Source organism: Streptomyces sp. MA5143a, from assembly GCF_900290235.1.
Taxonomy (GTDB): domain Bacteria; phylum Actinomycetota; class Actinomycetes; order Streptomycetales; family Streptomycetaceae; genus Streptomyces.
The window spans coordinates 1-42,383 of sequence record NZ_OLMK01000130.1; the positions used below are offsets into that span (position 1 = coordinate 1).

38 protein-coding genes and 3 pseudogenes are annotated in these 42,383 nt (G+C 71.2%); 13 read left to right on the top strand and 28 right to left on the bottom strand.

The features are described 5' to 3' along the window. Window positions 1-482: aldehyde dehydrogenase family protein (locus tag SMA5143A_RS40410; RefSeq protein ID WP_258194023.1), on the top strand; the 482-nt coding region annotated here is incomplete at its 5' end. Window positions 483-572: 90 nt separating this feature from the next. Here SMA5143A_RS40410 and SMA5143A_RS40415 read toward each other — a convergent pair. The 3 genes from SMA5143A_RS40415 to SMA5143A_RS40425 all read right to left on the bottom strand — a co-directional run bounded on the left by SMA5143A_RS40415 (window position 573) and on the right by SMA5143A_RS40425 (window position 3,215). After that, a complete protein-coding gene (locus SMA5143A_RS40415; RefSeq protein ID WP_258194024.1) occupies window positions 573-1,730 on the bottom strand; it encodes a hypothetical protein in 1,158 nt (385 codons plus the stop codon). 116 nt (window positions 1,731-1,846) lie between these two features. After that, window positions 1,847-2,200: a hypothetical protein gene (locus tag SMA5143A_RS40420; RefSeq protein WP_107467790.1), complete on the bottom strand. Its 354-nt coding sequence runs from the start codon at window positions 2,198-2,200 to the stop codon at window positions 1,847-1,849. A gap of 67 nt (window positions 2,201-2,267) precedes the next feature. Further along, on the bottom strand, window positions 2,268-3,215 hold the full coding sequence (locus SMA5143A_RS40425; RefSeq protein WP_107467791.1) for an alpha/beta hydrolase: 948 nt from the start codon (window positions 3,213-3,215) through the stop codon (window positions 2,268-2,270). 181 nt (window positions 3,216-3,396) lie between these two features. Here SMA5143A_RS40425 and SMA5143A_RS40430 point away from each other — a divergent pair, with 181 nt between their 5' ends. Continuing rightward, window positions 3,397-3,915 carry a MarR family winged helix-turn-helix transcriptional regulator gene (locus SMA5143A_RS40430; RefSeq protein WP_181362262.1) on the top strand — a complete coding sequence of 173 codons (519 nt, stop codon included), beginning with the start codon at window positions 3,397-3,399 and terminating at the stop codon, window positions 3,913-3,915. A 112-nt stretch (window positions 3,916-4,027) separates the two neighbouring features. Further along, window positions 4,028-4,726, top strand: coding sequence for a 2-phosphosulfolactate phosphatase (locus tag SMA5143A_RS40435; protein ID WP_107467792.1), 699 nt, complete (start codon window positions 4,028-4,030; stop codon window positions 4,724-4,726). Between the two features lie 20 nt (window positions 4,727-4,746). On the opposite strand, the gene SMA5143A_RS40440 is transcribed toward SMA5143A_RS40435, so the two are convergent. After that, a complete protein-coding gene (locus SMA5143A_RS40440; protein ID WP_107467793.1) occupies window positions 4,747-5,850 on the bottom strand; it encodes an FAD-dependent oxidoreductase in 1,104 nt (367 codons plus the stop codon). Window positions 5,851-5,986: 136 nt separating this feature from the next. On the opposite strand from SMA5143A_RS40440, the gene SMA5143A_RS40445 reads away from it, so the two are divergent. Further along, window positions 5,987-6,475 (top strand): phosphatase domain-containing protein, encoded by a 489-nt coding sequence (locus SMA5143A_RS40445; protein WP_107467794.1) that lies wholly within the window; start codon window positions 5,987-5,989, stop codon window positions 6,473-6,475. A gap of 21 nt (window positions 6,476-6,496) precedes the next feature. Here SMA5143A_RS40445 and SMA5143A_RS40450 read toward each other — a convergent pair whose 3' ends face one another. From SMA5143A_RS40450 to egtA, 5 genes are all read right to left on the bottom strand, one after another. Continuing rightward, window positions 6,497-6,712, bottom strand: a complete 216-nt coding sequence (locus tag SMA5143A_RS40450) for a dodecin (RefSeq protein ID WP_055541560.1) — start codon at window positions 6,710-6,712, stop codon at window positions 6,497-6,499. Between the two features lie 161 nt (window positions 6,713-6,873). After that, on the bottom strand, window positions 6,874-7,836 hold the full coding sequence (gene egtD, locus SMA5143A_RS40455; protein ID WP_107467795.1) for an L-histidine N(alpha)-methyltransferase: 963 nt from the start codon (window positions 7,834-7,836) through the stop codon (window positions 6,874-6,876). Further along, entirely contained in the window at window positions 7,833-8,642 is an 810-nt protein-coding gene (egtC, locus tag SMA5143A_RS40460) for an ergothioneine biosynthesis protein EgtC (RefSeq protein WP_107467796.1), read from the bottom strand. The genes egtD and egtC overlap by 4 nt, the downstream gene beginning before the upstream one ends. Then, entirely contained in the window at window positions 8,642-9,988 is a 1,347-nt protein-coding gene (gene egtB / locus SMA5143A_RS40465) for an ergothioneine biosynthesis protein EgtB (protein ID WP_107467797.1), read from the bottom strand. Before egtB ends, egtC begins: the two co-directional genes overlap by 1 nt. After that, on the bottom strand, window positions 9,985-11,259 hold the full coding sequence (gene egtA, locus SMA5143A_RS40470; RefSeq protein ID WP_107467798.1) for an ergothioneine biosynthesis glutamate--cysteine ligase EgtA: 1,275 nt from the start codon (window positions 11,257-11,259) through the stop codon (window positions 9,985-9,987). The genes egtB and egtA overlap by 4 nt, the downstream gene beginning before the upstream one ends. Before the next feature lie 299 nt (window positions 11,260-11,558). Here egtA and SMA5143A_RS40475 point away from each other — a divergent pair, with 299 nt between their 5' ends. After that, a complete protein-coding gene (locus SMA5143A_RS40475; RefSeq protein ID WP_181362263.1) occupies window positions 11,559-12,464 on the top strand; it encodes a TIGR02452 family protein in 906 nt (301 codons plus the stop codon). Here the strand turns inward: SMA5143A_RS40475 and SMA5143A_RS40480 are convergent. From SMA5143A_RS40480 to SMA5143A_RS40510, 6 genes are all read right to left on the bottom strand, one after another. Then, window positions 12,418-12,864, bottom strand: a complete 447-nt coding sequence (locus SMA5143A_RS40480; protein ID WP_107467800.1) for a type II toxin-antitoxin system PemK/MazF family toxin — start codon at window positions 12,862-12,864, stop codon at window positions 12,418-12,420. The genes SMA5143A_RS40475 and SMA5143A_RS40480 overlap by 47 nt on opposite strands. 102 nt (window positions 12,865-12,966) lie before the next feature. Further along, complete coding sequence (locus SMA5143A_RS40485) at window positions 12,967-14,370, bottom strand: flotillin family protein (RefSeq protein WP_107467801.1); 1,404 nt, start codon at window positions 14,368-14,370, stop codon at window positions 12,967-12,969. A gap of 150 nt (window positions 14,371-14,520) precedes the next feature. Further along, window positions 14,521-14,745: a hypothetical protein gene (locus SMA5143A_RS40490; RefSeq protein ID WP_055513823.1), complete on the bottom strand. Its 225-nt coding sequence runs from the start codon at window positions 14,743-14,745 to the stop codon at window positions 14,521-14,523. A gap of 54 nt (window positions 14,746-14,799) precedes the next feature. Beyond that, complete coding sequence (locus tag SMA5143A_RS40495; RefSeq protein WP_107467802.1) at window positions 14,800-16,224, bottom strand: amidase; 1,425 nt, start codon at window positions 16,222-16,224, stop codon at window positions 14,800-14,802. A 193-nt stretch (window positions 16,225-16,417) separates the two neighbouring features. Further along, window positions 16,418-17,473 (bottom strand): helix-turn-helix domain-containing protein, encoded by a 1,056-nt coding sequence (locus SMA5143A_RS40500; protein ID WP_107467823.1) that lies wholly within the window; start codon window positions 17,471-17,473, stop codon window positions 16,418-16,420. A gap of 240 nt (window positions 17,474-17,713) precedes the next feature. Continuing rightward, window positions 17,714-18,691 (bottom strand): alpha/beta hydrolase, encoded by a 978-nt coding sequence (locus SMA5143A_RS40510; protein WP_107467804.1) that lies wholly within the window; start codon window positions 18,689-18,691, stop codon window positions 17,714-17,716. 735 nt (window positions 18,692-19,426) lie between these two features. On the opposite strand from SMA5143A_RS40510, the gene SMA5143A_RS40515 reads away from it, so the two are divergent. Beyond that, window positions 19,427-20,461 (top strand): LacI family DNA-binding transcriptional regulator, encoded by a 1,035-nt coding sequence (locus SMA5143A_RS40515; protein ID WP_107467805.1) that lies wholly within the window; start codon window positions 19,427-19,429, stop codon window positions 20,459-20,461. Between the two features lie 39 nt (window positions 20,462-20,500). Here SMA5143A_RS40515 and trxA read toward each other — a convergent pair whose 3' ends face one another. Then, entirely contained in the window at window positions 20,501-20,887 is a 387-nt protein-coding gene (gene trxA, locus SMA5143A_RS40520; protein WP_055524200.1) for a thioredoxin, read from the bottom strand. 128 nt (window positions 20,888-21,015) lie between these two features. Here trxA and SMA5143A_RS40525 point away from each other — a divergent pair, with 128 nt between their 5' ends. After that, the gene (locus SMA5143A_RS40525; RefSeq protein ID WP_107467806.1) at window positions 21,016-22,473 is read left to right on the top strand and encodes a dihydrolipoyl dehydrogenase family protein; all 1,458 of its coding nucleotides are present in this window, start codon (window positions 21,016-21,018) and stop codon (window positions 22,471-22,473) included. A 183-nt stretch (window positions 22,474-22,656) separates the two neighbouring features. Here SMA5143A_RS40525 and SMA5143A_RS40530 read toward each other — a convergent pair whose 3' ends face one another. Beyond that, on the bottom strand, window positions 22,657-23,313 hold the full coding sequence (locus SMA5143A_RS40530; protein ID WP_107467807.1) for a peptide deformylase: 657 nt from the start codon (window positions 23,311-23,313) through the stop codon (window positions 22,657-22,659). Window positions 23,314-23,494: 181 nt separating this feature from the next. Here SMA5143A_RS40530 and SMA5143A_RS40535 point away from each other — a divergent pair, with 181 nt between their 5' ends. Further along, on the top strand, window positions 23,495-24,928 hold the full coding sequence (locus SMA5143A_RS40535; RefSeq protein WP_107467808.1) for a PepSY-associated TM helix domain-containing protein: 1,434 nt from the start codon (window positions 23,495-23,497) through the stop codon (window positions 24,926-24,928). Between the two features lie 31 nt (window positions 24,929-24,959). Here the strand turns inward: SMA5143A_RS40535 and SMA5143A_RS40540 are convergent, their stop codons facing one another. From SMA5143A_RS40540 to SMA5143A_RS40550, 3 genes are all read right to left on the bottom strand, one after another. Then, complete coding sequence (locus SMA5143A_RS40540) at window positions 24,960-25,307, bottom strand: tetratricopeptide repeat protein (RefSeq protein ID WP_107467809.1); 348 nt, start codon at window positions 25,305-25,307, stop codon at window positions 24,960-24,962. A 155-nt stretch (window positions 25,308-25,462) separates the two neighbouring features. Further along, on the bottom strand, window positions 25,463-25,963 hold the full coding sequence (locus tag SMA5143A_RS40545; RefSeq protein ID WP_107467810.1) for a winged helix DNA-binding protein: 501 nt from the start codon (window positions 25,961-25,963) through the stop codon (window positions 25,463-25,465). Continuing rightward, window positions 25,960-26,493, bottom strand: a complete 534-nt coding sequence (locus SMA5143A_RS40550; protein WP_107467811.1) for a MarR family winged helix-turn-helix transcriptional regulator — start codon at window positions 26,491-26,493, stop codon at window positions 25,960-25,962. The genes SMA5143A_RS40545 and SMA5143A_RS40550 overlap by 4 nt, the downstream gene beginning before the upstream one ends. Window positions 26,494-26,574: 81 nt before the next feature. On the opposite strand from SMA5143A_RS40550, the gene SMA5143A_RS40555 reads away from it, so the two are divergent. Then, window positions 26,575-27,540 carry a pirin family protein gene (locus tag SMA5143A_RS40555; protein ID WP_107467812.1) on the top strand — a complete coding sequence of 322 codons (966 nt, stop codon included), beginning with the start codon at window positions 26,575-26,577 and terminating at the stop codon, window positions 27,538-27,540. A 629-nt stretch (window positions 27,541-28,169) separates the two neighbouring features. On the opposite strand, the pseudogene SMA5143A_RS40560 reads toward SMA5143A_RS40555, so the two are convergent. From SMA5143A_RS40560 to SMA5143A_RS40600, 5 genes and pseudogenes are all read right to left on the bottom strand, one after another. Then, window positions 28,170-28,265, bottom strand: a pseudogene (locus SMA5143A_RS40560) (transcriptional regulator); the annotation flags it as partial. Window positions 28,266-29,627: 1,362 nt separating this feature from the next. Continuing rightward, a pseudogene (locus tag SMA5143A_RS40575) lies at window positions 29,628-30,930 on the bottom strand (MDR family MFS transporter). Window positions 30,931-31,235: 305 nt separating this feature from the next. Continuing rightward, window positions 31,236-32,381, bottom strand: coding sequence for an N-methyl-L-tryptophan oxidase (gene solA, locus SMA5143A_RS40580; RefSeq protein WP_107467813.1), 1,146 nt, complete (start codon window positions 32,379-32,381; stop codon window positions 31,236-31,238). A 483-nt stretch (window positions 32,382-32,864) separates the two neighbouring features. Next, a complete protein-coding gene (locus tag SMA5143A_RS40595) occupies window positions 32,865-33,350 on the bottom strand; it encodes a RidA family protein (protein ID WP_107467814.1) in 486 nt (161 codons plus the stop codon). Between the two features lie 55 nt (window positions 33,351-33,405). Then, window positions 33,406-34,086 carry a haloacid dehalogenase type II gene (locus SMA5143A_RS40600; protein ID WP_107467815.1) on the bottom strand — a complete coding sequence of 227 codons (681 nt, stop codon included), beginning with the start codon at window positions 34,084-34,086 and terminating at the stop codon, window positions 33,406-33,408. Window positions 34,087-34,684: 598 nt separating this feature from the next. Between SMA5143A_RS40600 and SMA5143A_RS40605 the strand changes: the two genes are divergently transcribed. Beyond that, window positions 34,685-35,371 (top strand): GntR family transcriptional regulator, encoded by a 687-nt coding sequence (locus SMA5143A_RS40605; RefSeq protein ID WP_107467816.1) that lies wholly within the window; start codon window positions 34,685-34,687, stop codon window positions 35,369-35,371. A 538-nt stretch (window positions 35,372-35,909) separates the two neighbouring features. Here SMA5143A_RS40605 and SMA5143A_RS40610 read toward each other — a convergent pair. Next, window positions 35,910-36,899 carry a threonine ammonia-lyase gene (locus SMA5143A_RS40610; RefSeq protein WP_107467817.1) on the bottom strand — a complete coding sequence of 330 codons (990 nt, stop codon included), beginning with the start codon at window positions 36,897-36,899 and terminating at the stop codon, window positions 35,910-35,912. 254 nt (window positions 36,900-37,153) lie between these two features. Next, window positions 37,154-37,783, bottom strand: a complete 630-nt coding sequence (locus SMA5143A_RS40615) for a GntR family transcriptional regulator (RefSeq protein WP_079055181.1) — start codon at window positions 37,781-37,783, stop codon at window positions 37,154-37,156. Between the two features lie 216 nt (window positions 37,784-37,999). On the opposite strand from SMA5143A_RS40615, the gene SMA5143A_RS40620 reads away from it, so the two are divergent. Next, on the top strand, window positions 38,000-39,028 hold the full coding sequence (locus SMA5143A_RS40620; protein ID WP_219923650.1) for an Ldh family oxidoreductase: 1,029 nt from the start codon (window positions 38,000-38,002) through the stop codon (window positions 39,026-39,028). Continuing rightward, window positions 39,025-40,299 (top strand): iron-containing alcohol dehydrogenase, encoded by a 1,275-nt coding sequence (locus SMA5143A_RS40625; RefSeq protein WP_107424116.1) that lies wholly within the window; start codon window positions 39,025-39,027, stop codon window positions 40,297-40,299. Before SMA5143A_RS40620 ends, SMA5143A_RS40625 begins: the two co-directional genes overlap by 4 nt. A gap of 384 nt (window positions 40,300-40,683) precedes the next feature. Here SMA5143A_RS40625 and SMA5143A_RS45040 read toward each other — a convergent pair. Continuing rightward, window positions 40,684-41,102 (bottom strand): annotated as a pseudogene (locus SMA5143A_RS45040) (IS701 family transposase); the annotation flags it as partial. Between the two features lie 514 nt (window positions 41,103-41,616). Here SMA5143A_RS45040 and SMA5143A_RS40635 point away from each other — a divergent pair. Then, window positions 41,617-42,102 (top strand): RidA family protein, encoded by a 486-nt coding sequence (locus SMA5143A_RS40635; RefSeq protein ID WP_107467820.1) that lies wholly within the window; start codon window positions 41,617-41,619, stop codon window positions 42,100-42,102. The last annotated feature ends 281 nt before the right edge of the window (window positions 42,103-42,383 follow it).

Sequence of the window (42,383 nt, forward strand, 5' to 3'; positions counted from 1 at the left end):
CCGATCTCGGCCCGCTGGCCGATCACCGGGCGGTGGACAAGGTCCGCCATCTCGTCGAGGACGCCGTCGCCCGTGGTGCCGTCGTCGTCGCGGAGGCGGACATCCCTGCCGGGCCTGGCCATTACGCGGCCCCGACCGTGCTGGACCACGTCCCCGCCGACGCCGCGATCATGAGGGAGGAGGTCTTCGGTCCCGTCGCCGCCATCCACCGCTTCTCCACCGAGGCCGAGGCCATAGCGGTGGCCAACGACACCGAGCACGGCCTCGCGTCGTATGTGATGACGTCCCACATCGACCGCGCCCGGCGGGTCGCCGCCCGGCTCCAGGCCGGAATGGTCGGCATCAACCGCGGCCTGGTCTCCGAGGTCGCGGCACCCTTCGGCGGGATCAAGCAGTCCGGATTGGGCCGCGAGGGCGGGCCCGAGGGCCTCCACGAGTACCAGCAGCTCAAGTACCTGTCCATGCCGGGATTCCACACCTGAGCAAGACCCGGGTAGGCAGAGTTCGGGGCGCGAGCAGTCACAGGCCCCCGGCGGGGAACCTCGTTCCTTCCCCGCCGGGCCGACCCCTAGCTAGGTCTCCGTCGTCTCCGGCCGGCCCGAGGTCTGGCTCTCGCCGTCGCCGGGTCGGGGCGCGGGATCGGGGCGCCAGGTTCTGGGGCCGCCCTTCAGGCGTTCCAGTGTGCGCGTCAACTGCTGGAAGGGGGACGTCGACTGCGTCGCGGAGGGCTGCTGCTCGGCGGGGGCGACCGCGGCCGACTCGCGGTACACGGCGAGCGCCTCGTGCGCACGTTCGGCCGCTTCCCGGTACAGGTCCCGGGACTGTGTCATGGCCTCCAGCGCCTCGGCGTACATCGCCACCAGCTTCCGCTCGCGGACGAGTTCCTCCTCCAGCGTGAGCAGATGCCACTCCTCCCGCAGCGCGGTGAGGGCGGCGTCCGCACCGTCCGGCAGGGGCCGCGGCAGGGCGGCGAACCGTGTCACCGCCGCGATGAGGTCGGTCGGCTCCGAACCGTCCAGGAACACCGCGCGTACGGAGAACTCCCCGGCGTCGAGGTCGGCGGGCGCGGGCCTGCCGGGCAGTACGACGGCGCCGCCGCGCGGGACCTCCAGGTCGAACTCCCGCAGCGCCCAGTTCACCACCCGCAGCTGGTGCGGGGCGGCACGGTGCTCCACCACACGGTGCCGCAGGCTCGGCGCCAGCCACCGGGCCAGCGGCAGCCGACCGCGCTCGTCGGTACTCATGGCCTCGTGGACGACGACGTGGACGCACCATCCGGCGTGCCCCGCGTCCCTGAGGAGACGGCGGGCGTCCTTGTCGTCCTCGGGAAGGGCGTTGATCCTGCTCAGCGACAGGCCCGTGGCCGCGTCGTGGTCCCAGTCGCCGTACTCCGGCCAGAACCGGGTGACCGGGGAGGGCCACGCCGGGTCCCACGGTTCCTCCGCCTCCGCGACGATCGTCCACTCCCGCCCGGCGCCGATGTCAGGCGCGAGGCTCAGCCGGGCGCGCACCGTCACCTCCCCGGCGACTCGCCAGCGGGCCTGGAAGACCCGCTCGGGGGAGTCGCCCCCGGGGTCGGGCAGTTCCAGGAAGTCGTCGATGGTCCGGTTGTCCTTGAGCCGGCGCAGGGTGTGGCGGAGGACGTCCTCCGCGTCGGGTCCGACATGGCGGCCGCGCGCCGGCCACACCGTGGGAGGCGTCGTGGGACGGGCTGAGGGGGAGGCAGGCATGAGTCCATCGGGCAGCAGGGGCACGTGCGCCTGCCAGTATCGTCGTCGCGGCCCGGCGGAGATCACCGGGGGTCCCGCCCGGCCCCGCGTCCGCCCCGCGACCGTCTTCGAGGTACCTACCGCTCCTCACCTCCCCGATCGGCCTGCGGCTCACGTCCCGAGACGACATCGGTCACGCCGGACTCGTCCGCCGTGTCGTCACCCGGACGAGGTGTGCCGCGACCGCCCGCCTGGCCGCCGCCGGTGCTGCCGTAGCCGCCCGGCACGCCGGGGACGCTGTCCGCGTCGGCCTGTTCCCGGCTGATGTGCCGGGTGGCGCGCACCCCGGCGCGCCGCTCGGGATGCGGATAACTGAAGGGACGAGCGGCGGCGCGGGCCTCCTCGGCCGCCTCCGCCTGCTCGGCCCTCTCCTTGGGGTCCGGTGCCTTGCCGTCATGTTCCTTGCCGTGATGTGTCCTGCCGTGATTCATGCGGTCCGCGTACCCCTGCGCGGGCGGGCCATGTGACGCGGAGGGGTGCGCGTGCGGAGGGCATGCGTCAGGACGCCTTTCCCCCGGTGAGGGCACGCCGCACGTGTTCGGCGATCAGCGGGTACACCTCGCGGGCCTTGTCCTCGTCGTTGGCGTCGTAGCCGTGATCGGCGCCGGCGACGTCATGGTGGCCGACCAGCGCCCCGGCCGTACGGAGCCGGTCGGCGTAGGCGACGCCCTCCGCCTTGAGGAGGTCGTACTCGGCGGTGACCACGAGGGCCGGGGCGATCCCCGTCAGGTCGGCGGTGTCCGCCGGGTTGGCCGGTGAGGCGAGGCGGTCGGCGCGCTGCTTCGGGTCGGGGATGTAGGAGGTGTCGAAGACGTCCGCCATCCAGGGGCGCAGCAGCGGCTTGGCGATCGCGGCGCGCTTGTCCCGGCCGGGGGTGGCCAGGTCCAGCGGGGGATAGTGCAGGACCTGGAGGGCGAGGGAGGGGCCACCCTCCTCCAGGGCCTGGCGGGCCACCGCCGCCGCGAGCCCGCCGCCCGCGCTCTGTCCGCCGACGCCGAGCCGGGCGCCGTCCCAGCCCTGCTCACCGCCGTGCTCGGCAACCCACCGGACGACCTCGAACGCCTGCCGGGGCGCGGCCGGGAAGGGATGCTGCGGGGCGACGACATAGTCCACGTTGAGGACGGCGACACCCGCCTCGACAGCGAGGCACCGGCACAACGCGTCGTCGAGCTCCACCTGCGGCATGACATAGCCGCCGCCGTGGAAGTTCACGTGGACCGGCGGGGGAGCGCCCTCGTCGTCCGACGGCAGGTAGAGCACCGCGCGGGCCGGGCCGAACGAGGTCGGGATCGTCAACTCCCGCGTGGCACAGGTGTATTCGGGAAGCCGGGCGAGCCAGGACGCCGTGGACCCCGTTCCGGAGGACCGCCTGCTCAGGACCACCGACAGGCGTTGCATCGTCCTGGCCGCCAGGGCGGCCACCGCCGGGCGGGCGAGGAGGGACATGGGTGGCTCCGTTCGGTCCGCGGGCGCTCGACACCACCGCGGAGCGCGCCGTCGTGTGAGCAAACCAATCATCAGGAAACCTGTTAATTGAGACCGCATCGTACGGGGTATGCATCCGGTTGGCCAGGGATGCCCGCCATGAACTTACTTGAGTCAGGCAACTATCTGGTACGGTGGACCCATGCCCCCCTCACCGCTGCCCCTCGACCCGGCCTCCCCGGAGGTGGTCGAGATCGAGCGGGCCCTCACCCGCATCACCTACCTCAGCACCCGGGCCCGGGCGCACGAGCGTCTGATGAGCCTCGCCGGGGTCCCGCTGGACCGCGCCGCCGTGGCCCTCCTGCGGCAGATCGCCGACTCCGAGCCCATGCGCCCCGGGGAGCTGGCCAACCGCCTCGGCGTCGAGGCCTCGCACGTCACCCGCCAGGTGCAGCAACTGCAGAAGTCCGGCTACGTCAGCCGCGTCCCCGACCCGGACGACCGCCGCGCGCAGCGCATCGAACTCACCCCGGCCGGGCAGCAGGCCATCGACCGTGTGCGCGAGGCCGGCGTCCGCGGCATGCAGATGGCCCTGGCGGAGTGGTCACCCGAGGAACTCCGGCAGCTCGCCGGCCTCTTCCACCGGATGGTCGACGACTTCCTCACCCACGCCAACGACATGGCGGAGCAGGAGCCCGCCGAGCCGGCGCACACCGGCTGAGGCGCGCGGAATCCCGGCCGAGGCCGGCGCCCGCGACAGGGGTACGCCATCCCCGGCAGGCATGGACGGACGGCGGGCAGGGCATCCCCGGCAGGCGCGGCATCATGGTCCGATGGATCATCACTTCGTGGGAATCCCGCAGTTGACCGGCGTCCCCCGCGTCGCGGTCGTCATCGACGTCATACGCGCCTTCACCGTGGCCGCCTGGGCCTTCTCGCTCGGCGTCGAGAAGACAGTCCTGGCCTCGACGGAGAGCGAGGCGCTCGCCCTGAAGGGGAGCCGCCCGGGGTGGCTCGCCCTCAAGGACGGTCCCCCGGCGGAGGGCTTCGACGCGGTGAACTCGCCCGCCCTGCTCAAAGGGCACGACCTCGCCGGTCGCACGCTGGTGCAGAAGACGACCGCCGGAACCGTGGGCGCGCTCGCCGTCGCGGACTCCCCACTGGTCCTCTGCGCGAGCTTCGTCGTGGCCGGCCCCACCGCGCGCTACCTGCGGACACGGGCCTCCGGCCCGGTGACCTTCGTCGTCACCGGCGAGGAGGGCCGCGCCGACGAGGACCTGGCCTGCGCCGAGTACATCGGCGGACGCATGGCCCGTGACGACGTCGAGGCGGCCCCCTACGTCCACCGCGCGAGGACGTCCCGCGCCGCGGCGGACCTCGCCGCCGGGCTGCGCGGCGGATACCACCCCGACGACATCGACCTCTGCCTGGAGGTCGACAGGTTCCCCTTCGTGATGACGGCACGCCGGGAGGACTCCCTGACGGTCCTCCGCCCTGTCCCGGTGCCCGACACCCCGCCCGGCACGGACTGACCGGAGCCCGCGCCGGGACCTCAGGCGGAGTACCCGAGTTGCTTGCGCACGTACGGCGTCATCAGGGTCCTCGCCTTCGCGAGGGTGCTGGTGCGGCCGCCGAGCACGGCGGTCTCGCCGCCCGGCACGGGGATCAGGGTGAGCCCGTCGGCCGGTCCGAACGGCACGATCAGCGGGGTCCGCTGGACCGGCCGGTAGAAACGCGGCTCCTTGCGGTGCTTCCCCGAACTCCCCAGGTAGGCACGGATGTTGTGCGCGGCGATGTCCGCCTGGGCGATCGCGGCCGGGGAGATCTTCAGCTCGGTGACATCGTTCACGTCACCCACCGCGAACACGTCCAGCCGCCCGTCCACCCGCAGCATCCGGTCGACCTTCACATGGCCGGCCGCGTTCAGCCAGTCGCCGTGCCCGGCCAGCCGCAGCCACAGCGTGTTCGGGGTGGTGCCGGTCGCCCAGAACGACAGATCCGCCTCGATGAGACGGCCTCGGCCGTCCCGGTACGTGCCGAAGTCGGCGCCGGGGGAGATGAACGAGTCGAGGCGCACCTCCACGTCATGAGACTCCAGCCAGGCACGGGCCCGCCGTCCGGCCCACTTGCTGCCGGTGGAACCGAGCAGCGCCGATCCCGCGTGCGCGAGCGTCACCCGGGTGGCGGGCCGGGCCAGCCGGATCTCCGCCGCGAGCTCCACACCGCCGGGCCCGCCGCCCACGACGAGCACATGCTCGGCCGCGGCGATGCTCTCCTGGTGCGCCGTGAACGTCTTGGCCGCCTCCTCCGTGGTCGTCCCGAGGAAGCGGGCGGGCTCCGGATAGTCGGCGCCGGTGGCGATGACCACCACGTCGTACGGCAGCCGCTCACCGGTGGCCAGCTTCACATACCGTTCGCCGGTGTCGATGGCGACCGCCTTGCCCACCACCACCCGGCCGTTGCCCAGCAGCCGGTCGTAGGGGATGAAGGGCGTCGTCGTCCATTCCTCCTGCACACCGGCGCGCAGAGCGGCGATGCGATGGAAGAAGACCTCCTTGCGGTCCACCAGGGTGACCCGCGCGTACTCGTCCAGTTGCCTGGCGAGGCGGATGCCCCCGTATCCGCCGCCGATCACGATCACTTCGCCGTCAGGCACGCCGATTCTCCTGTGCTGTTGTGGGGGGAGAGAGGACGAGCCTAACGTTTGAAACTTAAAGCTATGGGAGGGGTTTGTGTGCCTTGTGTGAAGCGGCGGCGGACGACACGTGTAACGCTCTGCCTAGGCTGGACCCGTGACCGACGACAGCAGGCCCCTCGCCGTATTCGATCTCGACAACACGCTCGCCGACACCGCGCACCGGCAGCGGTACCTGGAGCGCAAGCCGCGCGACTGGGACGCGTTCTTCGCCGCCGCCCCGCAGGATCCGCCGCTGGCGGAGGGCATCGAGCTGGCGCTGCGGTACGCCGAGGAGTGCGAGGTCGTGTATCTCACCGGGCGCCCCGAGCGCTGCCGGCGCGACACCGTCGACTGGCTCGCCGCGCAGGGGCTTCCCCGGGGGCGGATCTGGATGCGGCGGAACCACGACCGCAGGCCGGCCCGCCGCACGAAGCTGGAGATCCTGCGGCAGCTGGCCGGGACCCGCGAGATCCGCGTCCTCGTGGACGACGACGAACTGGTCTGCGAGGACGCGGAGCGGGCGGGCTTTCCCGTCGTGCGGGCGCGCTGGGCCGCCGCCTCCGCCGAACTGAAGGTGGCGCAGGAACGGGAGGGCCGCACCTGACGCCGTGCGGGGACGAGGGGGTCAGTCCGTGCCCTCGAGCCGGAAACCGACCTTCAGGCCGACCTGGTAGTGCGCGATCTCGCCGTTCTCGATGTGCCCCCTGACCTGCGTCACCTCGAACCAGTCCAGGTTGCGCAGGGTCTGGGCGGCGCGGGCGATGCCGTTGCGGATGGCGTGGTCGACGCTCTCGCCCGAACTGCCGACGATCTCGGTGACCCGGTACACGTGGTCGGACATACGGCTACTCCAATCGGGACCTCTCGCCGTGGCCGGCACGGCCACACGTCCCTCCACGGTGCCCCACGTCGCGCTCCCGCGCGAGACGGTTGTCGCCGGGTGCGGAAGAGCTCGGGGGCGCGGGTGGGCCGTGGTTTCTCGCGCGGCCGAACCCCGCCCGATCACCCCGCCACGCTCAAGGACAGTGCGAAGCGGCCCTCCCCGTCCGTCCACCAATGCGTCAGGTCCAGCCCCGCCGCGGCCAGTTCGGCCGTCACCCCCTCTCTGCGGAACTTCGCCGACACCTCGGTCCGCAGTTCCTCGTCGGCCGCGAAGTCGACCGCGAGATCGAGCGCGGGGACCTTCACGGTCTGCGCGGTCCGCGACCGCAACCGCATCTCGATCCACTCCCGTTCGGCGTCCCACAGGGCGACGTGCTCGAACGCGCCGGGATCGAAGTCCGCCCCCAGCTCACGGTTCATGACGGACAGGACGTTCTTGTTGAACGCGGCCGTCACCCCGGCCGCGTCGTCGTACGCGGCCACCAGCACCGCCTCGTCCTTGACCAGGTCCGTGCCCAGCAGCAGCGCGTCGCCGGGCGCCAGCAGGGCCCGCACGGAGGCGAGGAACACGGCCCGTTCCTCGGGGACGAGATTGCCGATCGTGCCGCCGAGGAACGCCACCAGCCGCGGCCCCGGGGTCTCGGGCAGCCGGATCCCGGCGGTGAAGTCCGCGATCAGGGCGTGCACCTCCAGCCCCGGCCGCTCGGCGACCAGCGCCTCGCCGGCCTGCCGCAACGCGCTCTCGCTCACATCGACCGGCACGTACGCGTGCAGCTCGGGCATCGCGTCCAGCAGATGCCGCGTCTTGTCGGACGAGCCGGAACCCAGCTCGACGAGCGTGCGCGCACCGCTCGCCGCGGCGATCTCCGCCGCCCGGCCGAGCAGGATCTCCCGCTCGGCACGGGTCGGGTAGTACTCCGGCAACTCGGTGATCCGGTCGAACAGTTCACTGCCGTGCGCGTCGTAGAACCACTTGGGCGGCAGCGTCTTCGGGGTGCGGGTGAGGCCGTTCAGGACGTCGGCGCGCAGGGCCGCGCCCGTGGCGTCCTCGGGCAGGGTGCGGGTGAGGTGGAACGGGCTCACGCAGGGGACTCCTTCGGTCGTACGGGGACTGGACCGGCGCCCGGGCGCCCGGTTTCCTCCGGTTCCTTCAGCGGGGTGAGCAGGACGTCCGTGCGGTCGGCCACGAGCAGCGTGCGGTCCGGCACCTCGACCCAGTGCGGGTCGTCGTCGTACGGCTCGGACGCCACGACGGTGCCGCGACCGGGCAGGGCGAGGTACCACAGGGTGTCGCCCCACGCCGTCGCGGTGATGCTGTCGCCGCTGGTGAGCAGCAGGTTGAGCCGCGACCCGGGGGCCGCCCGCGCGACCTCAAGGACCGTGTCGGCCAGCGCCTGCCCCTCCTCGTCACCGGCCCGCAGCCGGTTCAGCACCAGGGCCCACACGAACGCGGAGTCGTTGCGGGCCTCCATCGACAGGAGCTCCACGGCGGGCAGCCCGCCGGCCAGCGGCGCCAGGGACCCGGGCCACCCGGAGACCGCCCCGTTGTGGCTGAACAGCCAGGGCCCGCCGGCGTACGGCGCCGCCGCGGCCTCCTGGTCCGCGCCCGGCACCGTGGCGTCCCGTACGGCGGCGAGCAGCGCCCCCGTGCGGACCACCCGGGCGAGATCCGTGAAGGACAGGTCGCCCCAGATGGGCCCGGCCCGCCGGTAGCGGCCCGGCACCGGGTCGCCGTCCGCGTACCAACCGACGCCGAAACCATCGGCGTTGACGGTTCCGTACCGCTGCCTACGCGGCGCCCACGACTGCCGGAACAGACCGTGCGGCGGTTCCACCAACACCGCGCCGAGCGGCACCTTGGGCCCAAGATAGGCCACGTGACGGCACATCAGACGGCCTCCGGCGATGCGTCACGGGCCGTGCGGAAACCGCTGAAGATCTGCCGCCGGATCGGATAGTCCCAGTTGCGGAACGTCCCCCGGCACGCCACCTGGTCCACCGCGAACGAACCACCCCGCAGCACCTTGTACTCGGGGCCGAAGAACACCTCCGAGTACTCCTTGTACGGGAACGCCGTGAAACCCGGGTACGGCAGGAAGTCGCTCGACGTCCACTCCCACACGTCACCGATCAACTGCCGCACGCCCAACGGGGACGCGCCCTCCGGGTAGCTGCCGGCCGGGGCCGGACGGAGATGGCGCTGGCCCAGGTTGGCGTGGGCGGGCGTCGGATCGGCGTCGCCCCACGGGTAGCGCGTGGAGCGCCCGGTGACCGGGTCGTGGCGGGCGGCCTTCTCCCACTCGGCCTCCGTGGGCAGCCGCCGCCCCGCCCAGCGGGCGTACGCGTCGGCCTCGTACCAGCACACGTGCAGCACCGGCTCGTCGGCCGGCACGACCTCGGTGACGCCGAAGCGCCGCCGCAGCCACTGCCGGCCGTCACGCCGCCAGAACAGCGGCGCGGTGATGCCGTGCGCGCGGATGTGGTCCCAGCCGGGGGCCGTCCACCAGCGTTCGTCCTCGTAGCCGCCGTCGTCGATGAATGCCTGGTAGGCGCCGTTCGTCACCGGGGTGGTGTCGATGTGGAACGGCGGGACGACGCGCCGGTGCGCGGGCCGCTCGTTGTCCAGCGCCCACGGCTCGGTCGAGGTGCCCATCATGAACTCCCCGCCCGGCACGAGGACTTCGTCCGGCCCCGTGAACAGCGGTGCCGGACCGGGGTCGGGCGCCGACAGCACGGCCGGACCCCGGCGGAGCTGATGGGTGATCAGCATCGTCTCGTCGTGCTGCTGTTCGTGCTGGGCGATCATGCCGAAGGCGAAGCCCGCCTCGGTGAGCCGGGTGCCGTGGAAGTCGCTGCCCTCCAGCACGTCGAGGGCCCGGCCGCGTACCTCGGCGAGGTAGCGCCGGGCCTCCTCCGGCGGCAGCAGCGGCAGCGAGGGCCGCTCGGAACGCGGATGCTCGAAGGCGTCGTACAGCCCGTCGATCTCGGGCCGTATCGCCTCCCGCCCCGCGACATTGCGCAGCAGCCACAGCTCCTCCTGGTTGCCGATGTGGGCGAGATCCCACACCAGCGGGGACATCAGCGGCGAGTGCTGCGCGGTGAGGTCGGGCTCGTCGACGGCGGACGTGAGGAGCGCGGTACGGGCGCGGGCCGTGGTCAACGCCGCCAGCGCGCGCTCCCGCAGTGTCTCGGGGTCGGCGTCGTGCGTCGGGGCCGGCGTCTCGGGCGCGGTCATGCGGGGAGGTCCTTCCCGTGCAACTGGTCGAGCAGATCGTCGGCGGGACAGCGTCCCCGGGCCACCTGGCGGTCGATGAACTCCGCCACGGCGTCCAGCACCCGGGTACTCGCGCCGAGCCGTGGCAGCGCCTCGGCAGCCGCGGCGAAGCAGACGGCCGCCGCCTCCCGCAGCTCGGGGTCGGCCAGGCCCGAACGGGCCGCCGCGTCCCACAGCGGATTGCGCGGCGCCCGCAGGGAACCGGCCCGCTCGGCCAGGGGCTTGACCGCCCGGTAGGCGACCTCGGTGGCCTCCGGGTCCTCGAACAGCGCCGTCGTCACGGCGAGCGGCACGAGCCAGCCGTCCTCACCCGGCTGCGCGTCGATCATGCGGAGCTCCAGATGGCCGCGCGGCCGGACCGGCGGGAACAGCGTCGTCATGTGGTACTCGAGATCGGCGTGGCTCGGCGGGGTGTCGGACCGGATCCACTCCCGGAACGACATGGCGCCCGGGACACCCCAGGGCCCCTCGTCGGCCCGGACGCACATCACCGGCGCGTCCAGCACCAGTCGAGCCCAGGCGCCCCGGGGGTCGCCGTCCAGCTCCGGGGCCGTCGTCCGGCCCGGGTCCATCGCCGCCCACAGCGACTGCCGCGTCGAACGCCAGCCGGTGACCCGGCCACCCGCCAGCGGGGAGTGCGCGAACGCGGCCAGCAGCACCGCGCCGAGCTGGTGCGTCAGCCACCAGCGCCGCTGGTAGCCGAGGGGGCCCGGTTCCTCGTACCCGGCGTCGATACAGACCTGCACGGACGCCGACGAGCACATCATGGACCGGCCCTCGGGCCCGAAGCGGTCGAGGTACACCTCCATCGCGTCGTACCGGGGCTCGCGCAGGAACCGGGTCGGGGGGTTCCAGGGATCATGGCCGAAGCCACTGATGCCGAGGTCCGCCTCGCGCAGCGTCGCGCGTACGGCGTCCAGGTCGGCGCAGACGGATCCGACGCACTCCATCAGGGAGGCGGCGGGAGCGGAGCTGAGCTCCAGCTGGCCACCCGGCTCGATCGTCAGCGACGACGCCAGGGGCAGGGTCCGCAGTGCGGCGTAGGCCGCTTCGAGTCGTGCGGGTGTCGCGGGGAGCCGCGGATCGCGCAGCTCATGGACGTGCCATTCGAGTTCGACACCGAGGGTGCGGGGTGGTCCGGTCTTGAAGCAGATGCCCCGGACGAGGGCCTCCACCTCCGCCTCGGTGACCAGGGAGCGCTGCTCCGTACAGCCACTAGCCGAATCTGACATGTCGGGATCCTCCTGAGATTCCACCATGTCGCCGATCCACTGCCGCGAGGGCCGGACCGGCGGTGCTCGTCCCACCCAAACCGCTGGGTGACGTTCGCACAAGGGTGCACATCGTGGCAATGCGGATCGTCGATCTCTGTTTCCGGGAACTTCAGGCACCTCTTCCCGGACCCGTCGAGGGTCATTCACGCCAGGAAAACTCCGTTGCGGTCATCCACCAGCATCGCCCACGATGCGTCCATGAGCACGACGGGGGAGCGCGCACGGGGGGCGTTCATGGCGCGCACGGGGGTGGCGCCATGAGCGCCCGCCTGCGGGGGATCGCACGGGAGACCGAGGACATCGTCGCGGCGGGGCGCTACCGCGCACCGGACGGCCGTGAGGTGTCGCTCGCGGAGTGGATCGACGCGGCCCGCTCGGGTACGCGCCTGTACGGCCCGGAGCCGGTGCGGGTCCCACTGTTCGCCCCCGGATCCGTGCCGACCCGGATCGAGGTCACCGGCGAGAGCAGCCTGGAGGCCGCCCGCCGCCTCACCGGCACGCCCAACGACACGGCTCCCGTCGCCGTCCTCAACTTCGCCTCGGCCCGCAACCCGGGCGGCGGCTACCTGAACGGCGCCCAGGCCCAGGAGGAGGCCCTCTGCCGGGCCTCCGCCCTGTACGTGTGCGTACGCGAGGCCCGCGGTTTCTACGACCACCACCGCGCCCACCGCGACCCGTTCTACACGGACCGTGTCATCCACTCACCCGCCGTGCCCGTCTTCCGCGACGACCGCGGTGACCTGCTGCCCGCCCCGTACACGGCCGGTTTCCTGACCTCCGCCGCCCCGAACGCGTCGGTCGTCCGCCGTACGGCGCCGGAGCGCGCCGGCGACCTGCCGCGCGCCCTGGCCGTGCGCGCGGAACGGGTCCTGGAGACGGCCGTGGCGCACGGCTACCGCAGGCTGGTCCTGGGCGCCTGGGGCTGCGGTGTCTTCGGCAACGACCCGGCGCACGTGGCGAGTGCGTTCCGTGCGCTCCTCATGGACGGCGGCCGGTTCGAGGGCCACTTCGAGTACGTGGTGTTCGGCGTACTGGACCGCACGAGGGGCGCGACGGTCCGGGCGGCATTCGAACGGCAGTTCCGCGCCGTCCCCTCGGAAGTACCGACCGGGTCCTCTAACGCCAGCCGTACCGCTCCCGCAGCCGGTGCACGACGGAGTTGAACCGCATCCGGTCCAGGGCGCACGCCTCCCGCCGCATCCCGGCCTCGTGCAGCCGGAGCACCCGGTCCACGTCCACCCAGGACGGCCGCCCCGAACGGTCCCACGGCCCGCTGCCGATCGGCACCCACTCCCGGTCCCCGTCATGCCGCTTGCTCGACAACTGCACGGCGAGGAACGTCCCGCCCGGCTCCCGTGCCACCACCAGCACGGGCCGGTCCTTGCCCCGCCCGTCGTTCTCCTCGAACGGCACCCAGGTCCACACGATCTCCCCGGGGTCGGGGTCCCCGTCGTGCGCGGGCGAGTACTCGGTACGCACACGCCCCACCGCGCGCGGATCGGCCTCGGTGGTGGCGGAGGGGCCGTAACGGCCGGGAACGTCTTGATCGGCGAACGCAGTCACGGGGCAACGCTAACCCGCGCCCCCCGGCGAGGGAGCGCGGGCCCCACTGCGATGCGCGGCTCGGCCGCACGGGCACGAGCCGCACCCACAGGCAGGGGGAGGCTACGACTCCCGGTCCACCGGTACCTTCTCCACGGGCAGCCCGTTGACCGCCGCCGGGCCCTTGTCGGGCGTCCCGTTCTGGTTCATGGACGCCAGCAACTGCCGGGCCAGCCCCAGCCCCGTGCCGCCCATCGTCAGCGCCTTGGCGAACATGTCGGCCATGCCGTCGGCGCCGTTCAGCAGCACCATGTTGTCGACGTTGCCGAACGCGGACGCCCCCGCCTGCACGATCTCCGGCCACTGCTCGGCCAGTTGCTGCGCGATCACCGCTTCCTGGTTCTCGGCCAGCGCCGCGGCCCGCGCCTTGATGCCCTCGGCCTCGGCGAGCCCCTTCGCGCGGGCGGCCTCGGCGGTGGCGAGCCCCTTGGCCTGCCGGGCGGCGGCCTCCGCCTCACCGGTGGCGCGGGTCGCGTTCGCCTCGGCGGCGGCCGCGAGTTCGGTCTCCTTGGCCTTGGCCTGCGCGGCGGAGATACGGGCGTCGCGCTCGGCCTCGGCGAGGGTCCGCTTCTCGTACGCCTTGGCGTCGGCGGGCTTGCGCACGTCGGCCTGGAGCTGCTGCTCACGCCGTGACGCCTCCAGCTCGGCGACCCGGGTCTCCTGCACGACGACCTCCTGCCGGGCGCCCGCTTCGGCGAGAGGCCCGGCCTGCTTGGCCTTGGCGGAGGCCTTGTCCCGCTCCGCCTGGTAGCCGGCCTGGAGGATCTCGCTGTCCCGGGTGGCCTCCGCCATCCGCGCCGCCGCCTGCTGCTCGGCCTCGGTGGCGAGCCGGTTCGCCTCGGCCTGCGCGATCCGCGCGTCCCGCTGGACGGCCGCCGCGTGCGGCATGGCGAGGTTCTTGATGTAGCCGGTCGGGTCCTCGATCTCGTGGATCTGCAACGAGTCGACGATCAGCCCCAGCTTCTCCATCTCCGTCCCGCACGCGGCCCGTGTCTGCCCGGTCAGCTTCTCGCGGTCGCGGATCATGTCCTCGACCGTCAAGCCGCCCACGATGGACCGGAGATGACCGGCGAACACGTTGTGCACCCGTTCCGAGACCCGTTTCTGCTGGCCCAGGAAGCGGCGGGCGGCGTTGGCGATGGACACGAAGTCGTCACCCACCTTGAAGATGACCACGCCCCGGATCTTCAGCGGAATGCCCTGGAAGGTCACGCACTCCACGGCGAGTTCGGTCTGGTTCAGGTCGAGCGACAGCTTGCGCACCGCCTGCATGCCCGGCAGCACGAGCGTGCCGCGCCCGGTGACGATACGGAAGTTCATGCCTTCCGTCAGGCCCTCCATCTTGTGCTTGGAGCCGGAGATGATCAGGGCCTCGTTCGGTTCTGCAACACGCCACATGAGCTTGAACAGAGCGATCAGTACCAGAGCCACCGCTACGGTCGCCCCCGCGATGATGCCGATGAACATCGGCACACCCCCCTCGGCCAGGTGCCCTTTCGGCACCGAACGTCGGGAGTGTCCCAAGGGGCCGGGCCGGGGTACAGGGTCGTACGGACCGTTGTTGCAGTCTTGATGCGAACCGTCACCGCGGGAGGGGCCGACGCCCCCGACGGATCGTCAACTGTCGTACGCCGCCGAGACGTAGACCGTGCGCGGCGGCAGGTACTCGATCACCATCACCAGGGTCCCGGGTTCGATCCGGTCCTTCGCGGAGGCGGGGTACGCCAGGAAGTGCTCGGCCCCGCCGCGCACCCGGACGATCACCTCGCCGACGAGCCCGGGACCGACCGCACCGGTCACCCGTCCCATCAGCCCGACCATCGACGCTTCGTCCATGGTCACAGCGTACGGGTCGCACCCCGCCCCCCGGACCCACGCGGGGGACGGCGGTGCCGCTCACACCGCGGGGGACTCGGCGGGTGTCGTCGCCTCCGGCGGCCACAGCTCGTGCCAGCGCTGGTCCGCCTCCAACTGCGCGGCCAGCGACAGCAGCAGCGGCTCGCTGTTCGCGGGACCGAGCAGCTGCGCGCCCACCGGCAGCCCGCTCACGAACCCCGCCGGTACGTTCACACCGGGCCAGCCGAGCACGTTCCACGGCCAGGCGTACGGGCAGGCGGCGATCATCGCCCGGTCCGTGCCCAGGCCACCGAGGCCGATCATGGAGCCGATCCGCGGCGGGGGAGCGGCGGTGGTCGGCGCGAGCAGCACGTCGTACGTGGTGAACAGCGCGCCGATCCGCTGGTGGAGCGTGGCCTCCGCGCGGCGGGCGAGCCGCAGCGGTGCCCCGGCGAGCAGTCGGCCGAGGCGGGCGGCGTCGCGGGTGCGCCGGTCGAGGAGGTCCTGGCGGGCGATCCCGCCGACGTGTTCGGCGATGCCCGCCGTGGCGCGCGGGATGAAGGTGAGTCCGATCTGCCCGTAGCGGGGCTCGGCCTCCTCCACCTCGTGCCCGAGCGCGGCGAGCCGTTCGGCGACCGCGCGGACCTGCTCCCGCACCCGGGGGTCCAGCCGGGCGGGCAGCGCGGTGAACGGCGGCTTCAGGGACAGCGCGATCCGCAGCCGGCCCGGATCGCGCCCCACGGCCCCGGAGGCGTCGACGGCGTCCGGCCGGTGCAGGTCGCCCTCGTGGTTGCCGGCGGCCGCGTCGAGCAGCAGGGCGGCGTCGGCGACCGTGCGGGCGAGGGTGCCGTTGACGGTGATGCCCTGGAAGGACTCCGGGAGCGGCCAGGTCGAGATACGGCCGCGCTGCGGCTTGATGCCGACGAGATGCGTCCAGGACGCGGGGATGCGGATCGAGCCGGCCCCGTCCGAGCCCAGCGCGCCCGGCACGAGTCCCGCGGCGACGGCGGCCGCGGAGCCGCCCGAGGAGCCGCCGGGGGTGTGGTCGGCGTGCCAGGGGTTGCGGGTGGCGCCGAAGGCCGGTCCCTCCGTGAAGGGCCACTGTCCGAGTTCGCAGGTGTTGGTCTTGCCGACCACGATCGCCCCGGCCGCCCGCAGCCGCCGTACCGCCTCGCCGTCCTCCGGCAGCGACGGGAACTCGCCCCGGCAGCCGAACGCGGTCGGCTCGCCCGCCACGTCCATGTCGTCCTTCACGGCCACCGGCACCCCGAGCAGCGGCCGCCGTCCGCCCGCCGCCAGCTCCCGGTCCGCCGCCTCGGCCTCCACCAGCGCCGCCTCGGCGCGTACCCGCCGGAAGGCGTTGACCGTCGACTGGCTGGCCTCGATCCGGGCGAGGGTCCGCTCGACCAGCTCACGCGACGTCACCTCCCCGGCGGCCAGCGCACGGGCACACTCCGCCAGACCCGGGGCACGGTCGGCAGCCATACGGAACACCTCCGGAAGCAGGTTGTCTACCGAACGGTAACGTCCGGGTGTCGGCTGCGGTACGGGAAGGACGACTTCCCTGGTGACCACGGCGGTTCGCGGTGGACACGAGCGGCCCACGACGCGTGCGGTCCCGCCCGGCCGCCCCGGTCCGCGGCTGCGCGTGACGCCTGCCCGACGCCCCGCCCGCCGGCTACCCGCGTGCCAAGCGCCGCATCGTGAGGGCCAGTTGCAGCCGCAGCCGACCGTGCGGGTCGCGGACCGGCCAGCCGAGGAGGGACTCCGCGTGGGTCAGACGGTCCTGGAGCGTGGAGTGGTGGACGTTGACCTCCGTGGCCGCCGCCCGCAGGCTCGCCGTGGACGCGACCGCGTGCAGCGTGGCCAGCATCCAGGGGGCGTCCGCCGCGGCCTTCTCCAGTTCTCTCACGTCCGGCGGCGGGTCACCTCCCGCAACGACCGACCCGGCGAGCAGCGCCAGCCCGCCCAGGTCCTCCGCGCGCACCACCCGCTCCCCGGGGTCCCGCGCAGTGCCCTCCGCAGTGAACCGCAGGGCCACCCGGGCGGCGGCCCACGACCGGGGCAGGTCGGACACGGACACCACCGGCCCGACCCCGACACGCCCCTCGACCCCCTCGATCCTGTCCACCGCCGCCACCGGAACGCCACGGTGCGGCCCGGCGTCGGGTGTGCCCGCGTCGCCGACGACCACGACGCGGGGCCGTCCGCCGAGGGGAGCCAGGGCACGGGCGCGGGCGTCGACGGCGAGGCCGAGACGGCGTGCGGCGTGGAGCCTGGCCTGTTCGGCGGCGGTGGCGTCGAGCAGGGTCTCCACGAGGGCAGGGTCGTCGGCGGGGGAGAGGGGCGCACGCCCGCGCGTACGGTCCAGCACCAGCCGGAGGGCGCCCGCGGCCCGCTCCAGGATCACCGCGTCCACGACGCTCGGCTCACCGTCCCCGGGCCGCTCCAGCCACAGCGCCGGGACACCGCCGGGCACCAGCGCGGCGGAGGGCCAGCCGGGTTCCGGGGGCAGGGGGCTGTCCAGCCGCCGCCCGTCCGGCTCCACCCGGACCCGCACCCGCCGCTCGTCGTCCACGAGCCGCGCGGGGCACCCGGCCAGCACGGCCGCGGCCCGCACGAGTGCCTCCAGGCCGGCCCGGGACTCGGCGAGCGCGTCGAAGTAGGCGATGACCCGGACAGCGGCCCCGGCGTCCGGATCCACGGCGGTGAGCCGCCCCGCCAGCTCTTTCATGGCCCCATGGTGCGGCATGAGGTGGGATGAGGGGGAGGCCGTCGTTCGGCTGCGGGTGGGTGGGGGCTGGTCGCGCAGTTCCCCGCGCCCCTGAAAAGCGGCCGGGGCTGCGCCCCGTGCTTTTCAGGATGAAGGGCGGGCCGCAGGCCCGGACCCTTCAGGGGCGCGGGGAACTGCGCGACCAGCCACATCGCACCCGCACCCGCCGACGAACCCGCGCCGGCCCGAGCCACGCGCCCCCTACTCCCCGAGCAACCGCCGCAGCCACCTCACATGCGCCGCGCGGCAGTCCTGCGACAGCGCCGCCTGCGGGGCGAACCCGTCGAACCCGTGGAACCCCCCGGGCCACACGTGCAGCTCCGCCTCCCCGCCCGCCTGCCACAACCGCGACGCGTACGCGACGACCTCGTCCCGGAACGTCTCCGCGGAGCCCACGTCCAGGAACGCCGGCGGCAACCCCGACAGGTCCTCCGCCCGCGCGGGCGCCGCGTACGGGGACACGTCCGCCCCACCCCGCCGCTCACCCAGCAACGCCGTCCAGCCGGTCTCGTTGGCGGTGCGGTCCCACACCCCGAGCCCCGCCATCTGGTGGGCCGACGGTGTGTCGTTGCGGTCGTCGAGCATCGGGCACAGCAGCATCTGCCCGATCGGCCGCGGCCCGCCGCGGTCCCGCGCGAGCAGTGCCAGCGCGGCGGCCAGGCCCCCGCCCGCGCTGGAGCCGGTGAGGACGATCCGGTCGGGGTCCCCGCCGATCTCCTTCGCGTTCTCGGCGGTCCACAGCAGCCCCGCCCAGGCGTCGTCGACGGGCGCCGGGTGCGGATGCTCGGGGGCCAGCCGGTACTCCACGGACACCACGATCGCGCCCAGCTCCCGCGCCCACGCGAGCGGAGCGTCCACCCCGACCCGGTTGTTGCCGACGACCATGCCGCCGCCGTGCACGTGGTAGAGCACCGGCAGCGGGCCCGGCCGCACCGGCTCCTGGGGGCGGCAGATCAGCAAGGAGACCTCGGGTGCACCCTCCGGGCCCGGCACCGGTCGGTCCTCGACCTCGAAGGCACCGTCCATCGTCAGGTCCAGCTGGGCCAGCAGTTCGATGCCCGGTCCCCGACGCAGGGCCGCTATGTCGTCCATCGTGAACTCGCGGGGCAGTACGTCCTTGATGACCTCGAGTACTGCCGCGAGTTCCGGGTCGAACGGGGGCGGGACCATGGTGCTCATGGCTTCTCCTCTGCGGTGCCGTGCCAGTGGTTCGTACCGCGATGATGAGCGCGCCCGCAAGCCCTGCGGAGGCCGTCGTACGGCGGCCGATCCCCGCCAAGTGGCGGGTGCCGTCGCGCGCCCCGGCGCATCCCCGTCGAAGCGCCGCCGCACCGAGGCGCCGACCGTGCGGGTCGAGGGCGCGCCCGACCGCGTTCCGCCATGAGAACCGGCCGCGCCGACGCACATTCAACACACAGTTCACGCCATAGCTTTGGCGTGTTAGGCGGACGTAGAGGCCGCACCGCCCCCCGGCACCCGCCGACCGCGCGGCCTCCGCACACCTCGCGCGGAGATCTCGTGGGGAATCCGTGGCCGGCCCTTCTCCCACGCGCACCAGGGCCCGCTCTCGGGGCCTCGCGGCCAGCCGACCGGCCCCGTTGCCGACGCGACCGCGTCCCACGGTCCACCGGGAACGCGCCGCGCGCCCCGGGGCGAGGACGGGCGCGTACGGGCGCGGCCGGGGGAGGGGCCGAGCGGTGGTAGACCAAACGCCGCCATCACCCCACCTTCACGGAGATGGCGCGAAATGGTTGCAGGACCGAACAGGTTTCGAACATATTCGCCAAACTGCCCAGCCACAAAGATCGGTCGCCCGAACCGGAGTCCTCGCACGGCCCCGGACCCGAGCTCCCGTGTGGCCGGAAGTCCCCCGGCCGGAAAGCCCTTCACAGCTTCTGCAAGGATGCCGTCGTCATGGTGCAGATACCGAAAGAGCCCGCCCCGCCCGCGCCGCTGCAACGGTCCGTGCCCACGAGCGCCGATGTGGCCCGCCTGGCGGGTGTCTCACGAGCGACCGTCAGTTACGTCCTCAACAACACCAGTGCCGTCCGCATCAGCGAGCCCACCCGCCGCCGTGTCCACGAGGCGGCGAAGGAGCTGGGGTACGTCCCGCACGCCGCCGCCCGCAGCCTGCGCGCCGGTCACAGCCGCATGGTCCTCATGCCGACCCCCAACGTGCCCATAGGACCGCTCTACAGCCAGTTCATCAACGATCTCCAGTGGGCCCTCAGCCGCCTCGACTACACCGTCGTGCAGTACGGCGGCGTCGGCCTGCGCGGCGACGAGGCGGCCCGTGCCTGGGCCGAGCTGCGCCCGGTCGCGGTGATCGTCCCCGGCGAGGGGCTCGGCCCGCAGGGCGTGGCCATCCTGAAACGCTCCGGCGCACGCGCCGTCGTCACCCTCAGCCCCGAACCCGTCGAGGGCGCCCATGTGCTGCTCCTGGACCACGGTGTCGTCGGCGAGAGCGCCGGCCGGCACCTGGTCCAGCGCGGGCACCGCCGGATCGGCGTCGTCGTGCCCGAGGAGCCCGGCCTCGGTGTCTTCTCCCGGCCCCGGCTGGAAGGCGTACGGCGTGCGGTGCGGGGCACGGAGGCGACGATCACCGAACTGCCCCTGGCCTACGACGAGGAGGCCGCGGGACGGCTCGCCGCCCGGTGGCGCTCCCTCGGCCTCGACGCGGTGTTCGCGTACAACGACGAGTACGCGATGCTCGTGATGCGGGCGCTGCGGGACGTGGGCGTCGGCGTCCCCGACGACACGGCCGTCGTCGGCGCCGACGACCTCATGCTGGGCCGTCTGCTGCGGCCACGCCTCAGCACCGTCCACATCGAACTGCCGTCCGGCCGCGACCTCGCGGAACTGGTCGACCGCGCGGTCCGCGACCCCGCCATGGTGCCCACGACCCACGATGTGCTCGGCGCCCGGATCGTCCACCGCGAATCGAGCTGACCCACCTGGGGGCCGCCGTCGGTGTCGTGGGCCCGCCGACTACTGACCGTTCTGCTCGACCTGCGCCTGCTGGGCGGCGACGGCCTTGCGGACCTCGTCCATGTCCAGCTTGCGGGCCTGCCCGATCACATCGGTCAGCGCGGCCTCGGGCAGCGCGCCCGGCTGCGCGAACACGGCGACCTGGTCACGGACGATCATCAACGTCGGGATGGACTGGATACCGAAGGCCTGGGCCAGCTCCGGCTGCGCCTCGGTGTCCACCTTGCCGAACACCAGGTCCGGGTTGTCCTCGGCGGCCTTCTCGTAGACCGGCGCGAACTGACGGCACGGCCCGCACCAGGACGCCCAGAAGTCGATCAGGACGAACTCGTTGTCCGTGACCGTCTGGTCGAAGTTCTCCTTGGTGAGCTCCACGGTGCTGCTCATGGCGTGCATCCCTCTTCCTGGGTGTCGGTGCTCGGGGTGAGCCGCTGTCGACAACGCCACCCGCCGGTGGCGTATTCCGCGCGCGTACCCATGTGGCCACGCCGCACACCACCAACCAGACTGACCCCATGACGGATACGGAACACACCGAAAACGACCTGGACACCACGGGGACCATGTACGACGTGGTGGTGCTCGGTGCCGGACCCGTGGGGGAGAACGTCGCCGACCGCACCCGCGCGGCCGGCCTGTCCACCGCGGTCGTGGAGAGCGAACTCGTCGGCGGCGAGTGCTCGTACTGGGCGTGCATGCCCAGCAAGGCCCTGCTGCGCCCCGCGATCGCCCGGGCCGACGCCCGCCGCGTCCCCGGCCTGCGCCACCTCGTCGAGGGCCCGCTGGACGCCGCCGAAGTGCTCGCCCACCGCGACTACGAGGCCGCCGACTGGAAGGACGACGGCCAGGTCGCGTGGCTGGAGAGCGTCGGGGCGGTCCTCCACCGCGGCCACGGGAGGCTGGACGGGCCCCGCCGGGTCGTCGTCGACACCCCCGACGGCGGCCGGCACGTCCTCACCGCACGGCACGCGGTGGTGGTCTCCACCGGCAGCCGCGCCGTCCTGCCCGATCTTCCCGGACTGGACGAGGTACGGCCCTGGACGAGCCGCGAGGCCACCAGCGCGCGGCAGGTGCCCGGCCGGCTGATCGTCGTCGGCGGTGGTGTCGTCGCCGTCGAGATGGCCACCGCCTGGCGCGCCCTCGGCTCCGAGGTCACCGTCCTCGTCCGCGGCAAGGGCCTGCTGCCCCGCATGGAACCCTTCGCCGGTGAACTGGTCGCCGAGGCGCTCACCGAGGCGGGCGCGGACGTCCGCACCGGTACGTCCGTGACGTCGGTGACCCGCGAGAACGGCACCGTGGTGGCGCTCACCGACACCGGGGACCGCCTGGAGGCCGACGAGATCCTCTTCGCCACCGGCCGCGCACCGCGCACCGACGACATAGGCCTCGACACCGTCGGTCTGGAACCCGGCGGCTGGCTGCCCGTCGACGACAGCCTCCGGGTGACCGGCAGCGACTGGCTCTACGCGGTCGGCGACGCCAACCACCGCGCGCTCCTCACCCACCAGGGCAAGTACCAGGCGCGCGTCGCGGGGGCCGCCATCGCCGCCCGCGCGGCCGGTGTCCCGATCCTGGAGAGCGACCCCTGGGGCGCCCACGCCGCCACCGCCGACCACCGTGCCGTCCCGCAGGTCGTCTTCACCGACCCGGAGGCCGCCTCCGTCGGCCTCTCCCTCGCCGAGGCGGAACAGGCGGGCCATCGCGTCCGCGCCGTCGACGTCGAGTTCTCCTCCGTGGCCGGGGCCGGGCTGTACGCCGACGGCTACCGGGGCCGCGCCCGGATGGTCGTCGACCTGGACCGCGAGATCCTCCGCGGGGTCACCTTCGTCGGGCCCGCCGTCGGCGAACTCATCCACTCGGCCACGATCGCCGTCGCCGGGGAGGTCCCCGTCGACCGTCTGTGGCACGCGGTCCCCTCGTACCCGACGATCAGCGAGATCTGGCTGCGCCTGCTGGAGGCGTACCGCGGCTGAACCGCCCCCGCGGGGCGCCCCGCCGGGAAGCGGGGGGAGGAAGCCGCCTCGCGGGGACCGGGATCGGAGGGAAGCCGCTCCGCCCGGCGGCCGAGCAGGCGGCTCGGTCCGGCGCCGGATCAGGCCGCTCGGCCCGGTCCGGCAGTGTGGACGGCCGCGCCGCGGGGCTGAGCGGCCGGCCGCTCAGTCGGGCAGCAGGAAACCGAGGGCGCGGGCGGCGCGGGCCGGCGTGGGATCGTTCCACCGCTCGGCCATCGCCTGGTTCGAGGAGAGGGAACGCAGCTCGGCGTGGTCGAGGTAGAGCGTGCCGTTCAGGTGGTCCGTCTCGTGCTGGACGATTCGGGCGGGCCACCCGGTGAACTCCTCGTCCACCGCCCGCCCCCGCTCGTCGAACGCCCGCAGCCGCACCTTGGCGTGCCGGGCCACCACGGCCTGCCACCCCGGCACGCTCAGGCAGCCCTCGAAGAACGCGTCGCGGTACGGTCCGACCGCCTCGTACGCCGGGTTGACCAGGACCCGGAACGGCTGCGGGACCCGCCCCCGGGCCAGCCGCACCTCCTCCGGCACCGGCGCCGGATCCTCGACCACCGCGATCCGCAGGGACACCCCGACCTGGGGTGCGGCGAGGCCGACGCCCGGCGCCGCGTGCATGGTGGCCCGCAGCGCGGCGACGAAACGGGCCAGCAGACCGGCGTCGAGCTGGCCGTCGAAGGGCTCGGCCGTGCGGCGCAGCACCGGATCGCCCGCGGCCACGATCGGCAGTGGGCCCTCGTGGGCGAGGAGTTCCTCGACCCGGTCGCGCAGCGGGCGGGACTCGAAGCGCTCTCGTTCGGAAGCCATCGCGCCAGCATGCCAAGCGGGATGTCCCGATGCGAGGCGGCTCTCCCGGCCCCGCGGGGCCGTCCGGCCCCGACGGTCATGTGGTCCACGTCACACGAATCGCCGGGAACTCGGCGCCTTCACGCTCCGACTACTGAACCGCCACGACGTCCCCGTCCCCCGTACCCCGGAGCAGCCGCCGATGACCATCGCCCCCTCGACCGAGACGGACGAGACCCGGAAACCCGTCACGCCCGACGGCGCGACGAAGAGCGCCTGGGCCTCCCTCAGGCCGCTCGTCCTGCGGCTGCACTTCTACGCGGGAGTCCTGGTCGCCCCGTTCCTGCTCGTCGCCGCCCTGACAGGTGGGCTGTACGCCGCCTCCTTCCAGATCGAGAAGATCGTCTACGCCGACGAGATGACCGTCGCGAAGGTGGGCGACGAGAAGCTGCCCATCTCCGAGCAGGTGGCCGCCGCCCGCAAGGCGCACCCCGAGGGCACCATCGCCGCCGTACGCCCCTCGCCCGCGGACGACGCGACGACCAGGGTCATGCTGTCCGGGGTCGAGGGCGTCGACGAGACCGACACGCTCGCGGTCTTCGTCGACCCGTACACGGCGGAGGTCCGCGGGGCGCTGGAGCAGTACGGCGCGACCGGCGCGCTGCCGCTGCGCACCTGGATCGACAAGCTCCACGCCAATCTGCACCTCGGTGAGACCGGCCGCCTCTACAGCGAACTCGCCGCCAGCTGGCTGTGGGTCATCTCGGCCGGTGGTCTCGTCCTCTGGTTCGGCCGCCGTCGCGCGCAGCGCAAGGTGCGCGGCACCACTGGCCGGCGCCGCACCCTGGGCCTGCACGGCACGGTCGGCGTATGGGCCGCGGCCGGGTTCTTCTTCCTCTCGGCGACGGGCCTGACCTGGTCGGCGTACGCCGGCGCCAACATCGACGTCCTGCGCACCGAACTGCGTCAGGCCACGCCGGCGATCTCGGCCGCGGCGGGCGACCACGGCGGCCATGACACCGGCGCGGCGAAGGGAGGGGCCGCCGCGGAGGGCGACCTCGACAAGATCCTCGCCGCCGCCCGCGCGCAGGGCCTGGGCGACCCGGTCGAGATCGTGCCGCCCGCCGACGCGTCCTCCGCGTACGTGGTGAAGCAGGTCCAGCGCAGCTGGCCCACCAAGCAGGACGCGGTCGCCGTGGACCCGTCCACCGCCGAGGTCACGGACACCCTCCGGTTCGCCGACTTCCCGGTGCTGGCCAAGCTGACCCGCTGGGGCATCGACGCCCACACCGGCGTCCTGTTCGGCCTGGTCAACCAGCTCCTGCTGATCGCGCTGGCGGCCTCTCTCGTCCTGCTGATCCTCTGGGGCTACCGCATGTGGTGGCAGCGGGGCCGGGCCTCCGCCTTCGGCCGCCCGATCCCGCGCGGCGCCTGGCAGCAGGTGCCCCCGCAGATCCTCGTCCCGGCGCTGGCGGTCGTCGCCGTCCTCGGCTACTTCGTCCCGCTCCTCGGCATCCCGCTCGCCGCGTTCATCGCCGTGGACGTCGTCCTGGGCGAGATCGCCCACCGCAAGGGCGAGCGGTCGTACGGGGGCCGGACCGAGGCGAAGCAGAGCGTGGAGCAGGGCGCGGAGTAGGGCGCGGAATAGGGCGCGCGGCGGTGCGCACTCACAGCCGCTCGAAGTCGCCCGCCAAGGCCGAGGCGATGCGCAGGTGGGACTCCGCCTCGTCGTGCCGCGCCTGCCGTTGCAGGGTGCGCCCCAGCAGCAGCCGTGCGTAGTGCTCCACCGGGTCACGCTCGACGAGGACGCGCAACTCGTCCTCGGCGCGGCGCAGTTGGGCGGAGTGGTAGTAGGCGCGGGCCAGCAGCAGCCGGGGGCCGGTCTGCTCCGGCACCTCCTCGACCAGCGCGTCGAGGACGCGCGCGGCGGCCGCGTACTCCTCGGCGTCGAAGAACATCCGTGCGCGCTCCCAGCGCTCGGCCGGTGTCCCGTGGTCGTAGTACGTCGTGTCCACTGTGACCTCCCTCGCCGCCGACAACCTGCCGAGTCAGTTGAATATTCCACTGACTCGGCGGGTGTGTTCGGGGGTGCGGGGGGAGTGGAGATGTGGGGGCGGCTGGAGCACGGCGGAGCGTGGGACGGGTGGGACGAGTGGTGGGCCGGCCGAGGTCAGCGCCCGGCCGTGAGTTCCGCGTTGGCGCGCTCGGTGACGAGGCCCAGCACCCGGCCGGCGACCGCGAGATCCTCCGCAGGGATGCCGGCGTAGATCCTCGCGGAGACCACCCCGGTCTCGGCGGTGGTCCTCGCGTGGATCTCCCGCCCGGCGTCCGTGATCGCGACGAGGCCCGGCTCCACGGGGCGGTCGACGGCCGCCACCAGCTCCGCCGCGGCCAACTCGTCCAGGACGCCGCGTACTTCCGCGGCGCCGATCTTGAGGGAGTCGACGACCTGGTCCACGACCTCCTCGCGGCCGACGGGCCCGTCGGCGACCGCGACGACGCGGAGGGTCACCGACTGCTGGAACGTCAGGCCGTACCGGGTGAGCACGGTCTCCAGGACGGCGCGGGCGGCGTAGTGGGCGAGGGCGATGACGCGGCCGTTGACGGAGGGTGCGGTGGGTGTGGCGGACGTGGAGGGGGTGGAGAGTGTGGTCGTAGCAGGGGTGGTCATGACTGCTCCTCGGTGCGCTCGGAGGGAACGGACGGCTCGGTGAAGGGCGGGTCGGGAAGGGCCGGGTCGGGAAGGGCCGGGTCGAGGGGGACGTCGAGCAGGGTGGTCAGTTCACGGGTGAACTCCCGTGCGCGGGCGCTGTCGAGGCCGCCGAGCGGCTCCATCAGCTGGTGCAGCAGGCCCTGGACGACATCGATCGCGCGCCGGGTGACCTCGCGTCCCTCCTCGGCGAGCGCCAATCGCACGGCGCGCGGGTCGCGGGGGTCCCGCGCCCGTTCGAGCAGCCCGGCGGTCTCCAGGGCGCGGGCCAGCTTCGACACGTACAGCGCCTCCAGCCCCGTGTGGTCGGCGAGCTCCCGCTGACTGGGCCGCAGCCCGGCCCGGTGCATGCCGTGCAGCGAGGCCACCAGCGCGTACTGGGCGTGCGTCAGCCCCAGCGGGGCCACCGCGCGGTCGACGGCGACGCGCCACTTCATGGACAAGCGCCACACGAGGAATCCGGGCGTCGCGCCCTCGAAAGCCGAACTCATGACCGATACAGTACATGGCTACTATTTAGGTGGCGGCGTTCGGTCTGACGGAGGGGCCGGGCGGGGGCTAGGTTGAGCGGCATGAGCAATCTTGACCGTCAGGCGGTGCCGAGCGTGTGCGGCGGCCGGGGATTCGTCGTCGCCGAACCCGTGCGGGAGCTGCTGAGCCCCCGCCGAGTACCACTCGGCGAGTCCACGGAAGTACGGCGCCTGCTGCCGAACCTGGGGCGCCGCATGGTGGGCGCGTGGGCGTTCGTCGACCACTACGGGCCGGACGACATCGCGGACGAGCCCGGCATGCAGGTGCCGCCGCACCCGCACATGGGCCTCCAGACCGTCAGCTGGCTGCACGAGGGCGAAGTGCTGCACCGCGACTCCACGGGCAGCCTGGAGACGATCCGCCCGCGCGAGCTGGGTCTGATGACCTCGGGACGGGCCATCAGCCACTCCGAGGAGAGCCCCAGGTCGCACGCCCGTTTCCTGCACGGCGCCCAGCTGTGGGTCGCCCTGCCGGACGAGCACCGGCACACCGACCCGCGCTTCGAACACCACGCCGAGCTGCCGGTCGTCACCGCACCCGGCCTGGAGGCCACGCTCATCCTGGGCTCCCTCGACGGTGCGACGTCCCCCGGCACGACGTTCACGCCGATCGTCGGCGCCGACCTCACGCTCACCCGGGGCGCCGACCTCCGTCTCCCCCTCGAACCCGACTTCGAGTACGCGGTCCTCTCCATGTCCGGCGAGGCCCACGTCGACGGGGTGCCGGTCCTCCCCGGCTCCATGCTCTACCTCGGCTGCGGCCGCACCGAACTCCCCCTGCGCGCCGACTCCGGCGCGTCCGTCATGCTCCTCGGCGGCGAGCCCTTCGAGGAGGAACTCATCATGTTCTGGAACTGGATCGGACGGTCGCAGGATGAGATCGTACAGGCGCGCCGGGACTGGATGGAAGGGACGCGGTTCGGGGAGGTGAAGGGTTATGACGGGGATCCCCTGCCAGCCCCCGAGCTGCCGCCGACGCCTCTGAAGCCGCGAGGGAGAGCCCGTTGACCTGCGGAAACGATTGATCATTCGGTGCCGGCGGGTGACGCGCTGTCGGGTTCTGGATCCCGCTCGGCGGCCGCTCGCGGGGGAGTGGATGGGTGTGCCGCAGCTACGGTTTCGGGCACTGGGCGGTTCCAGGGTCTGGCTGTCCGTTGGCAGCTGTGGCAGGACTCTTGCCAACCCTTTGCTAACTCTACTGATGCGTCATCAGGTTTTGTCGGCGGCTCGTGCTCCCCCTTTGGGGGTGTGGAGGGGGCATTGCCGACTGAGTGGTCAACGGAGGATTCCGGCTTGGCGGGCGACCGAGTCGCACCCTGGTATCAGGACCTGGCGCTCGGCCTGTCGTCATGTAGCAATTCCACAAGGCGTGAGTGTCCGTAGTAGTGAGCGCTCTCGGTACTGCTTCCCGGAGGGGGACGCCTATCGGATTGCTCCTGGCAGCTTCTTCGTCTGCTGGTGGTACACCGTGGGTGCGGCTCTGACCAGCTCGAATAGCGGACCCGAGGCGCAGTTGGCGGAATCTGGCCCGCATATGGTCCGGATCTTGGACGTTAGCTGGGTCGGGATCGGTCGGACGGAGGGGCATGGCAGGCGGGCCGCGATTTCGCGAGGCGAGAGACGAAGAGATCTTCTTCCTGGCGCAGGGCGAGCAGGATCCGGCAGCGGGTTGGGTCGGCGAGTGCGCGGCCGAAGCGGGCCAGCGCGTCGACGTCGGAGGCAACGATCAGCACACCCAAGACAGTTCACAGATCCCTGAATTCAGGCACCCGTGAACTACAAGGCGTCGTGGCGATCTCGTTACTTGAGGGTTCACCTACCGGGGTAGATCCAGTTAGGGTGCCCTAAGTGTAGTGATCGAGTCCCAAGGCTACTTATGGCGCGCAGGGGCTCAAACCACCCTCTCTTGCATGAGCAGGACCTTCCATGCGTACGCCCCCCGTGGTGTCTTCGTGGCTCTCGTTCTCACTCCGCTGCTCGCAGGCTGTTTCGTGTCCGGCGGGCAATGCACGGGCACGGGCGCTGAAGGAGGATCGGAAGGGCGACTGAGGGTCGCGCTCGCCCGGCCGCCGGTGATGGCGCTGTCCCCGTACAGCGACGACGCCACCTTGCTGGGCAAGCTCTCCGTGGTCGAAGGACTGACCGCCCTGGACAAGAACGGCGCTGCGGCCCCCGCTCTGGCGAAGTCCTGGAACAGGAGGTGCCCGCGTCGCCTTGGGCCAGCCCGCCCTGCCAGTGCGCGAGATGCGTGAGCGGCCCCTCGTCCAGGCCCAGTTGCTCCCGAACAGCGGCCAGTGTGTCGGGCGAGTGGCCTCCTCATCCGCTCCCGCCCTCAGTCGCACACCCGTTCGGCACGGACGCCCTCGGCCGCGACCTGCTGGCCCGCCTCGGCCACGGAGCGCTGCGCACGGTGGGCGTGGCCCTCGCGGTGACCGCGGTGTGCACGCTCACCGGGCTGTTGCTCGGCATGGCCGCACAGGTCGGAGCGGGGCTCGGGGAAGTGGTGTCGACGATGACGGCGGTCCTCGCCGGAATGCTGACCACTGCGGTGACCGGCTCCTCGGCCTCGGGTGCGGCCCTCGCGGTCTCCCTGGTCGGCTGGATCCCCTACGCAGCCCAGGCCGCGGCCCCGCTGGAACAGGAGCGGGCCGGCGGCCACTTGCTCGCCTCCCTCTCCTTCGGCGCCGGACCGGACTACCTTCTGCGCCACCACCTGCTGCCCGCCGTACTGCCCCCGGCCTGCGCAACGCCCTCCTGCGCCTGCCCACCACCGTCCTCGTCCTGGCCTCCCTGGGCTTCCTCGGCCTTGGCGAACGGCCGCCCACCGCAGAGTGGGGCCGCCTGCTGTCGGAGAACCAGCCGTACGCCGAACTGGCGCCCTGGACCGTACTCGGCCCGGCAGGCGCATTCGCCCTGCTCTCCGTCCTCGCCCTGTCCGACACGGACACCACTGCTGCGCGCAGCCGGAAATACATCCCGCCCCAGTCCAGCTGACGTTGAGGCCTGGCGGGGTGGTGCGGCTGAGAAGGCGACGGGTCAGGCCGTCTGTGTGCGGGCAGGAACGGATGACGTCAGTGAGCCCCTCCCATATCCGTCTACCGTTCAGAGCAGCTCGGCAGGATTGCCACCGCTAGGGCTGGCACTGCGGCGAGGATCAGCCAGGGGACGGCAGGTGGCAGGTCGAGGTCGAGCAGGGAGCCGGTGACTGAGCTGCCGATGAGGACGATCAGGCCGGAGACGGAGGACAGCGCGCCGGTGTAGAGGCCGATGCGGCCGTTCTCGGCGAGGTCGGGCACCCAGGCGCGGGCGGCGGGGACGACCAGCATCTGGCCGAGGGTGAGCAGGACGACGTACCCGGCGGCGGGCAGCAGCCCCGCCGCCCCCGTCCAGCCGGCAGGCAGGGCGGCGGCCACGACCCCGAGACCGGCCGCGATGAGCAGCAGCCCGGCGATCATGGAGCGGCGCAGGCCGAGCCGGTCGCCTGCCCAGCGGGTGAGGGGCAGTTGGGCGCAGACGACCAGCAGGGAGGACAGGGCGAACAGCCAGGACAGGGCCGCTTGGGAGCCGGTCGCGCGCCGCACCTCGTCGGGCAGGGCGAGGTAGAGCTGGTTGTAGGCGAGCAGGTAGGTGCCGTAGGCGCAGCACAGGGCGAGGAAGCTGCGGTTGCGCAGCAGGACGCGCGTGCCGCCCCGCTGTCGGGTGCGCACTCGGCCGGGGATGTGCTGCGGCATCAGCCATATGTGACCGGCCAGAACGAGGACGAAAACGGCGGCTCCGGCGAGGCAGACGGTGCGGAAGTCCACGGCGAGCAACAGGGCGCCGAGCAGCGGGCCGATGAAGGCACCAGCCTGTCCGGCCGCGCTCAGCAGAGCCAACACACCAGTGCGGAAACCGTGGCCCTCCTCCTCCCTGATCACCGCCTGCCGGGCCACTTCGGACTCCACCGCCGGGGAGAACAGCGCGGCGGCGAAGCCGATGAGAAGCACCGCGCCGATCACCGTCCAGGTCTGCTCCGCGTACCCCAGCCAGGCGAAGCCGGCAACCCGCAGCACGCAGCCGGCCAGCACGATCGGGCGTACGCCGATGGGGGTCCCTCCCGCTCGAGCGAAGCCGAGAGTGGGGGAGGTCGACGAGTGCGCCGCCGACCACGAAGAGGCCCTGCTGGCTGAAGGTGCGCAGACCCAGGACGAAGCCGACCATCCACCCCGCCATGCCAAGCGCGGTGCCGAGGTGCTCGGCGAGGAACGGCAGAACGGCGTAGAAGCCGATTCCGGAGGTGAGCTGGGTAAGGATCAGCAGCCGCAGCAGCGGTGACAGATGCTTCCAGGTCCGCTCGCGTGAAGGCTTGGTCGTCTGGACGGTTCGGCGGGTCAGGGCGCGGGAGATGAGATCGGGCATGGTGGCGTCCGTCGGTTCCTGGGTGTGTGAGTACGGGCGTACGCGGTTGTTCCGACACCGTCTGCGCCGTCCCGCTGGGATGGTCCGTGTGCGCTCCGGGGTGGGCTGACGCCCGCCGCGTCAGCCTGGGGATTCGACCTCGCCGGCCGCCATGACCGCGAGCGCCCCGAGCAGGGCCCAGGACGGCGGCCGGGGCGAGGACGGCCCAGGGGACGCGTTCGGCACATCAATAGATGAGTCGCACAACGACCGTCAGTCGGATGGCGATACCGAGACCACTTCGCCGAGGCGGCAGGAGTGGGCGGTTACCTGGTCTTGAACCGGTCCGGACGCACGAAGTCCAGCCCGTCGAACGTCTGCTTGCCGAGCGCCTCGTGTGCGGCGATGTGGCCGTAGCCGGTGGCCATCTTGAAGCCCTTGCCGGAGAATCCGGTGGCGCAGTAGATGCTGCTGTTCTGATCCAGCCAGCCGATGAGGGGATGCCTGTCCTGGGTGAAGAGGTCGGGGAAGGCGTCGGCGCGCGCGATGGTGGGGATCAGGCCGGGGAGGAACTCGGTGACGATCTCGGTGGCCTTGTCGATTTCTTCCCGGGTGAGTTCCCTAGGCACGGAGTCCGGGTCGGGGGTTGCCCGTGCGCGTCCGGCCAGCGGTCCGTCGATTGATGCCTTGACCGTCACGCCGTCGACTGCGGGTGCGCCGTACAGGGAGCGGTCCTCGTACTGCCGGCTGAAGGCGGGGAAGTTCTCCGGTGAGAACTGTGTGCCGTCCTGGGCGATGAACCAGGTCAGGACGATCCGATGGGTTTCGGTGACGGCCTTGAGGTGGTCGGGCATGAGTCTGCGGGACCAGCCGCCCGAGGCGACGATGACCTTCTCGAACGTCCAGGTTCTGTCGCCCGACGTGACGACCACGCCGTGGTCGGTTTCGGTGATGCTGTCCACGGGAGTGTTCTGCAGGACGGTGGCACCGTTCGCCCGGGCCGCCGCGACGGCGGCGCTGACGGCGCGGTCGGTGCGCAGAACGCCGCCGCGGGTGTCGTGGACTGCGCAGTCGTCGGGGCGGAGGTTGTGCTGGGGATAGCGCTCCGCTATCTCCTCCCGGCTGAGGACGCTGTGCTCGGCTCCGTTGATACGCGCTGTCTCGAGGAGGCTGTTGATGAAGTTACTGTTTGCCGTCCCGATGGTGAGGCCGCCGGTGGTGGTGAGGATGTCCTGCCCGGTTTCCGCTTCGAGTTCGGCCCACAGGCCGCGGGAGCGTTCGATGATGGGGTAGTAGTCGGGCCTGCCGAGGTAGATCATGCGGAACAGGCGGGTGTCTCCGCCGACGGCGCTGCGGCCGTGGGCGGGGGTGGCTGCCTCGAAACCGACTACCGAGTCGGACAGTCGGGAGGCCTGCCACAGGGCCATGCTTCCGATGCTGCCCAAGCCGATGACGGCGAGTCGTGCGTCCATGAGAGCGTTCCTTTTCGTTTACTCGTGGAGTCCGGCGAGGCGGCTGCCGAATCGGGCCAGGACTGAGGTCTGGCTGGAGTTCCTGCGTTCTTCCCAGCTGTCGGCTATGCCGAAGAGCTGGTACATGGCGTGAACACCCAGCCAGCGAACGGGTTCCGGTTCCCACTTCCGTGCCCGGTAGCCGACCCAGGGGAGGGTGCCGACTCGTCACCAGGCGTGATGCCGACCTTCTCTGGGAACCGCGTGGGCCGCTGCTGGAAGACGGTGTAGCCGGTGTCGACGGGGTTCGTTGCCCCGGGGATGCGCGAGGATTCCGGCGACGTGAGGAACAGGACGGCGTCAGTGATCTCGTCGGGAGGGCGAGGCGCCGGAGCGGGATCTGCCCCTCGCGTCGGCCAGCAGGATCTCCACTGGGGTGTCGATCGTGCTGGCAGAGGGCGTCGAGTGCCCGTCGAAGCCGGGCCACCGCCGCACTGCTCGCCGCTACACAGCGGTGCAGACGACCTGGATCTCGACGGGGGTGTTGAGCGGCAGCCCGGCGACACCGATCGCAGTGCGGGCGTGCCGCCCGTTCTCACCCAGTACCTCGATGAGCAGTTCACTGGCTGCGTTGGCGACGTTCGACTGCTGAGCGAAGTCCGGCGTGCTGGCCACGAAGACCAGCATCTGCACGATCCGGACCCGGTCCAGGTCGCCCACCGCCTGCGCAGCGGCAGCGAGACAGTTGAGCGCGGCATGGCGTGCGAGCTCCTGCGCGGTCTCCAGCTCCACGTCCCGGCCGACCACGCCCTGACCCAGCAGCTCGCCGTCCTTGAAGGGTAGTTGGCCGGAGAGGTGGATGATGGAGCCCACCGTCCGGTGGGGCACGAGGTACGTGGTGCCGGCGAGGGCGGGCAGCTTCAGCCCCAGGGCCTGGAGCCTTTCTGAAGCCGAGTCTCCCTTGACGGTTTGATACAGCGGCTGAGTCATGCCGCCACCCTCCTTCTGTGAATCATTTCCTCGATTCTCCGATCGGGCTCAGGCGTCAGGGGCGCGGGAGGCCGAAGAGGACGGGGAGGTCGGCGATGTCGGTGATCCGCTCGTAGCCGAGCCAGTGCTCGTCGTGCTCCCAGCCGCGGTCCATGTACACCTTGTTCTCGATGCCCACGATCGCCGCGGGGCGGTGGTCGTACATCGGGCTCGCGGACACGTGCACGAGTTCGTCGGGTGTCACGCCGAGCTTGTCGAGCATGTAGTCGAACGCACCGAGTCGCGGCTTGTAGATGCCCATCTCCTCGGCGCTGATGACGACCTCGAACGGGGCCTTCAGGTTCTCCGAGAGGCGCTTGGCGTGCGCGGTGTCGCTGTTCGTGATGATGACCAGCGGGACCTCTTCGGCCAGGCGGTTCAGTGCCTCGGTGACACCGGGGTACGGGCCCCAGGTGGGGATGGTCTCGTACACCGCCCGCGCGTCCTCCTCGCGGAACTCGAGACCGAGCTTGCGCGAGGTGCGTTCCATGGAGCGGGCGACGACCCGGTGGAACGGCTGGTACGCGCCCGTGCACTCGTCGATCCGGTACGCCTTGCAGATCCGCAGGTAGTCGTCGGCGATCTCGGCCGGCAGCCGGTCGCCCAGCACCTCACGCATCGCGTCGTTGATGCTGAACTTGATCAGCGTTCCGTTCATGTCGAACGTCACGAACTTGGGCTTGGCATCGAATCCCACTGATCCTCCTCGTTCGTTAGTGGTCAGCGCTAGTCGATTGTCGACCATATTGTTGGTCGATTGTCGACCGAATCCCCTCGACTGTCAACCTCGCGGAGGAGTGGCTCAGGCAGACAGACCCGGCGATGATCCGCTTCCAGAATGGATGAGGTGATCGGGGCGCAATCGCCTCTCGGCCGAGGTCGCCTCCGAGTTCGTGCAGGCCGGCTGAGCGCCAGGCTCATCGAGCAGGCCGCGAACAACGGCAATGTCACCGGTCAGCCAGGCGCTCAGCTACTGACGTGAAACCTGGTACCGACGCGATGAATGAGAAGCGTTGGCGTCCGGAAAGATGGAGATGGGCCCACAGCGCTTCCCCTCGTCGGCTGCGTCCGCTGCAGGTCTGCGAGCGTCGGTGCCGCCGGTCCAGCATCGGTCTGAGAACCAAACGGCCCCGAGGCGCCGCCTGTCACCGTGACCCGCGAACCGGATGGGGCGCCGCTGTGAATATCAGTGAGCTCCGTGCCTGGCAGACAACTTGAGGTGTTGACGCCAGATCGGCGGGGGTATAGTCGACAAACGACCAGGTGGTCGGGTGTGAGCAGGGGAGGGTGACGGGGTGGACCACAAGTTCGAGTGGCAGGAGCAGCGGACGACGACGCCGGACGGTGTCTACCGCACGTTGCGTGCCGCCATCCTCGATGGAAGCGTCCCTCCTGGTGGCCAGCTGCGCGAGGCGCACATCGCCACGGATCTGGGGATCAGCCGGTCCCCGCTGCGCGAGGCGCTGACCAAGCTGGAGGAAGAAGGGCTCGTCGTAAAGATCCCTTACCGTGGCGCGTTCGTCGTGGAGGTGAGCGCTCGCGAGGTCGCCGAGATCGACTCGGTCCGGCTGCACGTCGAACCGTACGCCGCCGAGCTCTCGGCCGAAGCGCTGCGCGGCGCCGAGCGGCCTCAGTTGCTGGGGACCGTTGAGGATCTGCGCCGGGCCATGGAGAAGGACGACATCCCGGCCAGCATCGACGCGCACCTCCGCTTCCACCGGCTGTTCTACGACCTCTCGGGCCATGGCGTCCTGCAGGGGATGTGGGACGGCTGGGAGACCAAGCTGCGCCTCTATCTCAGTGTCGATCACCGCACGTACAGCGACAACCCGCAGCAACTGGTCGTCGAGCACGAGAGGTTGGCCACGGTCGCCCTGGAGGGCGACACCGACGCGTTCCGCCAGGAACTGGCCGCCCACTTCCCCATGGGGCTGGGAGCCCGGACGGCAGTGCCAGGAGAACACGCGCCCCGGCACGCTTGAGGCCACGCCGACGTGCGTGAAGCGCGTCAAAGCCCGCTCGCCACCGTGACGTCGCACGCCCATGCCGAAACGGTGAGGATCAAGCTCGCACTCTCCACACGATCTGTAGTGGATCTTGAGTGAATCAGCTCCGCAGTGGGCGAGCCCACCACGCGTCGCGAGAACGTGTCCAGGACGACCGCGCAGTACACCTTGCTTTCGACTCGTGGAACAGGTCCGACGCAAACGATGGGACTCGCCGTGACGTCTGCATGCAGACCGTTCGTGGAGCCGACGCCCGATGACCTCGACAACCGATCGGTGCTAGGTCACGCCCGTCGGCGAGGGTCCCGGAGCTGGCGGGCATAACCCAGACGCCGATCAGTGCCCTATCACCGTCTTCACGGTGACGGGCATCACGGCTGAGAGCAGACCAGGCACATGGCGTCGGCGGTGTTGATAGTCGCCCATGCCCTCAGCAGACGTTCGGGCCGACCTGGCCTCCTTCGCGGATCAGGTTCGGTGGGGCAAGGCTCGGCGTGATGCGCAGGAGTTTTGTCTACGGGCAAGCGCCGGCAGGCGTGTTCCGCGGTACCTTCTCAGCATCTGCGACCAGGCCGCTCAGGAATGCGGGATCAATGTTGCCTCCGGACACCACCGCCACCGCACGTCCTGCCGGCAGTTCGCGACGCCGGTGGAGGTACGCCGCTGTGGTGACCGCGCCGCTAGGCTCCGCTAGAAGCCGGGCCTCGACCGCGAGTCGTCTGGTGGCGTCTTCGATCTCGTCCTCGGTAACGGTCAAGATGTCGTGCACGTAGGCCTTCACATGTGGCCAGGCCATTTCGCCGAGGCTGGCAGTGCGCAACCCGTCGGCGATTGTTCGTGCCGTCTCCTCAGCAGCCCACGCCCGGAGTGCGCCGGTGTGAAGAGACTCCGCGGCGTCCGCGGCTAGCTCCGGCTCGACGCCGATCACTCGCGCGTTCGGCAGCAACGCCGCCGCGGCGGCCGCGATCCCCGCGATCAGTCCGCCGCCGGCCACTGGCACCAGGATTGTCGAGATGCCCGGGTCATCCGCGGCGATCTCCACGCCGATGGTGCCCTGCCCGGAAATAACGTCAAGGTTCTCGAACGGAGGAATGAGAGTCTTGCCCGTCTCTCGTGCGAACTCCTCCGGTCGGCTGTACTGCTCTTCGGGTGGCACCACCTCAACGACAGCGCCCAAGGCTCTGGTTGCTTCGATCTTTCGTGCCGGAGCGTTGTCCGGAATGAAGATGTGCGCCGCGATTCCAAGACTGCGGGCCACGTAGGCCACGGCCTGTGCGTGGTTGCCCGATGACATCGCGACGATACCTCGTTGGCGAGCCTCCGGCGCAAGGCGGGTGATTGCCGTTGTGGCACCACGAATCTTGAAGCTGCCCACCGGTTGCAGGCTCTCCGGCTTCAGTGAAAGTCCCTCCCACGGCGACACCATCAGAGGTGTCCGGAGGGCGTACCCGCGGATCCGCTCCGCCGCGTCCTGGATGGATTCAAGACTGACCAGCGCACTCATGGAACTCCTCATGTCTCACTTCTCGAAGGAACACAGGCCAGCCGAGACGGGCACGTCGGTGGTGGCCATCTCGATCCCCGCGGCCCCGCACGACCGCTAGGGCACTCTCGGTCACCTTGGGGCCGATCCCGTCGCCGGCATTGACGGCGATGTGCGGGACGTGCCCAGAGTCTTGAACGGTCGAAATGGACACGCCTCATGTGGGCAGGGCGTAGTGACATGGCACCGGTACAGATGGACAGCAGTGCCGGCAGCTACTCGAATGCCGAGCGGAGGCGCTTTTGCGAGCGACGGAGATGAGCGCGCATCGCGGCCGCCGCCCGCCGTGGGTCGCGGTGCTCGATAGCCGAAACGATCTCCTCGTGCTCGTCGAGTGCGTCGTGGGTGACAGCACGGTCGACGTACAGGCGAAACAGGTGGACGTGGGCATTGAGCCGGGAGACCGCGTCGCGCAGCGCTTCGTTGCGAGAGGCCTCGGCAATGGCTGAGTGCAGCTCGGCGTCGTGCCGCGCAAACGTGCCGTAGGGCACCACACCGTTGCGAGAAGCCTCGTAGGTCATCTCACTCTGGGTGCTGCGCATCTCCGCGAGCCTCTCCGGCGCGGGCTTCTCGGCTGCTAGCCGGGCCGCTTGCGGCTCGAGAAACGCACGAACTGCGAAGAGGTCATCGAACTGCCTGCGTGTCATCAACTCGCCGGCTCGGTAGCCGACAAGGTGGGTACGCGTGACCAGGCCCTCGGCCTCCAGAGTGGCCAGCGCTTGGCGTACCGGCGTCTGCGACACCCCCAGTTTGCGGGCGATTTCGTCGACCGCCATCCGGGCACCGGGCGGGATCTCCTGGGAGATCAACATGCCGAAGATCAGGTGGTACACCTCGGTGACCACCGGTCCCTTCCTGGGGACGTTCGCCGGTTGACTCGTCAACGCGGAACACTCCTGTCATCGGTTGATGCACTGGGAATCACTATGACATCCGATCGGATCTGACTCAAGATCCGATCGGATCCTTGCAGGATCCGATCGGATCGCTTCTTGAATCCGATCGGATCTACTGTCAGTCTCTGTGCAGTCATCGCAGGCCGACGCATGGAGGACCGCCCCGTGAGCACCCCGAACCCGCTTGGACAGCCGTTGGAGAAGCCGGTTCGCCTGCCCGTGGCCGAGCTTCGTGATTTGGCCGAGCGCGCGCTTCGATCCGCCGGCGTACCCGTGAAGGGGGCGCGGTGGCAGGCAGACCTACTGATCGACGCCGAGCTCAAAGGCCAGCCGTCGCACGGACTGCTCCGGCTTCCCCGGCTCGTGCGCCGAATCCGGGCCGGCGTCGCCGACCCGGAGACCACCGGGACCCACACGTGGATCGGACAGGCCCTCCTACAGGCCGAGGGCGGACAGGGGCTCGGACCCGTCGTGGCCCGGACCGCCCTGGACGTCGTGCAGGAGCGTGTCCACGAGACCGGGATCGCCGCCGCGTCGATCGCCTCCGCCAACCATCTCGGCATGTTGGCCTGGTACGCAGAGCATGTCGCGAAGCGCGGCCTCGTGTGCCTGGCCATGACCACCAGCGAAGCCCTGGTCCACCCTTACGGCGGGCGGCGGGCGCTGATCGGGACCAACCCGATCGCGGTCGGCGTCCCCGCCGAGCCCGAGCCGTTCGTGCTCGACATGGCCACCAGCCAGATCTCCATGGGAAAAGTCCACGCCCATGCTCTACGCGAGGAGCCCCTGGAGCCAGGGTGGGCGCTGGATGCCGACGGGGAGCCGACCGTCGATCCGCTGCGCGCGAAGGAGGGGGCGCTCGCCCCGTTCGGCGGGGCAAAGGGATACGGGCTGGGCCTCGCGATCGAGCTCATGGTGGCCTCGCTGACCGGCACCGCACTCGGGACGGGAATCACCGGCACGCTCGACTCGGTGCACCCCGCGACCAAGGGTGACCTCTTCGTACTGCTGCGACCGGCGGTAGTTCCCGGCCACCTCACTGACTACCTCACCGAGATCCGCGACAGCGGACCCGACCGCGCCGTCCTCGTCCCGGGCGACCGGGCCCGCGAGTGCCGTTCGCGCGCACTCGCAAACGGCGTCGAACTGCCGGCTGCACTCGTGGCCGAGCTGCGCGCGCTCGACCATGCATGACGGACACGATCCCCAACGGAAGGAAACCGATGTCCCCAAGTAGCTCGGCCGGCATTGCTCCCACGTCCTCCTTCGGGCTGCTCCGCCAACCCCGCGAGGTGCTCTATGGAGCCGGCCAGCGGGCCGCCCTGGCTCCCATGGTCCTCGCTTTGGGCAACCAGGTGGTGCTCGTGACCGATGAGCGCATGGCCGGCGACCCGTTCTTCAACGACGTCGTCGTCGCCTTGCGGCGCAGAGGTGCCAGGGTCACCGTGTTCGACCAGGTCACGCCGGATCTGCCGGTCGGTGACGTCGACGCCGCAGTGGCCCACGTCCGTAGCTCGGAAGCCTCCGACCCCGAGGTCGTGGTGGGGATCGGCGGTGGGAGCTGCATCGACCTCGCCAAGGTGCTGGCTCTGGTGCTTCGGCACGGTGGCTCTCCGCGGGACTACTACGGCGAGTTCGCCGTACCGGGTCCCACGATCCCCGTCGTCGCGGTCCCGACCACCGCCGGCACCGGGTCCGAGGTCACTCCCGTCGCGGTGCTGAGCGACCCGGAAGCGGTGATGAAGGTCGGCATCTCATCGCCACACCTGATTCCGCACACCGCCGTCATCGACCCGGTGCTGACAGGCAGTTGCCCCAGCGGCCTCTCTGCGGCCTCGGGCGCCGACGCCCTCAGCCACCTCGTGGAATCGTTCACCGCGATCCGGCACGAGCCCACCTCCGAGCTGTACCAGGAGCGTGTTTTCGTCGGCAAGGGCGCCCTGACCGATGCCTACGCCCGTTACGGACTCGAGCTCGTCGGCCGCAGTCTGCGGACCTGCGTGCACACCGGCGGCGAGGGCCCGCACCGCGACGACATGGCCATGGCGGCGCTGTGTGGCGGATTCGCGCTCGGCACAGCCGGCACTGCCGTCGCGCACGCCTTCCAGTACCCCATCGGCGCCCTCACCCACACCGCGCACGGAGTCGGGGTCGGCTGTCTGTTGCCGTACGCCATGGCTTTCAACGCCGAGGCGCGCCCGGAGGAGACCTCCGAAATCGGCCGCTTGCTCGGTGCCGGGGAGAACGTGACCCCTCAGGGCGCCGTACGGGCCGTCGCCGACCTGCTCTCCGACATCGGGATCCCTGCCACCCTCGCCGACCTCGGTGTCACCTACGACCAGCTCGACGAGATCGCTGAGAACGGTCTGAGAGCTCGTCGGCTGGTGCAGAACAACCCGGTGCCCCTCGGCGCCGTGGAGGCGCGCGAACTGGTCGAACTCGCCTTCACCGGAAAGCTTCCCTGACCCTGTGCTGTCGTAGCCGCTACCACCCACCCGAAACGGAGAAGCCCATGACCGAAGTTCTAGTACTCCAGCAGCACTTTCACGTTTTCCCTGGTCAGGGGCGGTTTGGGTCACTGTAGTGGGCTGATTGCCGACCCGTGTTCTCTTTCCCGGGCCGCCCCTCGATCGTGTGCAGCCGCCGCTGATAGTGACATCGGCGAGCGACGGCTTGGCGCCGTCGGCGCCAGTGAGACCATCTCAGCGCGCGCGTGCTCATCAGGGACGGGCCAACGGCAGCGGGTGAGGTGACAGTTGCCAGGAGCCGCCGAACTTCTGCCACGGTGAGGGGCGCGAGGCAGGAACCATTTCTGCTGCCCTTTTTGCCGCGGGTCGGCAGCTATGAACCCGGTCCACCAGGGCGCGTCCGCGTGTGGTGGCGTAGGCGGCGTACTCACCGATCTTGCAGTTCTCGGTGCGGCCGGCGGTCCCGGAGTACTGGTGCTGCACGCCGGAGGAGGTGGTGCCCTTCTTGAGGAAGCGGTGTCGTCGAGGATGAGGATCCCGCCGGGTTCGCTGAGCCGTTCGGCTACGTAGTGCTGGAGGCCGTCGCGGAGCTCGTCGGCCTTCCAGCGGACGCGGTTGAGGAGCCTTTGGAGGTGGTCGGGTGTGCGGTGTCCGGCGTGGTCGGCCAGCTGCCAGCCGTTTGTGCGTCCGCCCGGGCCCAGCAGTCCACGGATGTAGTCGCGCATCCTGCGACGCGGTTGCACGCGCCTGAAGCGGTGGCCGGTACGCAGGAACCGTTCCTTGAGTTCGTTGTTCCAGATCTCAACTCCGGCTCGTCGATCACGCCGGGAGGCTGCCCAGTGCGTTCAAAGACGCAAAATCTGGCTGAAGTCGTACCTGAGGATCTTGAGCAGGCCGAACGCCATGTCGGAGTACTCGTGGTACTCGTAGCTGTCCCAGCGCTACCGCGCGTGCTCATACGCCGTCTTCGGCTGCTTGGTGAGGCCGGCCACGCACATGGACCGTCCATGCCGAAGCGGATAAAACCGGTGAGCCAGGTCCCGGCGTCGACCGTCGCCTCCAGCAGCGGTAGTGCAGCCGCATGCGGTGTTCCGAGGTTGTATTCGAGACTGAACTTGGTATTGACAGCGCTCAACAGGCGCCCATATGGTCGACAAACGACAAAAGGTGGCTAGTTTAAGCCACGATACGGCGTTTTATCGCCACTGTTACTCGAGGAGAGAGCCGAGTGCAGATGATCAAGATTCGTACGAAACAGCCACTTATCGACAACCGCACGGGTCTGTTCCTCGTGCCGTCCGCAGAGGTGACGCGATGAGCCAGTCCGTGGCGTCAGCAGTGAGCACTGGTTCGGCTTCCGATCGGCTCAAGGCTTTGGGTCTCGCCCTTCCCGAACTCGCCGACAACCCGTACTACGTGCACCACCGGTCGGTGGGCTCCAGCATCTACATCTCGGGCCAGCTGCCTTACAAGGACGGCTGGTTGCTGGGGCAGGGCACGGTCGGCGGGGACGTGGAGCTGGAGACGGCGCGGTCACTGGCCCGCCATGCCGTGCTCAACTGCCTCGCCGCGGCCGTGCGGGCGGTGGGTGATCTGGACCGGGTCCGGATCGTGCAGATGCTGGTCTTCGTCGCCAGTACGCCGGACTTCGGTCAGCAGTCGCAGGTCGCCAACGCGGCCAGTGAGCTGCTGATCGAGGTGCTGGGTGAGAACGGGCGGCACGCCCGCACTGCGATCGGTGTCGCCGGTCTGCCGCTCAACAGTCCGGTGGAGATCCAGATGGTCTGCACCGCTGCGTAGGCAGACCCGAAGGCGGTGTACGCCATTGCGCGCGCTATCGCGGACCGCGCGCTCAGCATTTAGGGGAGTCAGCACCCGCGCCCCTCGGTCATTCCAGGCAGAACCACAAGGAGGGCAGCGTGAACCGGCTGCAACGAGTCCTCGACGCTCTGGTCGAGCGGATCGACACCCCCGCGCCGATCGTGCTGGTCGACGTCATGCAGGGCAACATCGACCGCGTCCAGGGCTTCGCCGACCAGCACAACCTCATGGTCAGACCGCACGTCAAGACGCACAAGTGC

What these genes read in the sequence shown, in the direction of transcription:
- SMA5143A_RS40415 (WP_258194024.1), bottom strand. Translation starts at nt 1,730, where the DNA reads ATGCCTGCCTCCCCCTCAGCCCGTCCCACGACGCCTCCCACGGTGTGG.
- SMA5143A_RS40420 (WP_107467790.1), bottom strand. Translation starts at nt 2,200, where the DNA reads ATGAATCACGGCAGGACACATCACGGCAAGGAACATGACGGCAAGGCA.
- SMA5143A_RS40425 (WP_107467791.1), bottom strand. Translation starts at nt 3,215, where the DNA reads ATGTCCCTCCTCGCCCGCCCGGCGGTGGCCGCCCTGGCGGCCAGGACG.
- SMA5143A_RS40430 (WP_181362262.1), top strand. Translation starts at nt 3,397, where the DNA reads ATGCCCCCCTCACCGCTGCCCCTCGACCCGGCCTCCCCGGAGGTGGTC.
- SMA5143A_RS40435 (WP_107467792.1), top strand. Translation starts at nt 4,028, where the DNA reads ATGGATCATCACTTCGTGGGAATCCCGCAGTTGACCGGCGTCCCCCGC.
- SMA5143A_RS40450 (WP_055541560.1), bottom strand. Translation starts at nt 6,712, where the DNA reads ATGTCCGACCACGTGTACCGGGTCACCGAGATCGTCGGCAGTTCGGGC.
- egtC (WP_107467796.1), bottom strand. Translation starts at nt 8,642, where the DNA reads ATGTGCCGTCACGTGGCCTATCTTGGGCCCAAGGTGCCGCTCGGCGCG.
- egtB (WP_107467797.1), bottom strand. Translation starts at nt 9,988, where the DNA reads ATGACCGCGCCCGAGACGCCGGCCCCGACGCACGACGCCGACCCCGAG.
- egtA (WP_107467798.1), bottom strand. Translation starts at nt 11,259, where the DNA reads ATGTCAGATTCGGCTAGTGGCTGTACGGAGCAGCGCTCCCTGGTCACC.
- SMA5143A_RS40475 (WP_181362263.1), top strand. Translation starts at nt 11,559, where the DNA reads ATGAGCGCCCGCCTGCGGGGGATCGCACGGGAGACCGAGGACATCGTC.
- SMA5143A_RS40485 (WP_107467801.1), bottom strand. Translation starts at nt 14,370, where the DNA reads ATGTTCATCGGCATCATCGCGGGGGCGACCGTAGCGGTGGCTCTGGTA.
- SMA5143A_RS40495 (WP_107467802.1), bottom strand. Translation starts at nt 16,224, where the DNA reads ATGGCTGCCGACCGTGCCCCGGGTCTGGCGGAGTGTGCCCGTGCGCTG.
- SMA5143A_RS40500 (WP_107467823.1), bottom strand. Translation starts at nt 17,473, where the DNA reads ATGAAAGAGCTGGCGGGGCGGCTCACCGCCGTGGATCCGGACGCCGGG.
- SMA5143A_RS40510 (WP_107467804.1), bottom strand. Translation starts at nt 18,691, where the DNA reads ATGAGCACCATGGTCCCGCCCCCGTTCGACCCGGAACTCGCGGCAGTA.
- SMA5143A_RS40515 (WP_107467805.1), top strand. Translation starts at nt 19,427, where the DNA reads ATGGTGCAGATACCGAAAGAGCCCGCCCCGCCCGCGCCGCTGCAACGG.
- trxA (WP_055524200.1), bottom strand. Translation starts at nt 20,887, where the DNA reads ATGAGCAGCACCGTGGAGCTCACCAAGGAGAACTTCGACCAGACGGTC.
- SMA5143A_RS40525 (WP_107467806.1), top strand. Translation starts at nt 21,016, where the DNA reads ATGACGGATACGGAACACACCGAAAACGACCTGGACACCACGGGGACC.
- SMA5143A_RS40530 (WP_107467807.1), bottom strand. Translation starts at nt 23,313, where the DNA reads ATGGCTTCCGAACGAGAGCGCTTCGAGTCCCGCCCGCTGCGCGACCGG.
- SMA5143A_RS40535 (WP_107467808.1), top strand. Translation starts at nt 23,495, where the DNA reads ATGACCATCGCCCCCTCGACCGAGACGGACGAGACCCGGAAACCCGTC.
- SMA5143A_RS40545 (WP_107467810.1), bottom strand. Translation starts at nt 25,963, where the DNA reads ATGACCACCCCTGCTACGACCACACTCTCCACCCCCTCCACGTCCGCC.
- SMA5143A_RS40550 (WP_107467811.1), bottom strand. Translation starts at nt 26,493, where the DNA reads ATGAGTTCGGCTTTCGAGGGCGCGACGCCCGGATTCCTCGTGTGGCGC.
- SMA5143A_RS40555 (WP_107467812.1), top strand. Translation starts at nt 26,575, where the DNA reads ATGAGCAATCTTGACCGTCAGGCGGTGCCGAGCGTGTGCGGCGGCCGG.
- solA (WP_107467813.1), bottom strand. Translation starts at nt 32,381, where the DNA reads ATGGACGCACGACTCGCCGTCATCGGCTTGGGCAGCATCGGAAGCATG.
- SMA5143A_RS40595 (WP_107467814.1), bottom strand. Translation starts at nt 33,350, where the DNA reads ATGACTCAGCCGCTGTATCAAACCGTCAAGGGAGACTCGGCTTCAGAA.
- SMA5143A_RS40610 (WP_107467817.1), bottom strand. Translation starts at nt 36,899, where the DNA reads ATGAGTGCGCTGGTCAGTCTTGAATCCATCCAGGACGCGGCGGAGCGG.
- SMA5143A_RS40625 (WP_107424116.1), top strand. Translation starts at nt 39,025, where the DNA reads ATGACGGACACGATCCCCAACGGAAGGAAACCGATGTCCCCAAGTAGC.
- SMA5143A_RS40635 (WP_107467820.1), top strand. Translation starts at nt 41,617, where the DNA reads ATGAGCCAGTCCGTGGCGTCAGCAGTGAGCACTGGTTCGGCTTCCGAT.